61 protein-coding genes, 2 pseudogenes and 1 riboswitch (2 of these 64 running past the window's edge) are annotated in these 55,268 nt (G+C 70.2%); of the genes and pseudogenes, 11 read left to right on the forward strand and 52 right to left on the reverse strand.

Annotated elements, in window-relative coordinates; translation table 11 throughout:
• The 3 genes in view from nirB to CLT68_RS02690 are tightly spaced (each overlapping or abutting the next) and all read left to right on the forward strand, a layout consistent with a single transcriptional unit that may run on beyond the window.
• Positions 1–989 carry the 3' end of a nitrite reductase large subunit NirB gene (nirB, locus tag CLT68_RS02680; protein ID WP_099848642.1) on the forward strand. Its footprint begins 1,537 nt before the window's first position, so 989 of the gene's 2,526 nt are visible here — the last part of the coding sequence; the start codon falls outside the window, past its left edge; it ends in the stop codon at positions 987–989.
• Positions 986–1,333: a nitrite reductase small subunit NirD gene (gene nirD, locus CLT68_RS02685; protein ID WP_099848644.1), complete on the forward strand. Its 348-nt coding sequence runs from the start codon at positions 986–988 to the stop codon at positions 1,331–1,333. Before nirB ends, nirD begins: the two co-directional genes overlap by 4 nt.
• A complete protein-coding gene (locus CLT68_RS02690; protein WP_088950205.1) occupies positions 1,333–2,421 on the forward strand; it encodes a uroporphyrinogen-III synthase in 1,089 nt (362 codons plus the stop codon). Before nirD ends, CLT68_RS02690 begins: the two co-directional genes overlap by 1 nt.
• Positions 2,422–2,468: 47 nt before the next feature.
• Here the strand turns inward: CLT68_RS02690 and CLT68_RS02695 are convergent, their stop codons facing one another.
• The 4 genes from CLT68_RS02695 to CLT68_RS02710 form a co-directional block, all read right to left on the reverse strand.
• Positions 2,469–3,092 carry a GTP-binding protein gene (locus CLT68_RS02695; protein ID WP_088950206.1) on the reverse strand — a complete coding sequence of 208 codons (624 nt, stop codon included), beginning with the start codon at positions 3,090–3,092 and terminating at the stop codon, positions 2,469–2,471.
• Entirely contained in the window at positions 3,073–3,438 is a 366-nt protein-coding gene (locus CLT68_RS02700) for a DUF742 domain-containing protein (protein WP_088950207.1), read from the reverse strand. The genes CLT68_RS02695 and CLT68_RS02700 overlap by 20 nt, the downstream gene beginning before the upstream one ends.
• A gap of 89 nt (positions 3,439–3,527) precedes the next feature.
• Complete coding sequence (locus tag CLT68_RS02705) at positions 3,528–3,935, reverse strand: roadblock/LC7 domain-containing protein (RefSeq protein ID WP_007465177.1); 408 nt, start codon at positions 3,933–3,935, stop codon at positions 3,528–3,530.
• Positions 3,932–7,117, reverse strand: a complete 3,186-nt coding sequence (locus CLT68_RS02710) for a nitrate- and nitrite sensing domain-containing protein (protein WP_099848646.1) — start codon at positions 7,115–7,117, stop codon at positions 3,932–3,934. The genes CLT68_RS02705 and CLT68_RS02710 overlap by 4 nt, the downstream gene beginning before the upstream one ends.
• A 444-nt stretch (positions 7,118–7,561) precedes the next feature.
• Between CLT68_RS02710 and CLT68_RS02715 the strand changes: the two genes are divergently transcribed.
• A complete protein-coding gene (locus CLT68_RS02715; RefSeq protein WP_099848648.1) occupies positions 7,562–8,740 on the forward strand; it encodes an ABC transporter substrate-binding protein in 1,179 nt (392 codons plus the stop codon).
• 78 nt (positions 8,741–8,818) lie between these two features.
• On the opposite strand, the pseudogene CLT68_RS02720 reads toward CLT68_RS02715, so the two are convergent.
• Positions 8,819–9,559, reverse strand: a pseudogene (locus CLT68_RS02720) (ABC transporter permease); the annotation flags it as partial.
• Between the two features lie 220 nt (positions 9,560–9,779).
• Positions 9,780–10,811, reverse strand: coding sequence for an ABC transporter substrate-binding protein (locus CLT68_RS02725; protein WP_099856722.1), 1,032 nt, complete (start codon positions 10,809–10,811; stop codon positions 9,780–9,782).
• Between the two features lie 272 nt (positions 10,812–11,083).
• Between CLT68_RS02725 and CLT68_RS02730 the strand changes: the two genes are divergently transcribed.
• The 4 genes from CLT68_RS02730 (at position 11,084) to CLT68_RS02745 (ending at position 16,189) form a co-directional block, all read left to right on the forward strand.
• A complete protein-coding gene (locus tag CLT68_RS02730; RefSeq protein ID WP_088950210.1) occupies positions 11,084–11,869 on the forward strand; it encodes an ABC transporter ATP-binding protein in 786 nt (261 codons plus the stop codon).
• Between the two features lie 2 nt (positions 11,870–11,871).
• The gene (locus CLT68_RS02735) at positions 11,872–12,822 is read left to right on the forward strand and encodes an LLM class F420-dependent oxidoreductase (RefSeq protein ID WP_099848652.1); all 951 of its coding nucleotides are present in this window, start codon (positions 11,872–11,874) and stop codon (positions 12,820–12,822) included.
• Positions 12,819–13,127: a cupin domain-containing protein gene (locus tag CLT68_RS02740; protein WP_007465195.1), complete on the forward strand. Its 309-nt coding sequence runs from the start codon at positions 12,819–12,821 to the stop codon at positions 13,125–13,127. The genes CLT68_RS02735 and CLT68_RS02740 overlap by 4 nt, the downstream gene beginning before the upstream one ends.
• 77 nt (positions 13,128–13,204) lie before the next feature.
• A complete protein-coding gene (locus tag CLT68_RS02745) occupies positions 13,205–16,189 on the forward strand; it encodes a hypothetical protein (RefSeq protein ID WP_099848654.1) in 2,985 nt (994 codons plus the stop codon).
• A 162-nt stretch (positions 16,190–16,351) separates the two neighbouring features.
• Here CLT68_RS02745 and thiC read toward each other — a convergent pair whose 3' ends face one another.
• From thiC to thiE, 7 genes and pseudogenes are all read right to left on the reverse strand, one after another.
• The gene (gene thiC / locus CLT68_RS02750; protein ID WP_088950213.1) at positions 16,352–17,944 is read right to left on the reverse strand and encodes a phosphomethylpyrimidine synthase ThiC; all 1,593 of its coding nucleotides are present in this window, start codon (positions 17,942–17,944) and stop codon (positions 16,352–16,354) included.
• 17 nt (positions 17,945–17,961) lie between these two features.
• Complete coding sequence (gene thiD, locus CLT68_RS02755; protein ID WP_099848656.1) at positions 17,962–18,747, reverse strand: bifunctional hydroxymethylpyrimidine kinase/phosphomethylpyrimidine kinase; 786 nt, start codon at positions 18,745–18,747, stop codon at positions 17,962–17,964.
• A gap of 161 nt (positions 18,748–18,908) precedes the next feature.
• A pseudogene (locus CLT68_RS02760) lies at positions 18,909–19,487 on the reverse strand (thiamine phosphate synthase); the annotation flags it as partial.
• Entirely contained in the window at positions 19,484–20,263 is a 780-nt protein-coding gene (locus CLT68_RS02765) for a thiazole synthase (RefSeq protein WP_088950216.1), read from the reverse strand. The pseudogene CLT68_RS02760 and the gene CLT68_RS02765, both read right to left, overlap by 4 nt.
• The gene (gene thiS, locus CLT68_RS02770; RefSeq protein WP_088950217.1) at positions 20,260–20,460 is read right to left on the reverse strand and encodes a sulfur carrier protein ThiS; all 201 of its coding nucleotides are present in this window, start codon (positions 20,458–20,460) and stop codon (positions 20,260–20,262) included. Before thiS ends, CLT68_RS02765 begins: the two co-directional genes overlap by 4 nt.
• Complete coding sequence (gene thiO, locus CLT68_RS02775) at positions 20,451–21,632, reverse strand: glycine oxidase ThiO (RefSeq protein ID WP_099848660.1); 1,182 nt, start codon at positions 21,630–21,632, stop codon at positions 20,451–20,453. The genes thiS and thiO overlap by 10 nt, the downstream gene beginning before the upstream one ends.
• Entirely contained in the window at positions 21,626–22,252 is a 627-nt protein-coding gene (thiE, locus tag CLT68_RS02780) for a thiamine phosphate synthase (protein WP_099856724.1), read from the reverse strand. The genes thiO and thiE overlap by 7 nt, the downstream gene beginning before the upstream one ends.
• A riboswitch (TPP riboswitch) is annotated at positions 22,247–22,356 on the reverse strand. It overlaps the preceding gene by 6 nt.
• A 291-nt stretch (positions 22,357–22,647) precedes the next feature.
• Here thiE and CLT68_RS02785 point away from each other — a divergent pair.
• Together CLT68_RS02785 and CLT68_RS02790 are read left to right on the forward strand one after the other, a co-directional pair.
• Positions 22,648–28,479, forward strand: coding sequence for a ThuA domain-containing protein (locus tag CLT68_RS02785; RefSeq protein ID WP_099848662.1), 5,832 nt, complete (start codon positions 22,648–22,650; stop codon positions 28,477–28,479).
• A gap of 65 nt (positions 28,480–28,544) precedes the next feature.
• On the forward strand, positions 28,545–29,090 hold the full coding sequence (locus CLT68_RS02790) for a hypothetical protein (RefSeq protein ID WP_247668408.1): 546 nt from the start codon (positions 28,545–28,547) through the stop codon (positions 29,088–29,090).
• A gap of 98 nt (positions 29,091–29,188) precedes the next feature.
• Here the strand turns inward: CLT68_RS02790 and CLT68_RS02795 are convergent, their stop codons facing one another.
• The 4 genes from CLT68_RS02795 to CLT68_RS02810 are packed head-to-tail and all read right to left on the reverse strand — an operon-like array spanning position 29,189 to position 33,312.
• Positions 29,189–30,151, reverse strand: coding sequence for an aldo/keto reductase (locus CLT68_RS02795; protein ID WP_199176973.1), 963 nt, complete (start codon positions 30,149–30,151; stop codon positions 29,189–29,191).
• Positions 30,152–30,188: 37 nt separating this feature from the next.
• On the reverse strand, positions 30,189–30,989 hold the full coding sequence (locus CLT68_RS02800; RefSeq protein ID WP_099848666.1) for a nucleotidyltransferase domain-containing protein: 801 nt from the start codon (positions 30,987–30,989) through the stop codon (positions 30,189–30,191).
• Complete coding sequence (locus CLT68_RS02805; RefSeq protein WP_099848668.1) at positions 30,986–32,665, reverse strand: ABC-F family ATP-binding cassette domain-containing protein; 1,680 nt, start codon at positions 32,663–32,665, stop codon at positions 30,986–30,988. The genes CLT68_RS02800 and CLT68_RS02805 overlap by 4 nt, the downstream gene beginning before the upstream one ends.
• Positions 32,666–32,706: 41 nt before the next feature.
• Positions 32,707–33,312, reverse strand: coding sequence for a class I SAM-dependent methyltransferase (locus CLT68_RS02810; RefSeq protein WP_088950222.1), 606 nt, complete (start codon positions 33,310–33,312; stop codon positions 32,707–32,709).
• A gap of 103 nt (positions 33,313–33,415) precedes the next feature.
• On the opposite strand from CLT68_RS02810, the gene CLT68_RS02815 reads away from it, so the two are divergent.
• Positions 33,416–34,498 (forward strand): hypothetical protein, encoded by a 1,083-nt coding sequence (locus CLT68_RS02815; RefSeq protein ID WP_486482059.1) that lies wholly within the window; start codon positions 33,416–33,418, stop codon positions 34,496–34,498.
• Positions 34,499–34,516: 18 nt separating this feature from the next.
• Here the strand turns inward: CLT68_RS02815 and truA are convergent, their stop codons facing one another.
• From truA to fusA, 35 genes are all read right to left on the reverse strand, one after another.
• Positions 34,517–35,347, reverse strand: coding sequence for a tRNA pseudouridine(38-40) synthase TruA (truA, locus tag CLT68_RS02820; protein ID WP_099848672.1), 831 nt, complete (start codon positions 35,345–35,347; stop codon positions 34,517–34,519).
• 67 nt (positions 35,348–35,414) lie between these two features.
• Positions 35,415–35,972 carry a 50S ribosomal protein L17 gene (gene rplQ, locus CLT68_RS02825; RefSeq protein ID WP_088950225.1) on the reverse strand — a complete coding sequence of 186 codons (558 nt, stop codon included), beginning with the start codon at positions 35,970–35,972 and terminating at the stop codon, positions 35,415–35,417.
• Between the two features lie 34 nt (positions 35,973–36,006).
• On the reverse strand, positions 36,007–37,029 hold the full coding sequence (locus CLT68_RS02830) for a DNA-directed RNA polymerase subunit alpha (RefSeq protein ID WP_007465227.1): 1,023 nt from the start codon (positions 37,027–37,029) through the stop codon (positions 36,007–36,009).
• Between the two features lie 100 nt (positions 37,030–37,129).
• Positions 37,130–37,756, reverse strand: a complete 627-nt coding sequence (rpsD, locus tag CLT68_RS02835; RefSeq protein ID WP_030489600.1) for a 30S ribosomal protein S4 — start codon at positions 37,754–37,756, stop codon at positions 37,130–37,132.
• 13 nt (positions 37,757–37,769) lie between these two features.
• Positions 37,770–38,177, reverse strand: coding sequence for a 30S ribosomal protein S11 (gene rpsK / locus CLT68_RS02840; protein ID WP_030329919.1), 408 nt, complete (start codon positions 38,175–38,177; stop codon positions 37,770–37,772).
• 89 nt (positions 38,178–38,266) lie between these two features.
• Positions 38,267–38,647: a 30S ribosomal protein S13 gene (gene rpsM / locus CLT68_RS02845; RefSeq protein WP_088950226.1), complete on the reverse strand. Its 381-nt coding sequence runs from the start codon at positions 38,645–38,647 to the stop codon at positions 38,267–38,269.
• Between the two features lie 267 nt (positions 38,648–38,914).
• Positions 38,915–39,028, reverse strand: a complete 114-nt coding sequence (gene rpmJ / locus CLT68_RS02850; RefSeq protein ID WP_088952025.1) for a 50S ribosomal protein L36 — start codon at positions 39,026–39,028, stop codon at positions 38,915–38,917.
• A 91-nt stretch (positions 39,029–39,119) separates the two neighbouring features.
• Entirely contained in the window at positions 39,120–39,341 is a 222-nt protein-coding gene (gene infA, locus CLT68_RS02855) for a translation initiation factor IF-1 (RefSeq protein ID WP_007073013.1), read from the reverse strand.
• 336 nt (positions 39,342–39,677) lie between these two features.
• Positions 39,678–40,223 (reverse strand): DUF1707 SHOCT-like domain-containing protein, encoded by a 546-nt coding sequence (locus CLT68_RS02860; protein WP_199176974.1) that lies wholly within the window; start codon positions 40,221–40,223, stop codon positions 39,678–39,680.
• A 148-nt stretch (positions 40,224–40,371) separates the two neighbouring features.
• On the reverse strand, positions 40,372–41,223 hold the full coding sequence (gene map / locus CLT68_RS02865; RefSeq protein WP_099848674.1) for a type I methionyl aminopeptidase: 852 nt from the start codon (positions 41,221–41,223) through the stop codon (positions 40,372–40,374).
• Positions 41,224–41,310: 87 nt separating this feature from the next.
• The gene (locus tag CLT68_RS02870; protein ID WP_088950228.1) at positions 41,311–41,964 is read right to left on the reverse strand and encodes an adenylate kinase; all 654 of its coding nucleotides are present in this window, start codon (positions 41,962–41,964) and stop codon (positions 41,311–41,313) included.
• Positions 41,965–43,293, reverse strand: a complete 1,329-nt coding sequence (gene secY, locus CLT68_RS02875) for a preprotein translocase subunit SecY (RefSeq protein ID WP_099848676.1) — start codon at positions 43,291–43,293, stop codon at positions 41,965–41,967.
• Between the two features lie 233 nt (positions 43,294–43,526).
• Positions 43,527–43,970, reverse strand: a complete 444-nt coding sequence (gene rplO, locus CLT68_RS02880) for a 50S ribosomal protein L15 (protein ID WP_030329906.1) — start codon at positions 43,968–43,970, stop codon at positions 43,527–43,529.
• Entirely contained in the window at positions 43,970–44,152 is a 183-nt protein-coding gene (gene rpmD / locus CLT68_RS02885) for a 50S ribosomal protein L30 (protein ID WP_007465262.1), read from the reverse strand. The genes rplO and rpmD overlap by 1 nt, the downstream gene beginning before the upstream one ends.
• A complete protein-coding gene (gene rpsE / locus CLT68_RS02890; protein WP_088950231.1) occupies positions 44,152–44,766 on the reverse strand; it encodes a 30S ribosomal protein S5 in 615 nt (204 codons plus the stop codon). Before rpsE ends, rpmD begins: the two co-directional genes overlap by 1 nt.
• A 33-nt stretch (positions 44,767–44,799) precedes the next feature.
• Entirely contained in the window at positions 44,800–45,189 is a 390-nt protein-coding gene (rplR, locus tag CLT68_RS02895; protein WP_088950232.1) for a 50S ribosomal protein L18, read from the reverse strand.
• The gene (rplF, locus tag CLT68_RS02900; protein ID WP_088950233.1) at positions 45,186–45,728 is read right to left on the reverse strand and encodes a 50S ribosomal protein L6; all 543 of its coding nucleotides are present in this window, start codon (positions 45,726–45,728) and stop codon (positions 45,186–45,188) included. Before rplF ends, rplR begins: the two co-directional genes overlap by 4 nt.
• 16 nt (positions 45,729–45,744) lie before the next feature.
• Positions 45,745–46,152: a 30S ribosomal protein S8 gene (gene rpsH, locus CLT68_RS02905; protein WP_088950234.1), complete on the reverse strand. Its 408-nt coding sequence runs from the start codon at positions 46,150–46,152 to the stop codon at positions 45,745–45,747.
• A gap of 116 nt (positions 46,153–46,268) precedes the next feature.
• Positions 46,269–46,454, reverse strand: a complete 186-nt coding sequence (locus CLT68_RS02910) for a type Z 30S ribosomal protein S14 (RefSeq protein ID WP_007465272.1) — start codon at positions 46,452–46,454, stop codon at positions 46,269–46,271.
• Between the two features lies 1 nt (position 46,455).
• Positions 46,456–47,022, reverse strand: a complete 567-nt coding sequence (rplE, locus tag CLT68_RS02915) for a 50S ribosomal protein L5 (protein ID WP_088950235.1) — start codon at positions 47,020–47,022, stop codon at positions 46,456–46,458.
• Complete coding sequence (gene rplX, locus CLT68_RS02920) at positions 47,022–47,342, reverse strand: 50S ribosomal protein L24 (RefSeq protein WP_179781030.1); 321 nt, start codon at positions 47,340–47,342, stop codon at positions 47,022–47,024. Before rplX ends, rplE begins: the two co-directional genes overlap by 1 nt.
• Positions 47,339–47,707: a 50S ribosomal protein L14 gene (gene rplN / locus CLT68_RS02925; protein ID WP_007465279.1), complete on the reverse strand. Its 369-nt coding sequence runs from the start codon at positions 47,705–47,707 to the stop codon at positions 47,339–47,341. Before rplN ends, rplX begins: the two co-directional genes overlap by 4 nt.
• A gap of 97 nt (positions 47,708–47,804) precedes the next feature.
• On the reverse strand, positions 47,805–48,083 hold the full coding sequence (rpsQ, locus tag CLT68_RS02930; RefSeq protein WP_030489590.1) for a 30S ribosomal protein S17: 279 nt from the start codon (positions 48,081–48,083) through the stop codon (positions 47,805–47,807).
• Positions 48,080–48,316 carry a 50S ribosomal protein L29 gene (gene rpmC / locus CLT68_RS02935; protein WP_007465283.1) on the reverse strand — a complete coding sequence of 79 codons (237 nt, stop codon included), beginning with the start codon at positions 48,314–48,316 and terminating at the stop codon, positions 48,080–48,082. The genes rpsQ and rpmC overlap by 4 nt, the downstream gene beginning before the upstream one ends.
• A complete protein-coding gene (rplP, locus tag CLT68_RS02940) occupies positions 48,316–48,741 on the reverse strand; it encodes a 50S ribosomal protein L16 (protein ID WP_007465292.1) in 426 nt (141 codons plus the stop codon). Before rplP ends, rpmC begins: the two co-directional genes overlap by 1 nt.
• Positions 48,742–48,744: 3 nt before the next feature.
• Positions 48,745–49,632: a 30S ribosomal protein S3 gene (gene rpsC / locus CLT68_RS02945; protein ID WP_088950236.1), complete on the reverse strand. Its 888-nt coding sequence runs from the start codon at positions 49,630–49,632 to the stop codon at positions 48,745–48,747.
• Positions 49,632–50,090, reverse strand: a complete 459-nt coding sequence (rplV, locus tag CLT68_RS02950) for a 50S ribosomal protein L22 (RefSeq protein WP_007465297.1) — start codon at positions 50,088–50,090, stop codon at positions 49,632–49,634. The genes rpsC and rplV overlap by 1 nt, the downstream gene beginning before the upstream one ends.
• A gap of 41 nt (positions 50,091–50,131) precedes the next feature.
• On the reverse strand, positions 50,132–50,413 hold the full coding sequence (gene rpsS / locus CLT68_RS02955; RefSeq protein WP_007465299.1) for a 30S ribosomal protein S19: 282 nt from the start codon (positions 50,411–50,413) through the stop codon (positions 50,132–50,134).
• 12 nt (positions 50,414–50,425) lie between these two features.
• Positions 50,426–51,265 (reverse strand): 50S ribosomal protein L2, encoded by an 840-nt coding sequence (rplB, locus tag CLT68_RS02960; RefSeq protein ID WP_088950237.1) that lies wholly within the window; start codon positions 51,263–51,265, stop codon positions 50,426–50,428.
• A gap of 12 nt (positions 51,266–51,277) precedes the next feature.
• Positions 51,278–51,580, reverse strand: coding sequence for a 50S ribosomal protein L23 (gene rplW, locus CLT68_RS02965; protein ID WP_007465304.1), 303 nt, complete (start codon positions 51,578–51,580; stop codon positions 51,278–51,280).
• A complete protein-coding gene (gene rplD / locus CLT68_RS02970; protein WP_099848678.1) occupies positions 51,577–52,227 on the reverse strand; it encodes a 50S ribosomal protein L4 in 651 nt (216 codons plus the stop codon). Before rplD ends, rplW begins: the two co-directional genes overlap by 4 nt.
• The gene (gene rplC, locus CLT68_RS02975) at positions 52,224–52,889 is read right to left on the reverse strand and encodes a 50S ribosomal protein L3 (RefSeq protein WP_099848680.1); all 666 of its coding nucleotides are present in this window, start codon (positions 52,887–52,889) and stop codon (positions 52,224–52,226) included. Before rplC ends, rplD begins: the two co-directional genes overlap by 4 nt.
• A gap of 11 nt (positions 52,890–52,900) precedes the next feature.
• Complete coding sequence (rpsJ, locus tag CLT68_RS02980) at positions 52,901–53,209, reverse strand: 30S ribosomal protein S10 (RefSeq protein ID WP_007073037.1); 309 nt, start codon at positions 53,207–53,209, stop codon at positions 52,901–52,903.
• A gap of 350 nt (positions 53,210–53,559) precedes the next feature.
• The gene (gene tuf / locus CLT68_RS02985; RefSeq protein ID WP_088950239.1) at positions 53,560–54,753 is read right to left on the reverse strand and encodes an elongation factor Tu; all 1,194 of its coding nucleotides are present in this window, start codon (positions 54,751–54,753) and stop codon (positions 53,560–53,562) included.
• A 212-nt stretch (positions 54,754–54,965) separates the two neighbouring features.
• On the reverse strand, positions 54,966–55,268 hold the end of the coding sequence (gene fusA / locus CLT68_RS02990) for an elongation factor G (protein WP_088950240.1). It continues 1,794 nt past the right edge of the window; only the last 303 of its 2,097 coding nucleotides appear in the window; its start codon lies beyond the right edge, outside the window; it ends in the stop codon at positions 54,966–54,968.

Below are 55,268 nucleotides of genomic sequence, written 5' to 3' on the forward strand. Positions count from 1 at the left end.
CGTCGATCCTCGCCTCGCTGGGCAGCGGCCACGTGCTCGACGGTGAGCAGGCGTCGTTGCAGGACACCAACGACCACTTCCTCGCCAACCTGCAACGCGACGGCAGCTACTCGGTGGTGCCCCGGATCCCGGGCGGTGAGATCACCCCGGAGAAGCTGATCGTGATCGGTGAGGTGGCCCGGGACTTCCAGCTCTACACGAAGATCACCGGTGGGCAGCGCATCGACCTGTTCGGGGCGCGGGTGGAGCAGTTGCCGCAGATCTGGCGGCGGCTGGTGAACGCCGGCTTCGAGTCCGGTCACGCGTACGGCAAGGCGCTGCGGACGGTGAAGTCCTGCGTGGGCGAGACCTGGTGCCGGTACGGCGTACAGGACTCGGTGGGGCTGGCTGTCGCGTTGGAGCTGCGCTACCGAGGGCTACGGGCTCCACACAAGATCAAGTCAGCGGTGTCCGGCTGCGCCCGCGAATGCGCCGAGGCGCGCAGCAAGGACTTCGGCATCATCGCCACCGAGACCGGCTGGAACCTCTACGTCGGCGGCAACGGCGGCTTCCGCCCCCGGCACGCCGACCTGTTCGCCACCGACCTGTCCACGGAAACGCTGATCTCGCTGATCGACAGGTTCCTCATCTACTACATCCGCACGGCCGACCGGTTGCAACGCACGGCCGGCTGGATCGAGGCGATGGACGGCGGCCTCGACCACCTGCGCGCGGTGATCGTGGACGACTCGCTCGGGCTCTGCGCCGAACTGGACGCGGCGATGGCCCAGCACGTGTCGTCGTACTCCGACGAGTGGCGCGACGTGCTCGACGACCCGGACCGGCTCCGCCGCTACACCTCCTTCGTCAACGCGCCCGACGTGCCCGACCCGTCCATCACCTTCGCCCGGGAACGCGGCCAACCGGTGCCGGTGCGCGAGCACCCCCCGGGCGGATTCGAGCACCGTCGGCAACCGGTCACCCTGGGCCTACCGGAGGTACGGCGATGAACCTGACCACCACGCTGAGCTGGACCGCTGTCTGCCCCCTCGACCGCCTGGAACCGGACCGAGGGGTCGCCGCCCTGGTCGAGGGGGCACAGATCGCCCTCTTCCGCACCGCGGACGGGTTGTTCGCGATCGACAACCGCGATCCGGTCTCCGGGGCGTACGTGCTGTCCCGGGGCATCGTCGGCAGCCGCGGCGGAGTGCCGACGGTCGCCTCGCCGCTGCACAAGCAGGTGTACGACCTGCGCAGCGGGCACTGCCTCGACCTGCCCGGGGTGGCCGTGGCACGGCACGACGCGCGTTGCCGCGACGGGCTGGTCGAGGTGCGGCTGCGACAGGAGGCTTGATGCGGGAAGAACTGGCGGGCTTCACCATCGGGGTGACCGCCGACCGGCGGCGCGACGAGTTGGCCGCGCTGCTCGAACGCCGGGGCGCCCGGGTGGTGCTGGCCCCGGCGTTGCGGATCGTGCCGCTGTCCGACGACACCGAGCTGCGCGAGGCGACCCGCGCGTGCCTCGACCAGCCGCCGGACATCCTGATGGCCAACACCGGCATCGGCATGCGCGGGTGGCTGGAGGCGGCCGAGGGTTGGGGGCTGGCCGAGCCGCTGCGTTCGGTGCTGGCCAGCTCGTACGTGGTTGCCCGTGGCCCGAAGGCACGCGGCGCGATCCGTGCGGCCGGGCTGCACGACCAGTGGTCGCCGGCCTCGGAGAGCTGCGACGAGGTGGTCGACCACCTGCGCCGGCGAGGTGTGGCCGGGCAGGTGATCGCCATGCAGCTGCACGGTGAGCGACAGCCCGAGTGCACCCTCGCGCTTGAGGCGGCCGGTGCCACAGTGATCGAGGTGCCCGTCTATCGCTGGGCCCCACCGAGCGACCCGGCGCCGCTGCACCGGCTGATCGACCTGATCGCCGGCCGACTGGTGGACGCGGTGACCTTCACCTCGGCACCGGCGGCCGAGGCGCTGCTGCGGGCAGCCGGCGACCGCACCGACGCGCTGCTCACCGCGTTCCGCGGCGACGTGCTCGCCAGCTGCGTCGGCGCGGTGACCGCCGAGCCGCTGCTCCGGCGCGGGGTGCCGGTGAGCGCGCCGGGTAGGGCCCGGCTGGGGGCGCTGGTGCGGACGATCGTCGACGAACTGCCCCGCAGGACCGTGACGTTCAAGGCCGGCGGGCACCTTCTCACGCTACGCGGGCACGCCGCGGTGATCGACGGCGAGTTGCGACCGCTCGCCCCCGCCCCGATGGCCGTGTTACGCGCCCTGGCCCAGTCGCCCGGTCGGGTGCTGTCCCGCACGGCGCTGCTGCGGACGCTGCCCCGGGGCGCGGACGAGCACGCGGTGGAGATGGCGGTGGCCCGTCTACGGGCCGGCCTGCGCGCGCCCCGCGTGGTGCAGACCGTGGTGAAGCGCGGCTACCGACTCCGGGTGGACTGACGCGTCATGGCCGACCGGCGTGCGCCGGCCGGCCATGACCCGACGGCTCAGCCGACAGGCGTGGGGAAACCCCGCCCGTGCTCGGCCTCAAGGCGGAGCATGGCGTGCTCGACCACCGTCACCAGCACCTGCTTGACCGAGTCCCGGTGCCGGGCGTCGGTCATCACCAGCGGCACCTGCGGCGAGATGGCCAGCGCCTCGCGGACCTCCTCCAGCTCGTACTGGGGAGCACCGTCGAACCGGTTCAGGGCCACCACGTACGGCAGGTTGCGGTTCTCGAAGTAGTCCAGCGGGGCGAACGCGTCGGTGATCCGGCGCGTGTCCACCAGCACGGCGGCACCCACCGCCCCTCGGATGATCTCGTCCCACATGAACCAGAACCGGGTCTGACCCGGTGTACCGAAGAGGTACAGGATCAGGTCCTGGGCCATGGTGATACGGCCGAAGTCCATGGCGACCGTGGTGGTCTCCTTGCCCGGCACCTTGGACGGGTCGTCGATGCCGACACCCGCCGCTGTCATCAACGCCTCTGTGGTCAGCGGTGTGATCTCGGAGATCGCCCCGACCAGTGTCGTCTTACCGACGCCGAAGCCGCCCGCGACGACGATCTTCGCGGAGACGATTCCCCGGCCCGGCCGCCCCCTAGCGGGGTCATAGCCTGCGAAGTCCACTTAGCACCCTTCCAAGCAGTTCCATCCGCTCCTCGAACCCCTCGGCGGGAGCAGCAGTGTGTAACGTCAGCAGGCTCTCGGCCACCATGTCGGCGACCAACACCCGGGCGACGCCCAGCGGCATCCGGGTGTACGCGGCGATCTCCGCCAACGACTGTGCTCGGCCCTCACAGACCGTGGCGATTCGGTGCTTGTCATGCCCGGCGAAGCGGGACTCGGCAACCTGGGTGAGCGACGCGGTCAGGACGGCCTCCAGGGCGATGTCCTGTCGAGGTTCGGTACGACCCCGGGTGACCGCGTACGGACGCACCAGCGCGCCACGCGGGTCAACGCGCCGTTGGTCCATTCCCGATCACCTCCCCGTCCACTGTAGAGCCCGGCCAGTGCCGCCTTTCGTCCTGCTTCGGCGCGCGGTTCGAGCGCCGCCTTCCGGTGCTAGGAGCGCACCGCGTCACGCGGCAGCGGCACCAGCGCGGCACCCACCCGCTCGACCAGCAGGGCCATCTCGTAGCCCACCTGGCCCACGTCGCAGCTGCGCGCGGCCAGCACGGCCATCGACGATCCGTCGCTGATCGACATCAGGAAGAGATACCCGCTGTCCATCTCGATGACTGTCTGCAACACCCCGCCCGCGCTGAACATCCGGGCTGCGCCCTCGGTCAGGCTCACCACACCGGAGGTGATCGCGGCGAGCTGATCCGCCCGGTCCCCCGGCAGGTCCCGGGAGGACGCGAGCAGCAGCCCGTCGGCGGACACCGCCACCACGTGGGCGATACCCGCCACGCTGTCGGCGAAGTTGGTGAGCAGCCAACCCATGTCCTGCATGGCAGCTGGCCTGTTCATCGGCTCTCCTTGGTCGAGGTGCTGTTCAGGTCCGTCCCGGCCGTCCGACCGCGCTGCACACCGCGGTGGTAGGCCGACAGCAGACCTCGTACTTCATCCGGGGTCCGCCGGCTGCGGTCCCGGCCGCTCTTCGGTTCGATGCCGCCCGGCACGAGCTGTTGCTGCGGCACCCGCTTCGGCAACCCGGAACGGGTGGTCCCGGCGGGCGCCGGCTCGGCCGCCCTGCTCGCACGGGACCAGCCCTCGTCGGCCGCAGTCCGCCAGGCGCCCGGGTCCACCGAGGGCGCACTGGGCGCGGCCCGTGCCGGCCGGGCCGCCGGAGGCGGCGTGTACGACGGCGGCGCCGCGGGCGGCGCGCCGAAGCCTCCGCCGGTCGCGGTGCCATGGCCTGCGGCACCCGACGTGCTGGTGCCATGGCCTGCGGCACCCGACGTGCTGGTGCCATGGCCTGCCGCACCCGGCGTGCTGGTGCCGTCGGTGTTGGAACTGCCCGGGGTACGGGTCGGCAGTTTCGGCCGGGCCGGCGCGGCGGGCGGCACGGACCCGGCACTCGCCTGAGCGCCGTTGCCCGAGCGCAGGCCGGCGTCGGCCGGAGCCGGCGGCTCGTCGAAATTCGGTCGGGTGAAGATCGCGGTGGCGTCGTCGCCGTGCGACCGGAACCAGACCGCCTCCATCTCCCGGAAGATCGGCGCCTCGGCCGGGAAGTCCGGCCGGGTGCTGACCGGTGCGGCGGGTACCGGCGGAGCAGCGGGTGCCGGGGGCGCGGCGGGCGGTGCCACCGCGCCGAGGCCGGCGACCGGCCCGACCGGCAGGCCCGGTGTCGCGCCACGCCCGTCGGCGGTGTCCGGGGTCGAGCCGCGCCGGGGCAGCGGATCGATGGTCGGGTAGGCCACGGTCGGGCTGCCCGCCGAGGCGCCCGCGCCGTTGCTGTACTCGGGCCGCGCCGGCGGAAGCGGGGCGACGGGGGCCGGTGCCGCCGAGCGGGCGCTGGCGTAGCCACCCGCCTGTACCGGAGAGTTGGTGTCCCGCGAGTCCAGCGGGGACTGCCACTGGGCGGGTGCCGGGGGGCTGCTCCGCCACTGGTCGGGCAGCGTCGCCGCCGAGGTCGCGGCACCGGCGAACTGCTCGCTGTGGCCGACCGGCGTGAGCGGCGTCTGCTCCACGGCCATCGGTTGACGCGGCCGCGTGAGCGCCTGGTCGCGTCCCCGGTTGTTGGGCAGCACCACAGTGGCGGCGGGCAGCGTCACCTGGGCGACGGTGCCGCCCTCGACGTTGCGGCGCAGCTCGACCCGGATGCCGTAGCGGGAGGCGAGCCGACTCACCACGGCCAGACCCATCAGCCGGAACGCGGCGACGTCGACGCTCGGCGGGGCGGCCAACCGGCGGTTGAGCGAGTCGAGCTGTTCGTCGGTAAGGCCGAGCCCGCGGTCCTCGATCTGGATCAGGACGTAGTCACGGATGCGGCGACCGTCGGCCACCACCGTGGTGTTCGGTGGCGAGAACCGGGTGGCGTTGTCGAGCAGCTCGGCGACGAGGCGTACCACGTCGTTGACCGCGTGCGCGGCCACCGAGATGTCGGTGTCGACCGTCCCGAACTCGATGCGGTTGTACAGCTCGACCTCGGACTGGGCGGCGCGCAGGACGTCCACCACCAGCGCGTTGTCGTGGCGCGGTGCGGCGGAGTCGGCGCCGGCCAGGACCAGCAGGTTCTCGTCGTTGCGGCGCATTCGGGTGGCCAGGTGGTCGAGCTCGAAGAGCTGCGCGAGCCGCTTCGGGTCCTCCTCGCCGCGCTCGATCGCGTCCAGCTCGCCGATCATCCGGTCGACCAGGGTCTGACTACGACGTGCCAGGTTGAGGAACATCGCCGAGACGCTGGTACGCAGCGCAGCCTGCTCGGCGGCGACCCGTACCGCCTCGCGGTGGACGACGTTGAAGGCCAACGCCACCTGACCGACCTCGTCGCGGGTGTTGAGCTGGATCGGGTCCCGGACCTGGCGGACGATCTCCTCCACCCCGCCGTCGCCCACGCTGCCCATGGTCTGCAGCCGCTGCACCGCGTCCGGCAGGTCGTGGTTGGCCACCGAGAGGGCGCCCTCACGCAGCCGGCGCAGCGAGTGGTTGAGCGAGCGGGCCAGCACCACGGCCAGCGAAATGGCGATGATCAGGGTCAGCAGCACCAGGATCGACTCGACCACGGCCTGCCGGATGACGTCCGAGCGTGCCTCGTCGGCCTGCTGGAGCAGGCGGTCCTGCAGTTGGATCTCGGCCCAGCGCATCAGGTCGTTGACCGCGCCGATGGCGGCGGTGGCGTCCTGCGCGGTGACCAGCGGGCGCTGCCCGACCGAGCGGGTGATGTCGGTGGCCACCCGGTCGGCCAGGCCGACCGCGTCACCGGAGACGGTGCTGTCGACCAGGGCGCGCTGCACCGGGTCGGCGGCCAGCGAGAACGCGACCAGGGCCTCCTGCTGACCGGTCAGCGTCGCCACGAAGGACGAGAACTGCTCCGAGTCGAGCTGACCCGCCGTCAACGCGGTGAAGGCGACCGCCTGCTCCTCGGCGACGGAGGCCTTGGCGCGGGCGAAGGCGGAGACCGCACGCCGGCTGTCCCCCAGGCTCTCGTCGCCGGGCAACTGGGCCAGGCCGTCACCGTACGAGACCAGGTCGGTGAGGATCACGCCGTAGCGGAGCACTACCTCGGCAACGGCCATCTGCTGGCGGCCCAGCACCTCCTGGCGGGTGCCGTCCAGGGTTGCCAGGTGGTCGTCGATGGCGACCAGCCGCTCGCGCAGGGCGGTCGGCACCTCGCCGACCCGGCCTCGCTCGGCGCGGTACTCGTCCACCTGCTGCTGCGTCTGGCGGACCCGCAGGTTGTACGCGTCGGCCGCCTGCTTCGGTTTGGCCAGGTAGGCCGCGGCGGCCATCCGCTCGGCCTGAAGGTCCTGGGTGAGGGCGCTGACGTCGATGGAGAGGGCCGTCAGCGAACGGGCCTGGGTGGCGTCGAAGGCACCCTCGCCAATGGAGATCAGGCGGACCGTCGCCAGCGCGATCACCGCCGCCACCGGGACAACCAGGATCAGGGCCAGCTTGGACCGGATCCGGGCGTCGCGCAGTCTCGGCAACCCTCGGCGGGGACGCCGAGCGCTGTCGCCGAGCGCGGGCAGGGTCGTCGGTCCGGTGCTCACGACATCGCCTCCGTCGTTTCTTCCCCGCCTGAGCCGCCGAGCCATGCCGTAAGCGGAGGGGACCACGCGCGGCACGGCCGCGATTTCATCAGAGAAGATCGGGTTTGGGAAGCCGCAGTGAGGTAGGAAACGGTCGGACGGAGCGCATCCCGTGATCCGGGCAACTGATACCTTCATTTCCGCAAGCCCCTGAACAGGGCATGTAACTCCAGAGTGGTCACGCGTGTGTGCAAAGTGAGCTTTTGCAAACATTGCGTTACCCCAGCATGTGGGATGACCGTCCCGAGAATGCTGCCGGGGTCCGCGCTTGACCACAGCGCCGGCCATTGGCAAGGTTTTGCAGGCTTCGCGCACACCGTACGGCAGAGGAGATACCGTCCTCCACTGAGGACGGATTAGCGGCGGTGACCGGGCAGCGCCCGCGCCCGCACCTGGAGGACTGAGTTGAGCCCCATCCGCTCCGCGACCATCGCGGCGCTCGCATCGGCCGTAGTGGCCACCACGCTCACCGGCTGCCAGTTTGGCGGGGCGGAGCAGGACACGAGTCCGATCGTGATCGCTGCCGACCTCGAACTCTCCGGCGCCGCCGCCCCCGTCGGGCGGGCATACCAGCGCGCACTGGAACTCAAGAGGGACCAGTTGAACTCCTCCGGAGCACTGAACAACCGGAAGATCGAGCTGAAGGTGAAGGACAACCGTTCCGACTCGGCCGAGTCACTTCGCAACATCGTCGACTTCAGCAGCGATTCCCAAGTCAGCGCCATCATCATGGGCGGCTGTAACGAATGCGCGGTCGGTGCGGTCGGCACCATCAACGAGAAGCGGATTCCCACCATTGCGCTCGCCGCTTCCGGCGCGATCGCCAGCCCGGTCGCCGAGCGGCGCTACGTGTTCAAGCTCGGCCCCAACGCCGTGGACAGCGCCGCCGCACTCACCACCGAACTGCGTCGCAACAACCTCCGCAAGGTGGGGATGCTCGTCAGCGACGACGACTACGGCCGGGAGGGCGCGACCGCACTCAGGAGCGAGCTGGACAAGGCCAAAATCACGCTGCGCGAGCAGAAGGTCAAGACCACCGACACCGACGTCAGTCAGCAGGTCCGGCAGCTGACGTCGGGCAAGCCCGACGCGCTCGTCTTCTGGACGCCGCCGGAGCAGGCGACGCTGGCGGCCACCAGCGCTTCGCAGACCACCTTCCGCGGGTCGCTGTTCTTCGACGCGGGCGCGGCCGGTGACCTCTTCCTCGGCGAGGCAGCCACGGCCACCGAGCGGGCCACGCTGATCTTCACCCAGACCATGGTGATCGACGACGTGATCGCGACGACGCCGGCCAAGGCGGCGCGACGACAGTGGTTCCAGGACTACACGGCACGTTTCGGCGGCTACAACGGGTCGTCGTCCTTCGCCGCGGACGCCATGCAGTTGATCGCCGACGCGGAACTGCGCGCCGGCGGTGAGGTCGGCAAGGTGGACCGCGACGGCCTTCGGGACGTGCTCGAAACGTCCCAGATGGATGGCCTGTCCGGCCCGATCCGAATGACGCCGGACAACCACAGCGGCCTGATGCCGCAGGCGCTCACCACGTTGGTCGCCCGTAACGGGCGCTGGCGCCTGGCGGGGTAACGCTTCCCGGCCACCGTGCATAAGAGGGCCGACCTCCCGACGGGGAGGCCGGCCCTCTTCGTTCCGGCGTGCGGCGGGTCAGCGGCTGCTGGTGGTTTCGCGGACCCAGGGCAGGGCGATCCGTTCGCTCAGCACGAGCGCCGAGTAGAGCAGGATGCTCACCAGCGCCACCAACATGATCGCCGCCCACGCCGTGGCGGTGTCGCCGACGCCGGCGTACTGCGTGATGACGTAGCCGAGGCCGCTCTCGCCGGCCTGGAACTCACCGATCACCGCGCCGATCGCGGCCAACGGCATGGCCACCTTGAGCCCGACGAAGATCTGCGGCAGCGCGGCCGGGAAGCGCACCTTGCGGAACGCCTGCCAGCGGGACGCGTTCCAGGACCGCACCAGTTCGGCCAGGTCCGCCGGCGTGGTGGTGAGGCCGGTGGCGGTCGAGAGCACGATCGGGAAGAAGCAGAGCAGGAACACCATGGTGAGGATCGGCGTCTGGCCCCAGCCGAACGCCACCACCAGCAGCGGGCCCAGCGTGATCTTCGGCACCGCGTTCACCGCGACCAGGAGCGGGGTGAACATCCGCTCCACCGTGCGGGAACTGGCCAGGGAGAGTCCGATCAGGACACCGGCCGCCACCGAGAGGGCGAAGCCGTACAGGATCTCCAGCATCGTGTCCCAGGTGTGCCCCAGCATCTGGACGGGCTTATCGACGAACGCGGTGAGCACCTCGCCGGGCGGCGGCAGCGCCGCAGGGTGGATCAGCTCCAGCCGCGCGGTCAACCACCACACCGCCAGAGCAATCAGGAGGCCGACCGCGGGCAGCGCCGCCCCGGCTCCGGCCCGTAGACCGGCACCTCGACCCGCACGCCCCGACTCGGGGCCGGCACCCGGGGCCGGGGTCGCCGCCACCGCCGGGTCCGCTGACCGGACGTCGGTCATCTTGTCCTCCTCGAAATCTCACGGCCCCCGTGGGGGCCGACGAGCGACGGGGGTACGCCCCACCGGGATCGGCGGAACGTACCCCCTGGTGACGACCGGACGATCAGGCCTTCGGCGCGAGGCTGAAGTCGATGATCTGCTCGGGGGTGATGTTCTGCTTCAGCGCGCCAGCGCCCTGCAGGATGGCGATGCTCTTGGCGACCCGACCGCTGTCCAGGGTGCCGATCGCGGTGCCGGTGTTGCCGGAACGGACGTACGCGGCCATCAGCTCGAGCTCGGCGGCGGCGGCGACCGGGTTGGCGGCGTCGACGTTCTTCTTCAGGATCTCGCCGGCCTCCTTGGAGTTGGCCAGGCTGTACTCCAGGCCCTTGAGCAGCGCCGCGGAGAACCGCTTCACCATCTCGGGCTTCTCCTTGGCGATCTTCGAGGAGGTGATCAGCACGTTGCCGTAGAGGTCCTGCATCACGTTGCTGTACGGCAGCATGACGGCCTTCTTCTTGGCAACCGCCTCGATGGTCGGCTGACCGACGACGAACTGGCCGATGCCGTCCACCGAGCCGGAGCCCAGCATGCCGATCAGGCCCTGCGCCTCACCGTTGACCCAGGTCACCTTCTTCTCGTCAACACCGGCGAGCCGCGCGTACGTCGGGAACAGGTTGCGGACCACGGACCCGGGGGTGTCGGCGAGCTTCTTGCCCTCCAGGTCCTTCGGGGAGGCGATGTTCTTGCCCTCGACGGTGGCGATGCCGGCCATGGTGCGCTGCTGGATCGCGGCCACCACGGTGAAGTCCTTCGCCTGGCCGTTGCCGACCTGGAGCAGACCGCCGGTGAGGTCGATCGGGCCGAACTGGGCCTGGCCACCGACGATGGTCTGGATCACACCACCCGTGCCCTGTCCGGGCTTGATCTCGACGTCGAAACCGGCGTCCTTGAAGAAGCCCTTCTCCTTTGCCACCCAGGCGTAGGAGTCACGACCGAAGTTACCGAAAGAGGTGAGGTAGGTCACCTTCTCCAGCGAACCGCCGTTGCCGCCCTTGGCGTCGTCTGACGAGTCCGACCCGCTGCTGCAGGCGGAAACGAGAGCGAGGGCAGTGGCCAGCGCGGCCGTAGCGACCGTACGGGTCAGCCTTCTCATCAGTAGCACCATGTCCTTTCCTACCGGGGCCGACGGGCCACCGGAGGGGGTTGTCGTGACGGGCCGGCGGGGAGGGGTGGAAGCCGGGCACCGCCGTCGTGAGGGGACTCTTCGCGGGCACAGCGTACGAGAAACCCACAGTTGCGACGCCAGGCATATCGGGTTGCGGAACGGAAACAACCTGACGACCACCCCGGACGGTGCAATACGTAGACACGCCCGCTAGCCTTTGTCGGATTCCTGACCGTCCACTCAGCGGAGGTGCGCCGGAGATGATCCGACTGTCCGGGGTGTCCCGTACCTTCGATGGCCGATCCGGCCGGGTGGAGGCGCTGCGCGGCATCGACCTCGACGTCGCCGAGGGTGAGTTCGTCGCAGTGCTCGGCCGCTCCGGCTGCGGCAAGTCCACCCTGCTGCGGCTGATCGCCGGGCTGCTCCCGCTGACCGCTGGCGAGATCACCGTGGCCGGTACGCCGATCACCCGCCCTCGCCAGGACATCGCCATGCTGTTCCAGAAGCCGGCGCTGCTGCCCTGGCGCACCGTGCTGGACAACGTTCTCCTGCCGGTGGAGATCTTCGGCTGGAGCCGTGCCAAGCACCGCGAGCGGGCCCGGCGACTGCTCGACGTGGCAGGGTTGGCCGGGTTCGAGAAGCGGCTGCCGCACGAACTCTCCGGCGGCATGCAGCAGCGGGTCTCGCTGTGCCGGTCGCTGATCGGTGAGCCCCGCGTGATGCTGATGGACGAGCCGTTCTCCGCGCTGGACGCGCTCACCCGCGAGGAACTCTCCGGCGAACTCCAGCGGGTGCACATGGAGAACAAGCCGACGATCGTCTTCGTCACCCACTCCATCGACGAGGCGGTGCTGCTCGCCGACCGGGTGGTCGTGCTTAGCCCCCGCCCCGGCCGGATCCGCAAGGTGCTCGACGTCGACATCCCCCGGCCCCGCACCCTCGGCCGCAACGCCCACCTGGCTGACGTCGCGCGAGTCAGCGCCGACCTGCACGAGCTGTTGATGGAACGCGACGAACCGGCCACGGCCAGCACGGAAGGACGATGAGCATGCGGGTGTCGGTCTTCACCGAACCCAACCGGGGCGCCACCTACGACACCCAACTCCGGTTCGCGCGGCTGGTCGAGGCCTGCGGGTACGAAGGCTTCCTCCGAGCCGACCACTACCAGTCGATGGGCGCCGACCCGGGCCTCCCCGGCCCCACGGACGCTTGGCTGACCCTCGCCGCGCTGGCCCGGGAGACCCAGCGGATCCGGCTCGGCACCCTGGTGACGTCGGCCACCTTCCGCCTGCCCGGCCCGCTCGCGGTGATGGTCGCGCAGGTCGACCAGATGAGCGGCGGCCGGGTCGACCTGGGCATCGGCGCCGGCTGGTACGAGCGCGAGCACACCTCGTACGGCATCCCGTTCCCGCCGGTCGGCGAGCGCTTCGACCGGCTGGCCGAGCAGCTTGAGGTCATCACCGGGCTGTGGAGCACCCCGTCCGGCGAGACCTACAGCTTCACCGGCGACCACTACCGGCTCGTGGACGCGCCCGCCCTGCCCAAGCCGGTGCAGGTGCCCGGGCCCCCGATCATCGTGGGCGGTCGCGGTCCCAAGCGCACCCCCGAGCTGGCCGCCCGGTACGCCGCCGAGTTCAACATGCCGTTCAAGTCCGTGGCGGACACCGCCAAGGCGTACGACCGGGTGCTTGAGGCATGCGAGCGCACCGGGCGGGCGGAGTCCGGGCGCGACCCGCTGGTGCTCTCCGCCGGGATCGTCGTGGCCATCGGCCGGACCGACGCCGAAGCCCAGCGGCGGGCCGCACCCCTGCACGAGAAGAGCGCGCTCCCGCCGGAGGACCCGGTGGTCGGCTCACCCGCGCAGCTCGCGCAGCGGATCGGCGAGTTCGCCGCAGCCGGCGCCACCCGGGTCCACCTGCGTCTGATCGACTTCAATGACCTCGACCACCTCGAACTGATCGCCGCCGAGGTGCTCCCCCAACTGGACGGAGAACGATGACCGACGTGATCGACGGGACCGAACTCGGGCCGGTGGGCCAGGAGATCGTGTACGAGAACGACCGGGTCCGGGTCTGGCACATCCGCCTCGAACCAGGCGAGCGGCAGCCGCTGCACCGGCACGACCACCCCTACCTGGTGGTGGCGATCGAGGGCGCGAAGAACGTCGTGCAGACCATCGACGGCACCCGGATCGACGCCGACGAGCCCACCGGCGGTGTGGTCTACCGGGATCCGGGCGCGGTACATATGCTCACCAATGTCGGAGACACGACTTACCTGGCTCGGCTGGTCGAACTCAAGTAGACCCGCCGAGCGCGGGCCTGCGCGTCGCGCGGCGTGCCGGTGGCGATTCGGTGTACCGGGTGCGTAACGTGCCCGACATGGCCTTTCGGACCTGGGGCAGACTGCTGCTCACGGCGCTCGGGGTGAGCGTGCTGGCCGGAGCCGGCCAGCTCGGCGTCGCGTACGGTTTCGGCATCGTCCGGCTGACCGGCGCCTTCACCGGTACGACCGTCAACCAGTGGCCGACCCAGCTCGTCTGGGTGGGCTGGTTCGCCGCGAACGCCGCCGTCGTCGGCGCCGTCCTGACCGGACGCCTCGCTCGCCGCGACGCACCGGCGGTCAGCACCGGCCGCCAGCTGGCGATCGGCGGCGCGGCGGCGCTCGGTGCCACCGTCATCGCTCCCCTCTGCATGCAGCCCGCCCGCGCCGCCGAGTTGATCTCCGTCGACCCGGTGTGGGCGGTGGGCATCTGCGCCGTGCTCGGTGCGGTCATCGGGGCGGGCGCGGCGATCGCCGTTCTGCTCCGGCCCGAGCTGGGCTGGAACATGGCCGCGGTGGCAGGCGCGGTCTGGCTGCTGGCGCTGATCTCGGTCCTGCCCTCGCTCGGCACGACCGGCCCGCTGCCGACCGTGCGGCTCGGCGTCCTGGAGCCGAGCTGGCTGGCCGACGACGCCGCGCAACGGCTGTCGCTGCTCCTGCTGCCCATCGTGGCGCTGCTGGCCGGCGTGGCGACCGCCGGGCTGGCTCGCTGGCGGGGCCAGGCACCCCTGATCAGCGGGGCCACCGGGGTCGCCGGCCCGGTGCTGGTGGCATTCGCGTACCTGACCGCCGGCCCGGGTGACGCCGTGGACCGCTACCAGGCCACTCCCTATTACGGCTCGTTGATCGCGATCCTCGCCGGTGCGCTCGGCGCGGCGGCCGCAGCGCTGCTGCGCTGGCCGACCGGCGCTCGCAGCGCGGATTCGCAGGCGATCGAGCCGTCCGACATCCTGCGCCCACTGCCCCCCGGCCCGGCCCTCCCGGGCACCGCGTCGGCGAACTCGACGAACGACCCGGACACCACCGAACGCACCGACGCGGACCTGCCCGCCGACACCAAGCCCGCCGGTGGTGTCGTCGCAGGTCCGAGGGCCGCAGCCGGCTCCGATGGCGTACGCACCGCCCCGGCCCACTGGGACTGGCCGGCGTCCACCACGGGCGGCCAGGATGGCCCGACCCCCGCCGTTGCGGCGAAACCCGCAGCCTGGCTGACCGATCCGACCGGCGAGTTCACCGCTGGAGAGCAGACGCGCCGGTCGATCCCGGGCGATGTCACCTCCCCGGTCGAGAGCGAGCGCTCAGCCGCGACCAGCGTCAGCAGCCCCACCGACGCCACCCCGGCCAGCGCCAAGGCCGGCCACGCCGATGCCGCCACCCCGACAGTCGGCCCTGCCAGCGCCCCGACCGACAGCGCAACAAACACGCTCACGACCGCCACGGGCGCGAGTGCGTTAACGGCCAGCACCAGAACCACCAGCACCGGCACGACCGCCACCGAAGCGGCCAGCACCGGCACGACCAGCGCAAGCGCGGCCGACGCCGGTACGGGTGATGCGGCGGTGCCGAGCAAGCCGCGCCGGGTCCGTAAGCCGAAGGTCAGCCCGGGTGCCGCGATCTCTGACCCGGTCGATGACGCCGCGCCATCCGAGTCGGATACCGCCGACGAGGCGGCCACCGGCCGCACCAGGAAGGTCACCCGGGCGGGCAGGTCCGCCGACAGCACCGGTTCTGGCACGGTCACCGCCGCTCCCGTTCCGAGCAGGCAGAGCCCGGGCACCGACGCCGATCCGACCACCGAAACCGCCCCGACCACCACGAGCGGCGCGACGGCAGTGGTCCCGACCACAAGCGGTGCGACAGCAGCCGCCCCGACCGCCGCAAGCGGTTCGACGGCGACACCGGCCGGCGCCAAGGCCGAGGCGGTCAAGCCGCCCCGCACCCGGGCCGCAACCGCCGGAACGGAAGCAGCCGACCCGACGGCGGAAGCAGCCCAGTCGTCCCGCGTCCCGGCCGAGGCGCCCATGCCGAAGGAAGCACCCCGCCCGAAGGCGGAAGCGACCAGCTCGAAGGCGGAAGCACCCAGTCCGAAGGCGGAAGTAGCCGACCCGAAGGCGGAAGCGACCAAGCCTCCCCGCGCCCCGGCCGCCGCGAGTAGCGCAGTGGCGGGGGCAGCCGACCTGCCGCGCAGCGAGGCCGCCGCAACCAGCTCGAAGGCCGACGCCGCCAACCCGCCGCGCACCCCGACCACCGCAACCAGCCCGAAGGCCAACACCGCCGACCCGACCAGCGCATCCGCAACCCAGCGGGCGGGCGAAGCCGACGACGAGCCGGTCGCCACCGAGGACGGTCCCGGCACCGGGTTGTTCGGGAGCGCTGCCGCCGGTGACCCGGACGCCGACCGATGGACACCAGCACCTTCGGCCTGGCCGGTCAGCGCGGCCTGGACGGTGCCGCCGCAGACCTCCGCACCGGGGCCAGCGACATCGGAGACGCCGACCGGGTCGGACAAGGCGACCGGGCCGACGCCGAGGCCCCGACACCGGGCGCCGTTGCCGGACCTGAGCCGGGCCAGCTCCTGGAACGCCTTCGACACCACCCGGCGCGCCGGACACGCGGAGGCAGCGGACAGTTCGGCGGATCGGACGACGCCGACCAGCCCGGCCGCGACCGGCGAGACAGCCGCCCGCGTTGGAGGCCCGGGTCAGCCGGACGCACCGGTCATGCCGGGCGCGGCCGGCACGCCCTCCGACGCCGGCACCGACGAGACGGCGAGCACCGACGCCACACCGGCCGCGTCGAAGCCGGGCAAGGTTGCCGAGCAGCCTTCCCGCCGAGGACGGCTCGGTGGCCTCTTCCGCCGCAACCGGTCCCGGGCCGACGAGGAGAGCCAGGAGGCGGCAGACAACGTGGAGCCGCTGCCTGCAAAGGACGAGGAGTTCGTCGACTGGGTCGCCGGGCTGAGCAAGCCGGTGTCGGACAACGAACCGGAGCAGGACAACGGTCGCCGGTCGCTGCGCTCCACCGGTCGGCACCACCGCGAGTGACCCCACCCGCGGGCACGTCGGAACGCCGATCGACCTGCCTACCTGCTTGATCCACTCGGGTTCACTGATGTCGGCCTGTCCCACCGGCCCGGACACCGCGACATCAGTGAACCCGAGTCGATCACCCCGACCCGATCACCCAAGAGTGCGCACCGCGCCGGTTCAGGCCAGCGGCAGATACACCCGGCTGCCGCCGGAGACGAACTCCTCCGACTTGTCCTTCATGCCGCGGGCCGCGTACTCCTTCAGCTCCTGGGTGATCTTCATGGAGCAGAACTTCGGGCCGCACATCGAGCAGAAGTGCGCGGTCTTCGCGGGCTCGGCGGGCAGGGTCGCGTCGTGGTACGACCGAGCGGTCTCCGGGTCCAGCGAGAGGTTGAACTGGTCCTCCCAGCGGAACTCGAACCGTGCCTTCGACAGCGCGTCGTCCCACTCCTGCGCGCCAGGGTGGCCCTTGGCCAGGTCGGCCGCGTGCGCGGCGATCTTGTACGCGATCACGCCCGCCTTCACGTCGTCCCGGTCCGGCAGGCCGAGGTGCTCCTTCGGGGTCACGTAGCAGAGCATCGCGGTGCCGAACATGCCGATCATCGCGGCGCCGATCGCCGAGGTGATGTGGTCGTACGCCGGCGCGATGTCGGTGGTCAGCGGACCGAGCGTGTAGAAGGGTGCCTCGTGGCACCACTCCTGCTGGAGGTCCACGTTCTCCTTGATCTTGTGCATCGGCACGTGGCCAGGGCCCTCGATCATCACCTGGACGTCGTACTCCCAGGCGACAGTCGTCAGCTCGCCGAGGGTGCGCAGCTCGGCGAACTGCGCCTCGTCGTTGGCGTCCGCGATCGAGCCGGGGCGCAGCCCGTCGCCGAGGGAGAACGTCACGTCGTACTTGGCGAGCAGCGCGCACAGCTCCGCGAAGTTGGTGTAGAGGAAGTTCTCCTCGTGATGCGCCAGGCACCAGGCCGCCATGATCGAGCCGCCCCGGGAGACGATCCCGGTGACCCGGTCCACGGCCAGCGGCACGTACGGCAGCAGCACCCCGGCGTGCACCGTCATGTAGTCCACGCCCTGCTCGGCCTGCTCGATCACGGTGTCCCGGAACACCTCCCAGCTCAGCTTCACCGGGTCACCGCCGACCTTCTCCAACGCCTGGTAGATCGGCACCGTCCCGATCGGCACCGGGGAGTTCCGCACGATCGCCTCGCGGGTCTCGTGGATCCGCTTCCCGGTGGACAGGTCCATCACGGTGTCCGCACCCCAACGGGTGGCCCAGGTGAGCTTCTCCACCTCCTCGGCGACCGATGAGCTGACCGCCGAGGTGCCGATGTTGGCGTTCACCTTGACCAGGAACGCCTTACCGATGATCGCCGGCTCACACTCCGGATGGTTCACGTTGAGCGGCAGCACCGCCCGGCCGGCGGCGATCTCGGCCCGTACGAGTTCCGGGTCGACGTTCTCCCGGATCGCCACGAACTCCATCTCCGGCGTCACCACACCCGCCCGCGCGTACGCGAGTTGTGTGGGCCGGCGACCGTCCACCCCGGCGAGTGGCGTGCCCGCACCCCGTACCGGCGCCACGTCACCACGCTCGGCGATCCACGGTCCCCGCAGCGGCGGCAACCCGACCTCCGGGTCCGACCCGGGGCCGGACGTGTCGTAGAGCCGCACCGGCGGAAGATCTCCGGTCAGCCCCACCTCCGCGAACGGCACCCGGACGTCCGGTCGCGAACCCTCGACGTACACCTTGCCTCGTGCGTGCATGACAGCCTCCCTGGTGATCAAGCGGACCAGCCGAAGTGGTTCAGCGGTCCGCGCCCCGCGCCCAGCTCCCAACCCCGCGCGCCGGTCAGCGCCCGGAGCACGTACTCCTTGGCGGCACCCACCGCCGCCGGCACCGGATCACCCAGCGCGAGCCGCACGGCGATCGCCGCCGAGAACGAACACCCGGTCCCGTGGGTGTGCCGGGTCGTCACCCGGGGGGCCCGCAGCAGCGTGGTGACACCGCCGCCGTGCAGCACGTCGACCGCCTCGCCGCCGTCCAGATCACCCCCGGTGACCACGACGTGGTCGGGGCCGCCGGCCGCGAGCGCCTCGGCGGCCACGACCATCCCGGCCACGTCGTCCACCGGGCGTCCGGTGATGGCCGCGGCCTCCGCGCAGTTCGGCGTCGCCACAGTGGCGTACGGGAGCAGCCGCTCCACCGCGCCCACCACGCCGAGCCGGTGGCCGCTCGTGGCGACGAGCACCGGGTCGACGACGAGCTGGGGCAGCCGGCCGGCACGTGCGGCCTGCGCCACCACGTCGGCGACCGCCGGGGTGCCGAGCATTCCCGTCTTGACCGCCGAGACGGTGAAGTCGGCGAGCACGCTGTCCAACTGCTCGGTGACCGTGCGCGGAGGCAACGGCAGGACGGCGTCGACGCCTCGGGTGTTCTGTGCGGTGACCGCCGTGATGACGCTGGTGCCGTACGCGCCCAGCGCGGCGAAGACCTTCAGGTCGGCCTGGATGCCCGCGCCGCCGCCGGAGTCTGAGCCTGCGATTGTCAGCAGTGTTCGCGGGGTCATTTTGCCTGGCCTTTGGTTGCGGTTGGGGGCTGCGGCCGACCGTGCCCACTCCGGGCGGTCAGGCTTGATCCCTGCGTGGGCACGGTCGGCCGCAGCCCTGACGTGGAGACCTGGGTGACCCCGCGCCGGGTTTGGGTCAGCACAGGGGTGACCGCCTCGACATAGGCGTTGGTCAGGGCGGCGGCTGTTTCGGCCGGGTTCGCGGATCGCATGAGTGCGCCCAGTACGGCTACTCCGGTGGCTCCCGCCTTGACGCAGGCGGTTACCTGTTCTGGGGTTTCCACTCCGCCCAGCGCCAGGACCGGCACGTTGCTGATCCTGATCAGCTTTCGCAGGCCGTCCGGTCCCAGGGGTGGGCCGTAGCCCGGTTTTGTCTTCGTGGGCCAGACCGGGGAGACGGTCGCGTAGTGCTCGGTGGTCAGGCGGTTCAGCTCGGCTTCGTCGTGGCAGGAGCGGCCGACCAGGCTGTGGGTCGGCGGCGGATACGGGCCGGCGGCGGGCAGGTGCACGGCGTCGCCGCCGAGCGGGTCGGGGCCGGCCACGACGAGAGTTCCGCCGACGTCGGCGACGATCGCGCGCAGCTCGACGGCGAGAGCCGCACGCTCGGCGCGGGGCAGGTCCTTCTCCCGCAGCACCACCCAACGCACTCCCCCGGCCACGGCTCCCGCCACGACCCGGTCGAGCCCGCCCCGCGCGACGAGCCGGTCGGTCAACAGGACAACACCGGACGGCGGGGTCACAGGTCCGGTCTTCCCTCGTCGGGTGTGGAGGGCAGCGCGTGGAAGCGCCGGGCGATCCGGCCGGCGCCTGCCGCCAGCCGGCCCGCCTCGACCGCGTACCGCATCGCGGTCGCCATCGCCACCGGGTCCTCGGCCCGGGTCACGGCGCTGGCCAGCAGCACCGCGTCGCAGCCCAGCTCCATGGCCAGGGCCGCGTCGGAGGCGGTGCCGATGCCCGCGTCGAGGATCACCGGCACGTCCACCCCCTGCCGGATGAGCCGGATGTGGTGGGGGTTGCCGATGCCGAGCCCGGAGCCGATCGGGGAACCGGCCGGCATCACCGCGGCACAGCCCACGTCGGCGAGCCGGCGGGCGAGCACCGGATCGTCGCTGGTGTACGGCAGGACGGTGAAGCCGTCGGCCACCAGTTCCTCGGCGGCGCGGAGCAGTTCCACCCCGTCGGGCAGCAGCGTCCGCTCGTCGCCGATCACCTCCAGCTTGACCCAGTCGGTGTCGAACGCGTCCCGGGCCAGCCGGGCCACCTTCACCGCCTCGGTCGCGGTGTGGCAGCCGGCGGTGTTCGGCAGCAGCCGTACCCCGCACCGGTCCAGCAGCTCCAGCAGCCCACCGGTGGAGCCCGGCGCGGTGCCCACCCGGCGCAGCGCCAGCGTGACCAGCTCGGTGCCGGACGCCCGGATCGCCTGTTCCAGCACGTGCAGGTTCGCGGCGCCGCCGGTGCCGAGGATCAACCGCGAGGTGAACGTCTCCCCACCCAGCTCGAACGTCACGCCGCTCACCCGCCCTGCGCCGCGGTGAGGACCTCGACCCGGTCGCCGTCGCGCAGCACAGTGGCCGGCCAGCCGGCCCGGGGCACGACCTCGCCGTTGACCGCGACCGCCACCCCCCGCTGTTCGGGCACGACGTCGCGCACCAGGTCGGCCACCGACGCGCCGCCGGGGACGCTGCGTCCGGCCCCGTTCACCGTCAACTCCACCGGTCCCCCTCCATCGTCGGTTCAGGTCCACCCGCCGCGGCAGGTGTGCGAGCGGCCGATCCGGCACCGACGAACCGTTCGGGTCCGAAGGGCGCGAGCAGCGGGTCGGGCACGCCGTCGAGCACCAGCTCGGTGATCAGGTCGGCGGTGATCGGGGTGAGCACGATGCCGTGCCGGTGGTGCCCGGTGGCGGCCAGCACGTTTGGCCGGTCGGGCAGCGGCCCGAGGATCGGCGCGTTGTCCGGCGTGCCCGGGCGCAGCCCGGCGACCGCCTCGACCAGGTCGTACTCGGCCAGCTCGGGCAGCAGGTCGACTCCGGCGCGGAGCAGGCGCTGCACCGCACCGGCGGTGACAGTGGTGTCCGCCCGTTCCTCGACCGTCGCGCCGAGCACGACCTCGCCGTCGGCGCGGGGCACCAGGTAGACGGGTTCGCCGTCGGCGTACCCCCGGATCACGTGCCGGAAGCCCGGCGCGACGCCGTCGGGCGCGCGGAGCCGGAGGATCTGGCCCTTCACCGGCCGGACGGGCAGGCCGGTGAGGGCGGCGGCCCCGCAGCCGGCGGCGACAACCGTGACCGCAGCATCCACATCAGACAGAGGCGCGACCGCCTGCGGCACGAGCACCGCTCCGGCCCGCTGGGCGGCCGTGCGCAGCGCCGGCACCAGCCGCCGGGGGTCGACCTGGTGGTCGGTGGGCGCGAGCGCGCCGCCGCGCAGCCGTGGTGCGAGCGCCGGCTCGCGGTCGCGCAGCTCGCTGGGGCGCAGTGGGGTCACCGGCAGGCCCAACCCCTGCTGGTACGCCCAGAGCCGGCGCGCCTCGGCCAGGTCGTCGCCGGTCAGCCCGACCATCAGGGTGCCCTCGGTCCGGTAGCCGATCCCGGTGCCGCACGCAGCGGTCAGCTCGGCGGCGAACGCCGGCCAGCGGGCGGCGGACGCCAGCAGCAGCCCGGTCAGCTGTCGCTCACCGAAGTACGCCTCGGCGACCGGCGAGAGCATGCCGGCGGCCACCGCCGACGCCCCCGAGCCGGGCTCCGGATCGTGCACCACCACGCGCAGCCCTCGGGCGGCGCAGCGCCAGGCGATCGCCAGCCCGATCGGCCCCGCCCCCACCACCGCGACGTCCGGCCGGGCCCGGTCACTCGATCGCGCTGACTCCGAGCGGCCGGTCAGCACGCCAGGGCCTCGATCAGCTCGGCGGTCGCCCGCGCCGGGTCGGCGGCAGCCGAGACCGCCCCGACGACCGCCACCCCGTACGCCCCGGCGGCCCGCAGCTCCGGCACCCGCTCGGCGGTCACGCCGCCGATCGCGATGACCGGCACGTCGACGGCGTCGACGACGGCACGTACGCCCACGGGCCCGATGGGGTCTGGCAGGCCGGACTTGGTGCTGGTGGCGTGACACGGCCCGACGCCCAGGTAGCTGGCTCCCGCCGCGACCGCCGCGGTCGCTGTTCCCGGCGCGCGGGCGGTGGCGCCCAGCACGCCGGCCGGGCCCAGCACCCGACGGGCGGCGGCGACCGGCAGGTCGTCTGCCCCGACGTGCCCACCGGCGGCACCGACCGCCAGCGCCACGTGCAGCCGATCGTTGACCAGGCAGGTCGCCCCGTACGACACGCAGAGCGCCAGCACCCGCTGGGCCAGCTCGTACGCCTCGCGGTCGGTGGCGGAATCCTCGACCCGGACCTGCACCACCAGGTCGGCTCGGGCCACCGCGAGGGCGGCCCGGACCACGGTGAGCGGGTCTCGCCCGGGTCGGGTGTCGGTGATCAGATGCAGTCGCCCCAGGGACGGCACGGCAACGCTCCTCCCTGCGCCGGCATTATCCGGATCAGGTTCGACGGTCGGGGGCTGTCAGCCCCCCTCTCAGCCCGGCACACCGGGCTCCCGTGGGTTACTTGCGTGTCACCGTACGACAGATCCGCCGGTCTGCCAAGGCGGGTGTCGACGGGCCGGAATGGCGGATTAGGTTGGGCGCTTCATCCCGGTCCTATTCGGAATGTCGCCCCCCGTTGCAGAACCGTTACCTGCCGGCATCTTGCCGGACATTGAGCCAGCCGAATTAATTTGTTCAGCGATTCGACAAAATGTTGGCGGGGGCACCGTGACGCGGTGTCACCACCGGCTCCATCTGGGAGGGTCTTCGGCGAGCCGGCTCCCGCGATCCCTGTCACTACGACATAGGAGGCGGCGTGTCCCGTTCTCGTCGTGCCCGCGTACCCATCACCGCAACCCTGATCTCCCTGGCCATGGCCTCGACCACCCTGTTCGGCACGCCCGCCCAGGCGGCCGCCCAGGTCCCCCCACGGGATGCGAAAGCCGCAGCCCCGGTCAGCCAGGTGGTGCCGAAGGCGCCAAAGGCCGCGGCCGATCCCTTCTCCGTCCTCGTCTTCTCCAAGACCGCCGGCTTCCGGCACGACTCCATCCCCACCGGCATCGCTGCCATCCAACAGCTCGGTGTGGCCAACGGATTTACAGTGGACAACTCCGAGGACGGTGCCGCATTCAACGACGCCAACCTCGCGAAGTACAAGGCGGTGATCTGGCTCTCCACCACCGGTGACGTGCTCGACGCCGAGCAGCAGGCGGCGTTCGAGCGCTACGTCAAGGCGGGCGGCGGCTACGTCGGCATCCACGCCGCATCGGACACCGAGTACAGCTGGGCCTGGTACGGCGACCTGGTCGGCGCGTACTTCGCCAACCACCCACAGAACCAGCAGGCCACGGTCAGGGTGGAGGACCACGCCCACCCGTCCACGACCGGGCTGCCGGACCGCTGGTCCCGGTTCGACGAGTGGTACAACTACCAGACCAACCCCCGGCCGGACGTGCACGTGCTCGCCAGCCTGGACGAGAAGAGCTACACCGCGGGCGCCGGTGCCATGGGCGCCGACCACCCGATCGCCTGGTGTCAGGACTTCGACGGCGGCCGATCCTGGTACACCGGGGGCGGCCACACCCGGGAGTCGTACGCCGAGCCCGAGTTCCTGTCCCACCTGCTCGGCGGCATCCGGACCGCGGCCGGTGTCGAGAACGCCGACTGCGGCGCCTCGAAGACCTCGAACTTCGAGAAGGTCGCGCTGGACAGCAACACCAGCAACCCGATGGAGCTGGACATCGCCGGAGACGGGCGGGTCTTCTACATCGAGCGCGACGGTCGCGTGCAGATCGTCAAGCCGGACACCGGCAGCACCATCACCGCCGTCGACCTGGACGTCTTCACCGGCAACGAGGACGGGCTGATCGGCATCCGGCTCGACCCGGACTTCGCCACCAACAAGTGGGTGTATCTCTACTACGCCCCGAACGACGGGGTCACCCGCAACCTGCTGTCCCGCTTCACGGTCACCGGCGACACCATCGACCCGGCCAGCGAGAAGCAGGTGCTGCGGGTCGACACCCAGCGCAACACCTGCTGCCACGCTGGCGGCAGCATGGCCTTCGACAGCGCCGGCAACCTCTACCTGGCCACCGGTGACAACACCAACCCGTTCGAGTCGAGCGCGTACTCGCCGCTCGACGAGCGGCCGGGCCGCCAGGACTACGACGCGCAGCGCAGCTCGGGCAACACCAACGACCTGCGCGGCAAGGTGATCCGGATCCACCCGGAGGACGACGGCACGTACACCGTCCCGACGGGCAACCTCTTCGCGCCGGGCACCGAGAAGACCCGGCCCGAGATCTTCGCGATGGGCTTCCGCAACCCGTTCCGGATCGGCACCGATCCGAAGACCGACACGCTGTACGTGGCGGACTACGGGCCGGACGCCAACGCGGACAACCCGAACCGGGGCCCCCGCGGCCTGGTCGAGTGGAACGTCGTGACCCCCGGCAACTACGGCTGGCCGTACTGCACGGGCACGAACGAGGCGTACAACGACTACACGTTCCCGTCCGGCCCGAGCGGTCCGAAGTTCGACTGCGCCGCACCGGTCAACAACTCGCCCAACAACACCGGCCTGACCAACCTCCCGCCGGTCGTCCCGGCCACCGTCGACTACGGGTACGCCGGCGACGCGCGCTACCCGGAGATCGGCGGTGGTGGCGCGCCGATGGGCGGCCCGGTCTACCGCTACGACGCCGACCTCAACTCCAACCGCAAGTGGCCGGCGTACTACGACGGCAAGGCTCTGCTCGGCGAGTGGAACCAGAACAAGATGTACACCATGCAGATGACCCCCGACGGCAAGTCGTTGGTGGACATCAACCAGCTGCTCACCGGGATGAGCATGGTCCGGCCGATGGACTTCGAGTTCGGCCCGGACGGTGCCCTGTACCTGATCGAGTGGGGCAGCGGCTTCGGCGGCAACAACGACAACTCCGGCGTCTACCGGATCGACTACACCGCCGGTGACCGTGCCCCGATCGCGGCGGCGTCCGCCAACCCGACCTCGGGCCCGGCGCCGTTGACTGTCACCTTCTCCAGCGCCGGCTCCCGGGACCCGGACGGTGGCACGCTCACCTACGCCTGGACCTTCGGCGACGGGCAGACCTCGACCGAGGCCAACCCGACGCACACGTACGCGACGGCCGGCAGCTACACCGCCCAGCTCACCGTCACCAACCCGAAGGGCCGTACCGCGGTGGCCAACGTGCCGGTCACCGTGGGCAACACCGCGCCGACGGTGACCATCGAGTTCCCGCCGGACGGTGGCTTCTTCAACTGGGGCGATCAGGTCCGCTACAGCGTCAAGGTGACCGACCCCGAGGACGGGCAGGTCGACTGCGACAAGGTGCAACTCCAGGTGCTGCTGGGTCACGACGAGCACGCGCACCCGCTGGAGCAGCACACCGGCTGCACCGGCACCGTCCAGACGTCGCTCGCCTCCGGGCACGGCGCCGAGGCGAACGTGTTCGCGGTCTTCGAGGCCACCTACACCGACGAGGGTGGCGCCGGCGGGTCCGGCCCGCTCACCGGTCGGGCGATCGAGATCCTCCAGCCCAAGCAGAAGCAGGCCGAATACTTCACCGCCACCGGGCGCGCCCCGGTGAGCACCGGCGGCGGCGACGCCGGCGTGCAGCGGGAAGCCGGCGCCGACACCGCCGGTGGCGGCCAGAGCGTCGCTTTCATCGAGGACGGTGACTGGTGGTCGGTCGCTCCGGCAGACCTGACCAACATCACCGAGATCCGGTTCCGGGCCGCCTCGGCAGCCGCCGGCGGTCGGATCGAGGTCCGTGCGGGTGCGGTTGACGGACCGGTGGTCGCCACGGCCGTCGTCCCGTCGACCGGTGCGTGGCAGACGTACACGGACGTGAGCGCGCCGGTCACCGGTGCCGCGAGCGGCTCGCTGTACTTCCTGGCCCGCGACCCGAACGGCGGGACGGGCTCGCTGTTCAACGTCAACTGGATGGACTTCATCGGCCGCGGCGTCACCGAGAACGCGCCACCGGTGGTCAGCGCCACGGCCACCCCGGCCACCGGCACCGCACCGGTCACCGTCGCCTTCGACGGCACGGCCACCGACGCCGAGGGCGACACCCCGCTGACGTACGCCTGGGACTTCGGTGACGGAGGCTCGGCGACCACACTGGACGCCAGCCACACCTACACCAACGCGGGCACCTTCACGGCCACCCTCACGGTGACCGACAGCAAGGGTGCCAAGTCGTACGCCACGGTGCCGGTGCGGGTCGACGCTCCGGACACGTCCTGCTTCGGGGCGCGTTCGGACGACTTCAACGGCAACAGCCTCGACAAGGAACGCTGGACCAGCGTGGTCCGGGAGAACCAGCTCTACTCGCTCAGCGGCGGCGCGCTGCGGCTGCCCACCGCGGTGGGCGACCTCTACGGCGCTCGCAACGACGCCACCAACCTGGTGCTCCAGGCGGCTCCGACCGGCGCCTGGGAGATGACCACCAAGGTCACGCTGCCGGTGACGGCGAACTACCAGCAGGCTGGCGTGCTGGTGTACGGCGACGACGACAACTACGCCAAGCTGGACCTGCTGTACAACGGCAGCCGGCGGGTGGAGTTCATCCGGGAGACGGCCGGTACGCCTCGCAACGAGGCCGCCGACAGTGCCGCCGCACCGGCGGGTGACACCGTGTACCTGCGGATCACCAGCGACGGGACGAACCTGACCGCCGCCGCCTCGGGCGACGGGCAGACCTTCACCCCGGTCGGCCAGTCGGCCGCGCTCGCCGGCATCACCAACCCGCGGATCGGGGTCTTCGCGCTCAACGGAGGCACCGAGGCGCCCGTGGTCGACGCCGCGTTCGACTCGTTCCAGGTCACGCCGGACGCCCCGGCCGGCCCGGTCGACCCGTCGGACGAGTTCACCGGTTCCACGTTGGACAAGTGCCGCTGGGACGCCATCACGCGGGAGGACCCGAACGGTTACCGGGTCACCGGTGGCGCGCTGCGGATCGACGTGCCCAACGGTGACATCTACGGCACCGACAACACCGGGCCGAAGAACTTCATCCTCCAGACCGCGCCGTCCGGCGACTGGACCCTGGAGACGAAGGTCGACGGCAGTCTGCTGAACGAGCAGTACCAGCAGGCCGGTCTGCTCGTGCAGGCCGACGACGACAACTACCTGAAGTTGGACTTCATCGCGGACAACCAGGCCGGCCAGGCGGTGACGCGGCGGATCGAGTTCCGCAGCGAGATCGCCGGGACGGTGCAGAGCCCGCAGCCGGAGGCGGCCAGCCTCACCTCGGCGGTGTGGCACCTGCGGCTGGCCCGCACCGGTGACACGTTCACCGCGTCGTACTCGGCCGACGGGACGACCTGGACCGCGTTGGAGGCGCTGACCAACAGCGCGGTGGGTGCCACCCCGAAGGTCGGGTTGTTCACCCTCGGCGCGAACCAGACCGCCTCGAAGACCGCCGCGTTCGACTACTTCCGGTTGAGCACGAAGGTCGCCGACGAGACCGCGCCGGTCACCACCGCGACGGTGTCCGGCACCCCGGTCGAGGGGTGGCACACCGGGCCGGTGACGGTGACCCTCGCCGCCGCCGACGAGCCCGGTGGTAGCGGGCTCGCCAGCACCGAGTACCAGTTGGACGGTGCCACCACCTGGACGGCCTACACCGCTCCGGTCGCGGTCAGCGGGGACGGCGAGCACGAGGTGCGGTTCCGCTCGACCGACCAGGCGGGCAACGTGGAGTCGACGAAGACCGTCACGGTCAAGATCGACACCACCGCGCCGGTCACCACGGCGACATTCGCTCCGGCGAACGACGCCGGCTGGCACAACGGGACGATCCCGGTCGTGCTGGCCTCGACCGACGCCGGCTCCGGCGTCAAGACGGTGGAGTGGTCCCTGGACGGCGGCACCTGGACGCCGTACACGACGCCGGTCGAGGTGACCGGTGACGGCCAGCACGAGCTGCTGTTCCGCTCGACCGACAAGGCGGGCAACGCCGAGACGCTCAAGTCGGCGGTGCTGCGCATCGACGGCACGAAGCCGACGCTGCTGGTGTCCGGGATCGCCGACGGCCAGCTCTACGGTGACAGCCAGGACATTCGGGTGTCCTGGCAGGCCGTCGACCCGACCTCGGGCATCGCGTCCGTGGTCGGCGAGCTGGACGGCAGGGCGTACGCCAGCGGCACTCTCCAGGCCATGTACGAGCTACCGCTCGGCCTGCACGAGCTGACCGTGACCGCGACCGACAAGGCGGGCAACCAGACCACCTCTGCGGTCCGGTTCTTCGTCACCACCTCGTTCCGGGACATGCAGGGCCTGCTGGACCGGTTCAAGGCGACGGGTCGACTCTCGGCCAAGGCGCACAAGCAGTTGACGGCGAAGCTGGACGCGGCCCGTCAGGCCGAGGCGGCCGGCAACGACAACAAGGCGATCAAGCAGTTGACCGCCTTCCGTACGCTGGCCGCCGACGCCACACTGGTGGCCGAGGCGGAGATCCGGGACGTCCTGATCCGGGACGCCGACGCCATGATCGTCCGGCTCGGCGGCGCGGCCAGCAAGGCCGGGGTGAAGGCGAACGACGGCGCTCCGATCAAGGGCACCGGACGCCTGGGTGAGGATGCCACCCGGCTCGCACCCGGTCGCCAGCTCTGATCCGACGAGGCCCCTCCCCGACGTCACGGCGTCGGGGAGGGGCCTCCCTCGTAGGTAGTGAGGAGATGTCCGTGACGGGTATCCGCAAGGTGTTGGCCGCCGTTCTCGTCGGGCTGGCCCTGACCCTGTTTTCCGCTGCCCCGGCGGCCGCTCAGGCCGACAAGCTCAAACTGACGGTGGCCGGCGACGGGGCTGAGGGAGTCACCATCCAGGCCGTCTACGCCGACGGCCGCCGGCTGGACCGGGTGGTGCGGTTGGTCCTCACCGCCACCGGCCCGGACGGGCAGAAGGTCGGGCCGGTGCAACTGGAGCCACAGCCCGAGGGGCAGGGCTTCTACAGCAGCGGCCCGGTGCTCTCCACCGGCACGTGGAAGGTGACGGTGAGCTCCCCCGCTCCGCTCAAGAGCGAGGCCACCGCCACGGTGCAGGCCCGGGCAGCACAGTCACCACCGGTGCCCGCGCCGGTCGCGGTGACCAGAACGACTGACGGAGACCGCGGGGCGGGTGCCGGCTGGTGGCCGTTCGCGGCGGCCGGCCTCGTGCTCGTCGCCGCGGCGATGGGGGTGGCCATGCTCTTCGGCCGCCGCCGCACCGGTACGCAGAACGACTGACCGACTCGACATCCTTGAAGTCGGGGCTTCCCGGACCGCAGGACGCCCCGACTTCAAGGAACGCGAGTGGATCACGCGCCGGCGGTCGCCCGCCGCGCTCAGAGGATGGCGCGCAGCGCCGCCAGATCCTCGTCGCTGGGCTCCCAGGTGCCGGCAGCGGCGTTGGCCACCACCTGCTCGGGCGTGGTGGCACCGGCGATCACCGAGGTCACCGCCGGCTGGGCGGCCAGCCCGCCGATCGCCACCTGGAGCATGCTCAGACCCCGCTCGGCCGCGTACGCCTCGATCGCCTCGATGGTGTCCCAGTCGGCTGCGGCGAGCCGTTCCGCGTACCGGCCACCACCGGAGAGCCGGCTGCCGGCGGGCGGCTGGGCCTCCCGCTTGTACTTGCCGGTGAGCAGGCCGTTGGCGAGCGGGAAGAACGGCAGCATGCCGAGGCCGAACCGCTCGCAGGCCGGGATCACCTCGGCCTCCACCGAACGCTCCAACAGGCTGTAGTGGTTCTGCGCGCTGATGAAGCGGGCCCGACCGTTGGACGACGCGACCCAGTCCGCGTCGCCGATCTGCCAACCGGCGAAGTTGGAGTTGCCCAGGTAACGCACCTTGCCGTCGCGGACCAGGTCGTCCAGGGCGGCGAGGGTCTCGTCGATCGGGGTGCCCGGGTCGGGCTCGTGCATCTGGTAGAGGTCGATGTGGTCGGTGCCGAGCCGGCGCAGCGACGCCTCCACGGCCCGGGCGATGTAGCGCCGCGAACCCCGGGCACCGAAGTCCGGCCCGTTGAGGCCGTTCATGTCCATGCCGAACTTGGTGGCCACCACCACGTCGTCCCGGCGTCCCTTGAGCGCCTGCCCGAGCAGTTCCTCGGAGCCGCCCTGCGGTTCGCCGTAGATGTCGGCGGTGTCGAAGAGGGTGATTCCGGCGTCCAGGGCGGCGTCCACCACCGCGCGCGTGCCGTCGAGGTCGAGCTTTCGGCCGAAGTTGTTGCAGCCGATGCCGACCACGGACACCACGAGCCCGGAGTCGCCCAGCCGGCGATAGGTCATCTCAGTCACGAGATCCACCCTATGCCGGCCAGGTGCGGGCCACCCCGGCGGCGGCTCAGCCCACCACCTCGGTGACCAGCTCGCGGGCAGCACGGATGGTGGCTGCCAACTCGGCGGGGCTGTGGCCGACGGCGCCGAGCAGTGCCTGCGCCCGCTGCTCGAAGTCCGGCGGCGCGCCGGGCAGCTGCCCCGCGGCGGCGATCATCCCCTTCTCGTTGACCAGCCACCGGCCCGCTCGGGCGTGCAGCACCTGGGCGAGCACCCCTACCACCCGGAACAAGCAGCCGGCGACGTACCCGCTGTCCCCGCCGACGCTGGCCTTGGCCGCGCCGGTCAACAGAAACCCGGCCTCCCAGCCGCTGGCCACCAGCGCGTCGGCCAGCGCGGGCGGGTACTCCCCGGCCTGCTCCTTCAACCGGGCCAGCTCGTGGGTCGGATCCGCGAGAACCTGACACAGCGCCACCTCACCGACATAGGCCGACGAGTAGAACCCGAGCGGGTGCCCGGCCTGCACCCCGACCTCGTACCGGCCGGCCCGGCAGTCCGTCCAGACCCGGTGCACCCGGTCGAGGTCCCGGTAGATCCAGTCCACGGCTACCCCGCCGATCCGCAGCCAACCACCGCCGTCGACCCAGGGGCCCCATCCACCCGGGGCGGTGAGCGCGACGTCGGCGTCGTCGGTGACTGTCGCGGCGACCGCACGCAGCGCCGGCACGTCCAGCTCGCCCCGGTAGTACAGGCCCAGGTCCCAGTCGGAGTCCGGGCGCTGCTCGCCACGTGCCCGGCTACCACCGAGCGCCACGGCGACCACCCCCCGGACGGCGCAGAGCCGGTCGGGCAGGTCGGCGGGGATCACCCGACGTCCCAGACCGGTTCCGGGGTCTCGACCACTTCGTTGTCGCCTCGGAACAGCACGAACCGGTCGAAGGACCGGGTGAACCAGCGGTCGTGGGTGACCGCGATCACCGTTCCGTCGAACGCGTTCAGACCCGCCTCCAGTGCCTCGGCGCTGGCCAGGTCGAGGTTGTCGGTGGGTTCGTCGAGCAGCAGCAGGGTCGCCCCGGACAACTCCAGCAGCAGCACCAGGAACCGGGCCTGCTGCCCACCGGAGAGCGTGCCGAAGCGCTGGTCGCCCTGCGCGGCCAACTCGTAGCGGCTGAGCACCCCCATCGCGGCGTGCCGGTCCATTCCGGTGCGATGCTCGTCACCCCGCCAGAGGATCTCGACCAGCGTCTTCGACATCAGCTCCGGCCGGTCGTGGGTCTGGGAGAAGTGACCGGGTCGGACCCGGGCACCGAGGCGGGCCGTGCCGTCGTGCGCCACCGGGGCGAGCGCGCCCGCCCCGTCGACCGGCCCGTTCGCCGGGTCGGGGTCGGTGCCGCCCCGGGCCAGCAACCGCAGGAAGTGCGACTTGCCGCTGCCGTTGGCACCGAGCACCGCCACCCGGTCGCCGTACCAGATCTCCAGGTCGAAGGGGAAGGTCAGGCCGTCGAGCTCAAGCTGCTCGCAGATGACCGCGCGCTTGCCGGTCCGCCCGCCGCTCAGCTGCATCCGGATGTCCTGGTCCTTCGGCGGTACGGGCGGCGGCCCGGCCTCCTCGAACTTGCGCAGCCTGGTCTGCGCGGCTTGGTAGCGCGAGGCCAACCCGTCGTTGTACGCGGCCTTCTGCTTGTACATCAGCATCAGCTCGCGCAGCTTCTGGTGCTCCTCGTCCCAGCGACGACGCAGCTCGTCGAGGCGGGCGTGCCGGGCCACCCGGGCGGAGTGCCAACTGGCGAAGCCACCCGGGTGCACCCAGGCGCTGCCGCCCTCGACGGCGACCACCCGGTCGGCGCTCTGGGCCAGCAGCTCGCGGTCGTGCGACACGTAGAGCACCGACTTGGTCGACTCGCGCAGTCGCGCCTCCAGCCAGCGTTTGCCGGGCACGTCGAGGAAGTTGTCCGGCTCGTCGAGCAGCAGCACCTCGTCCGGGCCGCGCAGCAGCAGCTCCAACGCGAAGCGCTTCTGCTGGCCACCGGAGAGGGTGCGCACCGGCCGGTCCCGCACGGTGTCCCAGGGCAGGCCGAGCACGATTGTCGCGACGGTGTCGAAGAGCACCTCGGCGTCGTACCCGCCGGCCTCGCCCCAGGCGCCGAGCGCGTCGGCGTACGCCAACTGGGCCTTGCCCGCGGCGTTGCTGAACTTGCCGTGGGCCTCGGCCGCCCGCATGGCCGTCTCGGTCTCGCCGAGCCGGCGGCCGGCGTCGCGCAGCGCGGGCGGGGCCAGCGACAGGGCGAGGTCGGCGAGCGTCGACTCGTCCCCGATCATGCCGATGAACTGGCGCATGACGCCCAGCCCACCGGCGCGCGCGACGACGCCGCTCCGCACCGGCAGGTCACCGGCGACCATTCGCAGCAGCGTCGTCTTCCCCGCCCCGTTCGGGCCGACCAGGGCGACCTTGGCGCCCTCCCCGACCCGGAACGACACGTCGGCGAAGAGTTCCCTACCGTCGGGCAGGATGTGCCCGACCCCTGCCACGTCCACGTATCCCACGCGGGGATCCTGCCCCAGCGAGGGGCGGAGGGTATATCCAATTACCGGGTGACTCGCAGCACCCGGAAGCCCTTCTGGCTGGCGTGCCGCTCCACCTGCCAGCTCTGCTCGGTGAGCCAGCGTTGCAGCGAGTCGCCGCCGAGGTGCCGGGCGACGACCAGCCAGCCGACGCCGTCCGGCGCGAGCCGGGGCAGCCACCGCAGCAGCAGGTCGTGCAGCCCGTCCTTACCGATCCGAATGGGAGGGTTGGACCAGATCTGGGCGAACGAGACGTCCGCCGGCACGTCGTCCGGCGCGCTGACCCGGACCCGGTCGCCAGCGCCGATCCGGACCGCGTTGGCGGCGGTCAGCTCGCGGGCGCGGGCGTTGACGTCGACGGCCCAGACGGTGCTCGCGGGCGCGAGGTCGGCCAGCACGCAGCTGATCGGCCCGAACCCGCAGCCCAGGTCGAGCAGGTCGCCGCTGGTGTCGGCTGCGGGCAGCTCGGCTTTGCGCAGCAGCACTGCGGTGCCCGGGTCGAGCCGGCTGGCGGAGAAGACCCCGCCGGCCGAGGCGAGCCGGTAGTCGCGGTCGGCGACGGAGAACTCGATCTCGCGCGCCGGGGCGTCGCTGGCAGGCTGCGCGGTGAAGTAGTGGTCGCCGGTCACGCCGGCAATTCTCGCACCGGCCCGGGCCGGCCACGACACGGCCTACGCACACAATTCCTGGATATTATCCCCAAAAGGGACAATGGCTCTTACTCTGGGCGACATGGTGTATCGGTACGAGTCCGATGAGGACGCTTTCGAGGAGTACCCGGAGCCCGGGTCCGACCTGTCGGTGCTCGGCGCCGGTCCGCCCCCGCCCGCCGGGCCCTCTCCGTCCCGCTTCCCCACGCCGTCGCTGCCGCGAGCGAACCAGCTCTCGCTGCCGTCGTCGTCGCCACCGCCGCCGCCACCGCCACGGCCGTCTCGTGCCGAGACGCCGCCCGCCACGCCCCGTGGCCACGTCTACAGCTCGGCGTCGCCGATAGAGCCATCAGCCCGACGCGGCGGCGGCCGACTCTGGCAGGTGCTGATCGGCGGCGCAGCCGTCCTGGTGCTGCTCGCCCTCTGCGGCCTGGGCGCCGCCGCGCTGCTCGACAACCGCGACCAGCAACCGCAGGCCACCCCGACGTTCCAGCCGAACGCCGCCCCGACGTCCGCCGCGGCGCAAAGGCTCACCCTGGACTCCCGGGACACCGACCAGGCCCCGCTCACCGCCAAGGAACTCTTCCCCGGCAAGGAGTTGAAGCTCAACGACGGCCAGCCGAGCTACCAGGTCCTCAAGACCCAGTCCAGCGCCAGCTGTGCCGTCGCCGCCACCGGCGAGGTCGCCGACCTGCTGGTCCGACTCGGCTGCAACCAGATCGTCCGGGCCACGCTGCGGACACCCGACGGGGACCACCTGGTCACCGCCGGCCTGTTCAACCTCACCGACAAGGTCAGTGCGGAACGGGCCCGGGACCGGATCCGGCCGCTGCTCGACGAACGGCAGGGCCGGTTCCGTGGCCTCACCGCCGGCGAGGGCGACGGCACCGACGTGCTGGCCAGCGCCCCGGCGCGGGTGGGCTGGCAGGTCCGGGGCCACTACCTGGCGTACGCGCTGGTGGTCCAGAAGGACGGCGCTGCGATCAAGGCGGGAGACGCCAAGGTCGGCGAGATCCTGTTCGACATGATCGAGCTGCACCTCAGCCGGGGGGTGTTGCAACAGCGGGCCGACGGTGGCAGCGCCGGACAGCCGACGGCGGCGCCGACCGGCAGCAGCGGAACCCAGGGTGGCAGCACCGACGACGGCGAACTGCCGGGCAACTGACCGGCACGCCGTCGACGGTCAGCCCTCGACCGGGACCCGCAGCCGGCGGGTGAGGTCGGCACGGCGGGCGTAGTCGGCCGGGTCGGCCGGGTAGCCGACCGCGACGAGGGTCAACCCGCGCGCCGGGGCCACTGTCACCTCACTGGAGCGAACCTCACTGGTGAGCAGGCTGCCCGGCCACTCGACCGGGCGGCGGCCGTCGCCCGCCACCAGCATCGCCCCCACCAGGCTGCGCACCATCGCCTGGCAGAACGCGTCGGCCTGCACGGTGGCCACCAGGATGCCGTCCGGGTCGCGACGCCAGTCCAGCCGGGTCACCTCGCGCAGTGTGGTCGCGTTCTCCTTGCGCCGGCAGTACGCGGCGAAGTCGTGCTCACCGACCAGACCGCTCGCCGCGGCGTTCAGCGCGGCCAGGTCCAGGGGCTTGGGCCAGGCCAGCACCTCGTGCCGCCGCAGCGGCTCCGCGCCGAAGGGCGCGTCGGTGACCCGGTACTCGTAGCGCCGGAAGGTGGCCGAGAACCGGGCGTCGAAGTCGGACGGCACCTCGGTCATCGCCCGCACCCGTACGTCGGTGGGGAGCAGGCGGGCCAGCCGACGCAGCAGCCGCCCGTCGTGCTCCCGCCACACGTCGACGGGCAGGTCCAGGTGGCACACCTGCCCGGTGGCGTGCACTCCCGCGTCGGTCCGCCCGGCCACCGTCAGCCCGGTGGCCGTACCGGCGCCGAGGACGAGGTCCAGGGTCTCGACCAGCACCCCCGCGACGGTGCGCCGGGTCGGCTGGGCGGCCCAGCCGGAGAAGCCCGTGCCGTCGTACGAGACGTCCAGCCGCAGCCGGATCCGCTCGTCCACCTCGTACCTCCTGTCATGGGTCGGGCCCGACACCCCGATGGGGTGCCGGGCCCGACGTTGCCCTTGATCAGGCCTTGTTCTCGGTGGCCTCGTCGCTGTCCTCACGGGCGGCGTCGGTGTCACCGGACGCCGACACCGGCGCCTCGGAGTCCTGGTCGGCCGGAGCCGACTTCGGGGTCTCGTCGGCCGGGGCGAGCGCCTCGACCTTGTCCTGCTGCGCGGCCTTGCGGGCGGCGGTCTTCTTGTTCGCCTTCGGCTCGGCGACCTGAAGCTCCTCCACCAGCTCGATGATGGCCATCGGCGCGTTGTCACCCTTGCGCGGACCGGTCTTCACGATCCGGGTGTAACCGCCGGGGCGGTTGGAGTACCGGGGCGCGATCTGGTCGAACAGGGCGTAGACCACGTCCTTGTCCTTGACGACACCCAGCACCCGCCGCCGCGAGGCGAGGTCACCGCGCTTGGCCTTGGTGATGAGCTGCTCGGCCAGCGGACGCAGCCGGCGAGCCTTCGTCTCGGTGGTCTGGATCTTGCCGTGCTGGAACAGCGCGGTCGCCAGGTTGGCGAGCATCAGCCGCTCGTGCGAGGGGCTGCCGCCGAGGCGGGGGCCCTTGGTGGGCGTGGGCATTTTTGGTGCTCCTCAGTTGTGGCGGCAGCGCGGACTAGAGCTGCTCGGTCTCGCGGTAGTCGTCGGTGTCGTAGTCGGCCTCGCCGAAGGTGTCCACGACGTGCGCCGGGTCGAAGTTCGGAGCCGAGTCCTTCAGCCCGAGACCCATCCCGGCGAGCTTCATCTTGACCTCGTCGATCGACTTCTGCCCGAAGTTGCGGATGTCGAGGAGGTCGGCCTCGGTACGCCCGATGAGCTCACCAACGGAGTTGATGCCCTCGCGCTTGAGGCAGTTGTAGGAGCGGACGGTGAGGTCCAGCTCCTCGATCGGCAGTGCGAGGTCCGCCGCCAGCTGGGCGTCCTGCGGGGACGGCCCGATGTCGATGCCCTCGGCGGTCTCGTCCAGCTCCCGGGCCAGCCCGAACAGCTCGACCAGCGTCGAACCGGCGGAGGCCAGCGCGGTACGCGGACCCATCGACGGCTTGGTCTCGACGTCGATGATCAGCCGGTCGAAGTCGGTGCGCTGCTCGACACGGGTCGCCTCGACGCGGTAGGTCACCTTCAGCACCGGCGAGTAGATCGAGTCGACCGGGATGCGGCCGATCTCGGCGCCGGACTGCTTGTTCTGCGCCGCCGTCACGTAGCCCCGGCCCCGCTCGACGGTCAGCTCCATGTCGAGCCGGCCCTTGCCGTTGAGGGTGGCGAGCTTGAGATCCGGGTTGTGCACCGAGACGCCGGCCGGCGGCTGGATGTCCCCCGCGGTCACGTCGCCCGGGCCCTGCTTGCGCAGGTACATGCTGACCGGCTCGTCGTGCTCGGAGCTGACGCACAGCTCCTTGATGTTCATGACGAGCTCGACCACGTCCTCCTTGACACCGGGGATCGTGGTGAACTCGTGCAGCACGCCGTCGATCTTGATCGAGGTGACGGCCGCGCCCGGGATCGACGACAGCAGCGTGCGCCGCAGCGAGTTGCCCAGGGTGTAGCCGAAGCCCGGCTCCAGCGGCTCGATGGCGAACCGGGACCGGGTCTCGTTGATCGACTCCTCGGACAGGGAGGGTCGCTGGCTGATGAGCATCTTTTCTCTTCTCTTCCGGGGCGCCCGCTATATGACGCCCACGACACAAACTGTTCCGGTGGCCCGCCCCCGGGAGGGCGGGCCACCGAACGAGCTCGAACTACTTGGAGTAGAGCTCGACGATCAGCTGTTCCTGGACCTGCGTGTCGATGACCTGCCGGGCCGGGAGGGAGTGCACGAGCACCTTCATCTGGCTCGGGATGGCCTCAAGCCACGCCGGAACCGTCTTCGAGCCGGCCTGAGCCTGCGCGACGATGAACGGGGTGAGCTCCTTGCTCTTGCCCCGAACCTCGATGATGTCGTGCTCCTTGACGCGGTACGACGGGATGTCGACCTTCTTGCCGTTCACCGTGAAGTGACCGTGCTTGACCAGCTGGCGGGCCATGTCCCGCGAGTGGGCGTAGCCGGCCCGGTAAACGACGTTGTCCAGCCGCGACTCGAGGATCTGCAGGAGGACCTCACCGGTCTTGGCCTGCTTGCCAACGGCTTCCTCGTAGTAACCGCGGAACTGCTTCTCCAGCACGCCGTAGACACGACGGGCCTTCTGCTTCTCGCGGAGCTGGAGCAGGTACTCCGTCTCCTTCGTGCGGCCGCGGCCGTGCTGCCCGGGCGGGAACGGCCGGGACTCGAACGGGCACTTCGGACCATCGCACTTGCTGCCCTTGAGGAACAGCTTCATCTTCTCCCGCCGGCAACGGCGGCAGTCTGCACCGGTGTAACGAGCCATCTCTCTCTACCTCTCAGACCCGGCGACGCTTCGGCGGACGGCACCCGTTGTGCGGCTGCGGGGTGACGTCGGCGATCTGCCCGACCTCGAGGCCCACGGCCTGCAGCGAACGGATGGCGGTTTCCCGGCCGGAGCCGGGGCCCTTGACGAACACGTCGACCTTGCGCATGCCGTGCTCCATGGCGCGACGCGCGGCAGCCTCGGCGGCCAGCTGCGCGGCGAACGGAGTCGACTTGCGGGAGCCCTTGAAGCCCACCTGGCCAGCGGAGGCCCAGGAGATGACCGCACCGGTCGGGTCCGTGATGGACACGATGGTGTTGTTGAACGTGCTCTTGATGTGCGCCTGCCCGTGGGCGACGTTCTTGCGTTCCTTGCGCCGGACCTTCTTGACAGCGGCTCCGGCACGAGCCTTCGGTGGCATAAGTCTGTGCGCTCCTAGTTGACTTTCCGGATTGGGCCGGGCGGGCCGGTCTTCCTGGACCCGACATCGACCCGAATTCCGGTCAAAATCTACTTCTTGCCGGGCTTCTTCTTGCCGGCGACGGTCCGCTTCGGGCCCTTGCGGGTCCGTGCATTGGTCTTGGTCCGCTGGCCACGCACGGGCAGACCCCGGCGGTGCCGGATGCCGGCGTAGCAGCCGATCTCAACCTTGCGGCGGATGTCAGCGGCGACCTCGCGGCGCAGGTCGCCTTCAACCTTGTAGTTGCCCTCGATGTGGTCGCGGAGCTGCACGAGCTCCTCGTCCGTGAGGTCCCGAGCGCGCTTGTCCGGCGAGATGCCGGTAGCGGCGAGTGTCTCCTGGGCACGGGTGCGACCGAGCCCGAAGATGTAGGTGAGCGCGATTTCCATCCGCTTCTCGCGGGGGAGATCCACGCCGACTAGACGTGCCATGTGCGGGCGTACTCCTCGTGATGTGTGGCGGAGGTGTGGACCCGTCCCATCCCGCTACCGACTGTCCCGTCCTTCCGACGCGGTGAGCGCCGGCGACCGGGAACGGTCGCTGCCCGAGCGGGCCCCGGCCTCCGACCGGGGGTCAGCCACGCAGGAGTACGTCTCGCGTACCGCTCGTGGCTGGGACGAGCATGTGTGATGTGTGTGTCGCTGAGGATCCGCCTGGACCAACGCCACCCGGCCGGTGTTACGGCCGGACGGGCTGAGTCAGCCCTGGCGCTGCTTGTGGCGCGGGTCGCTGCAGATGACCATGACCCGGCCGTGCCGGCGGATAACCCGGCACTTCTGGCAGATCCTCTTGACGCTCGGCTTGACCTTCACGGTTGCCTTACTTCCCATCTGGCCCGGGGACGCGCGTTGCACGACACCAGACGTCGAAGACGGACACGGGACTTCCCGGTCGTCGTCAGGACTACTTGTAGCGGTAGACGATGCGCCCGCGGGTCAGGTCGTACGGCGAGAGTTCGACGACGACCCGGTCCTCCGGAAGGATGCGGATGTAGTGCTGCCGCATCTTGCCGCTGATGTGAGCCAACACCTTGTGGCCGTTCGCGAGCTCCACCCGGAACATGGCGTTCGGCAGGGGCTCGATGACCCGACCCTCGATCTCAATGGCTCCGTCTTTTTTCGGCATGTCCTCCGCTGTCCTGACGTCGATTGCTCCGGGCGGCCCACAACGTCTTACACGGAAATCTGATCAGAATCAGAAGACCGCGCCAGCCGCGGCTCCAGGTCCCACCGAAGCGCAGGGTGGGCATGCCGGAGTGGACGCTGTGCGCCGATCTGAAAGTGTACGCCGGCCTGCAGTCGCACGCCAAACCGGCCACCCACCCACCCCCGTCCCCCACCCCCAGGCCCCATCCCCAGCCCCGTTGATCATGAAGTTAGCGTCGCGACACGCCGGGAACGGCCGCGATAACCTCATGATCGACGGGCGGGGGTGGGCCTGGGGGTTGGTTGGGGTTGGGGGTCAGGTTGGTGGTGGGGGATTTTCTGGGTCGGTGGTGGGGGGTTTGCGCTTTGCCCGTTTGCGCTGTCGCTTGACCGCTTGGCGCCTTGGCTCTCCCCCGGCCAGCCCGGTGACCGTCTGGACCGCCAGCACCGCGCCCCACGGCCCCGCCACCCAGGCCGGCCAGAAGTAGAGCAGGTCCTGACTGAGCAGCGACGTCACCGCCCAGATGGTCACCACGATGGCGATCACCTTCAGGTACGGCAGCCACACCTCGGCCAGCCAGCGGGCCGTGACGCCGCGCGCCACCGGCGCAGGCTGGTCACCGACACTCGGCGGGGCAGCCGGGGTGAGCGGCGACAGCGCCGAACGCTCCACCGGCGCAACCGGCGGCAGGTCGGTCAGCAGCCCGTCCAACTCGGCGTACGTGCGCGCGGCGTAGGCCCGCTGCAACCGCTCGTCATACTCGTGCAGATCCAGCCGGCCCTCGTTGAGGGCGACCCGCAACCGGTCGGCCACCGCCGTCCGGTCCGAGTCCGAGGCTCGCATCCCGTCGCGACCGTCCATGCCGGCAAGCATGCCACCGTCACGCCAGTCACGCCCCACCCCAGGGCTCGGTCGATCATGAGGTTATCGCCACCGACGCCGGCGTGTCGTGACCACAACTTCATGATCACGGGCGGTGCCGGGTGTGGAGGCCCTGGGGGTGAGGGCTTCAGGGGGTTTTGGAGGCGGCGGGCTGACGGGCGGTCACCAGGTCGCCCAGGCGGGCCCGGCCGCCGTCGAACGCGGTCAGCACCCAGACCCCGTCCGGCAGCAGAGCCATCGAATGCTCGACGTGCGCCGCCACCGAGCCGTCGCGGGTCACCACCGTCCAGCCGTCGGACAACTCGACAGTACGCGGGGACGCCATCGTGATCATCGGCTCGATGGCCAACGCCATGCCGGGGACCAGGCGTGGACCCTTGCCCGGCCGACCGTGGTTGAGCACGTGCGGGTCCTGGTGCATCTCGGTGCCGATGCCGTGCCCGCCATAGCCGTCGACGATGCCGTACCGGCCACCCTTGCGGACGGCGGTCTCCACCGCGTGCGAGATGTCGGTGAGTCGGCCCTTGCCGCTGGCCGCACCGCGGGCGGCGGCGGCGATGCCGGCCCACATCGCGTCCTCGGCCACCGCGGCCATCTTCAGCAGAGCCGGGTCGACCTCGCCGACCCCGACGGTGATCGCAGAGTCGCCGTGCCACCCGTCCAGGACCGCACCGCAGTCGATCGAGATCAGGTCACCGGCCTGGAGCACCTGCTTCGGCGACGGGATGGCATGCACGATCTGCTCGTTGACCGAGGAACAGATCGACGCCGGGAAACCGTGGTAGCCCTTGAACGACGGAACGCCACCCGCCTCGCGGATGGTCGACTCGGCGATGGCATCCAGATCGGCGGTGCTCACGCCGGGGGCGACAGCCTCCCGCATCCGGCGGAGCGCCTCGGCGACCACCAGCCCGGCGGCCCGCATCTTCTCGATCTGGTCAGGGGTCTTCAGCTGGATGTCCAGCTGGGGACGACGCATGGAGCGATTACCTTTCGTTGCCGAACAGCGGGGCACATAACGCGTACCCCGCTGTTCGCACTCTATCCGCCGTGGCCCGGCCGGACCTCAGCCGCCGTACGACCGCAGGGCGTCGATGGCCCGGGTGGTCACGTCCTCCACCGGGCCGGTGGCGTCGATCCCGACCAGCTTGCCCTGAGCGCCGTAGTAGTCGACCAGGGGTGCGGTCTTCTCGCTGTATTCGCGGAGCCGGGTCGCGATCGTCTCCGGCTTGTCGTCGTCGCGCTGGAACAGCTCGGCGCCGCACCGGTCACAGATGCCGGGCCGGGTCGTGGCGTCGAACTCGACGTGCCAGATCTTGCCGCAACCCCGGCAGGTGCGCCGGCCGGAGAGCCGCCGGATCACCTCGTCGTCGTCGACCACCAGCTCCAGGACCAGATCGAGCGCGGTGCCCAGGTCAGCGAGGAGCTTGTCCAGAGCGGCCGCCTGCGGAGTGGTCCGCGGGAAACCGTCGAGAAGGAAACCCTCGCTGGCGTCGGGCTCGGCCAGCCGGTCCCGGACCATGTTGATGGTGACCTCGTCCGGAACCAGCTCGCCCGCGTCCATGTAGCGCTTCGCCTCGACCCCGAGCGGCGTGCCCTGGGTGACGTTCGACCGGAAGATGTCTCCAGTCGAGATCTTCGGCACCGAGAGGTGCGCGGCGATGAACTCGGCCTGTGTGCCCTTGCCCGCCCCCGGCGGGCCAACCAGAACGAGTCTCATCTACCGCAGGAACCCTTCGTAGTTCCGCTGCATGAGTTGGCTCTCGATCTGCTTCACGGTCTCCAGACCGACGCCGACCATGATGAGCACAGCGGTGCCGCCGAACGGGAAGTTCTGGTACTGCTGGTTGTCCAGCCAGATGAAGAAGAAGTTCGGCAGGATCGAGATGACGCCCAGGTAGAGCGCGCCCGGCAGGGTGATCCGACTGAGGATGAAGTCCAGGTAGTCGGCGGTCGGCTTGCCCGGGCGGATGCCCGGCACGAACCCGCCGTACTTCTTCATGTTGTCCGCGACCTCGGTCGGGTTGAACGTGATCGAGACGTAGAAGTACGTGAAGAAGATGATCAGCAGGAAGTAGACCGCGATGTAGATCGGGCTGCTCGGGTTGACCAGGTTGTTCTGGATCCACGACTGGGTCTTGCCCGGGTCGGTCTGGTCGAAGAACTGCAGGGCCAGCTGCGGCAGGTAGAGCAGCGACGAGCCGAAGATGACCGGGATGACACCCGCCTGGTTGACCTTCAACGGGATGTAGGTCGAGGTGCCGCCGTACATCCGCCGGCCGATCATCCGCTTGGCGTACTGCACCGGGATGCGGCGCTGCGCCTGCTCGATGAAGGTGACCGCAGTGATGACCACCAGGACCAGCGCGATGACCAGGGCGAACTTCCCCCAGCCCTGGCTGGTCTTGATGTTCCAGCCCTCGCTGGGCAGCCGCGCCGCGATCGAGGTGAAGATCAGGACGGACATGCCGTTGCCGACGCCCCGGTCGGTGATCAGCTCACCGAGCCACATGACCATGCCGGTGCCGGCGGTCATCGTCATCACCAGGATGGTCAGGGTCAGCCAGTCCGGGATGCCGGTGCCGGTGGGGATGATCGGGAACTGGTCGCAGCGGTTCTGGAACAGCTGCCCCGAGCGGGCCAGGGCCACGAACGCCGAGGCCTGCAGCACACCGAGGCCGAGGGTCAGGTAGCGCGTGTACTGCGTGATCTTCGCCTGACCGGCCTGGCCCTCCTTGCGGAGCTGCTCCAGACGCGGGATCACGACGGTCAGCAGCTGCAGGATGATCGACGCGGTGATGTAGGGCATGATGCCCAGCGCGAAGACCGAGAGCTGTAGCAGCGCTCCGCCGGAGAAGAGGTTGAGCAGGTTCACCACCCCGGTGGTGTCACCCTGGATGGTGTCGAGGCACTTCTGCACGTTGCCGTACGAGACGCCCGGGCTGGGGAGCGTCGCGCCCAGCCGGTAGACCGCAATGATGCCTACTGTGAACAGCAGCTTCTTGCGCAGGTCAGGCGTACGGAACGCACTGAGAAAGGCGGACAGCAACTTCTTCCTCCTGCGCGAGGCGGGCCGCCGGTGATCCCTGGCGGGTCGGGGTGGATCACGGGCGAGCGCCCGCAATCCATGGCTGGGATGGGACTCTAACAGCCCCACCCCGGTCCGGGCAGATGCGCCCGACTACATAAATCGATTCCGATATTACCGGGCGCTCAGGCCCCAGGCAGACCATGGCGCCCGCCAGTTGCTCACAACTGGACGGGCGCCATGGGTTGTACGCCTTACAGCTCGGTGACGGAGCCACCGGCAGCAGCGATCTTCTCCTTGGCCGACGCACTGAACGCGTGCGCAGACACCTGGAGCGCCACACCGCCGAGATCCCCGGTGCCGAGGACCTTGACCGGGTGACCCTTGCGGACCGCGCCGGACTCGACGAGCTCCAGCGGGCCGACCTGACCACCATTCGGGAACAGCTCAGCGAGCCGGTCCAGGTTGACCACCTGGAAGACGACCTTGAACTTGTTCTTGAAGCCCTTCATCTTCGGAAGGCGCATGTGGATGGGCATCTGCCCACCCTCGAACGCCGCCGAGATGTTCTTACGGGCCTTGGAACCCTTGGTGCCGCGACCAGCGGTCTTGCCCTTGGAACCCTCACCGCGACCCACACGGGTCTTCGCAGTCTTGGAACCGGGCGCCGGGCGCAGGTGGTGAACCTTGATCGTCATTACTCGACCTCCTCGACCTTCACGAGGTGGCTCACAGTGAAGATCATGCCGCGGATCTCGGGCCGGTCCTCCTTGACCACCACGTCGTTGATCCGCTTGAGACCGAGCGAACGCAGCGACTCACGCTGGTTGTGCTTGGTCCCGATACCGGACCGGAGCTGGGTGACCTTCAGACGTGCCATCAGCGAGCCACCCCCGCACGCGACGCCAGCATGGCTGCCGGCGCGACGTCCTCCACCGGCAGACCACGACGCGCCGCGACCTGCTCGGGGGACTCAAGCCCCTTCAGGGCCGCCACGGTGGCGTGCACGATGTTGATCGGGTTCGACGAGCCGAGGCTCTTCGAGAGCACGTCGTGGATCCCGGCGCACTCCAGCACGGCGCGCACCGGACCACCGGCGATGACACCCGTACCGGCCGAGGCCGGCTTGAGCAGCACGACGCCAGCGGCGTCCTCACCCGTGATCGGGTGCGGGATCGACTGGCCGATCCGCGGAACCTTGAAGAAGTGCTTCTTGGCCTCCTCGACACCCTTGGCGATGGCCGCGGGCACCTCCTTGGCCTTTCCGTAGCCCACGCCGACCGTGCCGTCGCCGTCGCCCACGATCACCAGGGCGGTGAAGCTGAAGCGACGACCACCCTTCACGACCTTGGCGACGCGGTTGATCGCGACGACCCGCTCAAGGTGCGGGGTCTTCTCGACGGGCGCGTTTCCGCGGCCGCCCTCACGGCGGTTGTCGCGGCGACCACCCTCGTTGCCACCGGACCCGCCGCCACGGCGCTGTTGACCTGGCATCAGCAGCCTTCCTTATCTCTCGTGACGGGGTTGTTAGAACTCGAGCCCGGCTTCGCGGGCGGCGTCGGCAAGCGCGGCGACTCGCCCCGCGTACCGGTTGCCACCGCGGTCGAAGACGACCTTGGAGACGCCGGCGGCCTTGGCCCGCTCGGCGAGCAGCGCGCCCACCTTGCCAGCCAGGGCGCTCTTGTCGCCCTCCGTACCACGCAGCGAGGCGTCCAGGCTCGACGCCGACGCCAGGGTGTGACCCTTGGTGTCGTCGACGACCTGGGCAACCATGTGCCGCAGCGAGCGGGTGACGACCAGGCGCGGACGCTCGGCCGTACCACTGACGTTCTTGCGGACGCGGAAGTGCCGACGCGCACGCCCGACGGCGCGCTTGGCGGCAACGCCGCGGCGGCGCTTGAGCAGCGTGGCGCTCACTTCTTACCTGCCTTTCCAGCCTTGCGGCGGATGACCTCGCCCTGGTACTTCACGCCCTTGCCCTTGTAGGGCTCCGGCGGGCGGATCTTCCGGATGTTGGCGGCGACCTCACCGACCTGCTGCTTGTCGATGCCAGCCACGTGGAACAGGGTCGGCCGCTCCACCGTGAAGGTGATGCCCGCCGGGGCGGGGACGACCACCGGGTGCGAGAACCCGAGCGCGAACTCGAGGTCCGAACCCTTGGCGGTGACCCGGTAACCGGTGCCGGCGATCTCCAGGCTCTTGCGGTAGCCCTCGGTGACACCGACGATCATGTTGGCGACCAGCGTACGGCTCAGGCCGTGGAGTTCCTTGGCCTTGCGCTCGTCGTTCGGCCGGTTGACGCTCAGCTGCCCATCCTCGGCCCGCTCGACCGTGATCGGCTCGGCGAGGGTGTGCTCAAGCTGGCCCTTGGGGCCCTTGACCTTGACGGTCTGCCCGTCGATCGTGATGTCGACGCCGGCTGGCACCGGGATCGACTTACGTCCAATTCGCGACATTTCTACCAGTCTCCCGTTACCAGACGAAGGCGAGGACTTCCCCGCCAACACTCCGCTTGCGGGCCTGCCGGTCGGTCAGCAGTCCCTGGGACGTCGAAATGATCGCCACGCCCAGCCCACCGAGCACCCGCGGGAGCCCGTCCGACTTGGCGTACACCCGGAGACCGGGCTTGGACACGCGCTTGATGCCGGCCAGGCTCCGCTCGCGGCTCTGGCCGTACTTCAGCTCGACGACCAGTCGCTTGCCGACGGCGCCCTCTTCGGGCTCCTCGACCGACCAGGCAGCGATGTAACCCTCGGCCTTCAGGACCTCGGCGATGTTCGCCTTGATCTTGGAGTAGGGCATCTTCACCTGATCGTGGTACGCCTGGTTGGCGTTACGCAGACGCGTGAGCATGTCTGCGATCGGGTCGGTCATCGTCATGGATTTCGTCAGCCTTTCTCGCCGGGGTTCCCCGGGCATCAGCCCCGGGCCTACGGCGAAGAGCAATACCTAATCGGTGCAGGAGTTCCCGGCCGACGGCCGGGACGCGGTCGCCCTTACCAGGAAGCCTTGGACACGCCCGGCAGCTCACCACGGTGAGCCATCTCCCGGATGCAGACCCGGCAGAGCCCGAACTTGCGGTAGACCGCCTTCGGACGCCCGCACCGCTGGCAGCGGGTGTACGCGCGAACCGAGAACTTCGGCTTCGCGGCCGCCTTGATGATCAGCGCCTTCTTGGCCATCTCAGTTCTCCTTGAACGGGAAGCCCAGGAGCTTGAGCAGCGCCCGGCCCTCGTCGTCGGTCGTGGCGGTCGTGACCACCGTGATGTCCATGCCCCGCTGGCGATCGATCCGGTCCTGGTCGATCTCGTGGAACACCGACTGCTCGGTCAGACCGAACGTGTAGTTGCCGTGCCCGTCCAGCTTGCGCCCGTCCAGGCCGCGGAAGTCGCGGATACGCGGCAGCGCGATGGAGAGCAGCCGGTCCAGGAACTCCCACATCCGGTCGCCACGAAGGGTGACCTTCGCGCCGATCGGCATGCCCTCGCGGAGCTTGAACTGCGCGATGGACTTGGTCGCCCGCCGCACCTGCGGCTTCTGGCCGGTGATCGTGGCGAGGTCGCGGACCGCGCCGTCGATCAGCTTGGCGTCGCGAGCAGCCTCGCCGACACCCATGTTGACGACGACCTTGACCAGCCGCGGCACCTGCATGGGGTTGCCGTAGCTGTGCTGCTCACGCAGCTGGGCCACGATCTCGTTGCGGTACCGCTCCTTGAGGCGCGGCAGGGTCTTTTCGGTAGCCGTGGTCATCACAGGTCCTTACCGGTGCTACGCGCGATGCGGACCTTCTGGCCGTTGTCGTCGATCCGGTAACCGACGCGGGTCGGCTTGCCGTCGGAGTCCAGGACCTGCACGTTCGAGACGTGGATCGGGGCCTCCTGAGTGACGATGCCGCCGGTCTTGGCGCCACGCTGGGTGGTGCTGATACGGGTGTGCTTCTTGACCCGGTTCACGCCCTCGACCAGGACCTTGTCCTGCCGCGGGTAGGCCGCGATGACCTTGCCCTTGGCACCCTTGTCCTTGCCGGCGATGATGACGACCGTGTCGCCCTTCTTGACCTTCACGGTCACAACACCTCCGGCGCGAGGGAGATAATCTTCATGAACCGCTTGTCCCGCAGCTCCCGGCCCACCGGGCCGAAGATGCGGGTACCACGCGGGTCCCCGCCGTCCTTGATGATGACGGCGGCGTTCTCGTCGAAGCGGATGTACGAGCCGTCCGGCCGACGCCTCTCCTTGGCGGTGCGAACGACGACCGCCTTGACGACGTCGCCCTTCTTCACACCGGCACCCGGGATCGCGTCCTTGACCGTGGCCACGATGACGTCGCCGATGCTCGCGTAGCGCCGACCCGAGCCACCGAGAACCCGGATGCAAAGGATCTCCCGAGCACCCGTGTTGTCGGCGACGCGCAGTCGCGACTCCTGCTGAATCACGTCTATCTCCTATGTCTGCCGGTTCTCCGGCCGCCGTAGCGGCCGGCCGGAGCCTGGCGGAACCTACGCCCGACGCAACGCCGGGCTCGAGCCTTCGCTACTTGGCCTTTTCCAGGATCTCCACGATCCGCCAACGCTTGGTGGCGCTCAGCGGCCGGGTCTCCATGATGAGAACCCGGTCGCCGGTGCCAGCGGCGTTCTGCTCGTCGTGCACCTTCAACTTGGCCGTACGGCGCATGATCTTGCCGTACAGCGCGTGCCGAACCCGGTCCTCGACCTCGACCACGACGGTCTTGTCCATCTTGTCGCTGATCACCAGGCCCTCGCGGACCTTGCGGCGCGACCGCGCGGCGGCGGTGGCGGTCTCTTCGGTCATGATGCAGTCACCTCAGTCGGCGCGGCCGAGAGCCCCAGCTCACGCTCACGCATGATCGTGTAGATCCGGGCAATCTCCCGACGGATGACCTGCAGCCGCCGGTTGTTGTCCAGCTGCCCGGTTGCGGCCTGCACGCGGAGGTTGAACAGCTCCGCCTTGGCCTCCCGCAGCTTCGTGACCAGCTCCTCTTCGGAGAGCTCACGCAGCTCGGTCGCCTTAACGCCCGCTGCCATCAGGATTCACCCACTTCGCGCGTAACAATGCGGCACTTCATCGGGAGCTTGTGGATCGCGCGACGCATGGCCTCTCGCGCGATCTGCTCGTTGGGGAAGGACATCTCGAAGAGAACCCGCCCCGGCTTGACGTTGGCGACCCACCACTCGGGCGAACCCTTACCGGAACCCATCCGGGTCTCGGCAGGCTTCTTGGTGAGGGCCTGGTCCGGGAAGATCGTGATCCAGACCTTGCCACCACGCTTGATGTGGCGAGTCATCGCGATACGTGCCGACTCGATCTGCCGGTTCGTCACGTACGCCGGCTCGAGAGCCTGGATCCCGAACTCGCCGAAGACCACCCGGTTACCACCCTTGGACGCGCCACTGCGGTCCGGGTGGTGCGGCTTGCGGAAGCCCTTCGGGGGCTTGCGCGGCATCAGCATCTGTCAGCCCTCCTGCTGCGTTTCTGCCGGCTGAGTCGCGGCCGGAGCGGTAGCCGTTGCGGCGACAGCTGCGCTGTCGACCGGCTCGCCACTCGGCGTCTCGGCCTGCTGCGCGATGGTGGTCGCAGCAGCCCGGCCGGCCTCGGTGCCACCAGCCGTGGTGCCGGACGAACCCGACCGACCACGGCGCGGACGCTCGGGACGGTCGCCACGCTCACCACGACGCGGGCGGGACGGACCGGCCTCGGCCGGAGCCTCCCGGCCCGGAACGGCGTCGCCCTTGTAGATCCAGACCTTGACACCGATCCGGCCGAACGTCGTACGGGCCTCGAAGAAGCCGTACTCGATGTTGGCCCGCAGCGTGTGCAGCGGAACCCGGCCCTCACGGTAGAACTCGGTCCGGCTCATCTCGGCGCCGCCGAGGCGACCCGAGACCTGAACCCGAATGCCCTTGCAGACCGGGTTCTTCATCGCCGACTGCATGGCCTTGCGCATCGCCCGACGGAAGCTGACCCGGCTGGACAGCTGCTCGGCAACGCCCTGCGCAACCAGCTGGGCGTCCGACTCGGGGTTCTTCACCTCGATGATGTTCAGCTGAACCTGCTTGCCGGTGAGCTTCTCCAGCTCGCCGCGGATCCGGTCGGCCTCCGCACCCTTACGGCCGATGACAATGCCCGGCCGGGCGGTGTGGATGTCGACGCGAACCCGGTCGCGGGTGCGCTCGATGTCGACCTTGGAAATCCCGGCACGCTCGAGGCCCTTGGACATCATGCGGCGGATCTTGACATCCTCGCCGATGTAGTCCTTGTAGAGCTTGTCCGCGAACCAGCGGGACTTCCAGTCGGTCGAGATGCCGAGCCGGAACCCAGTGGGGTGAACCTTCTGACCCATTACTCGGCGTCCTCCGTCTTGCTCTGCGCTTCGGCCGGTGCGGCCTCCGTGGCCGGGGCGGCCTTCTTCGCCGCGGCCTTCCTCGGCGCTGCCGGCGCGACCGCTTCGACCGCCACAGTGATGTGGCAGGTGCGCTTGCGGATTCGGTACGCCCGACCCTGCGCCCGCGGCTGGAACCGCTTCATCGTCGGGCCCTCGTCAACGAAGGCCTCGCTGACGAGCAGCGCGTCAGGGTCCAGCCGCTCGTTGTTCTCCGCGTTGGCGATCGCGCTAGCGAGCACCTTGTACACCTGCTCGCTCGCAGCCTGCGGCGCGAACTGCAGCACCGTTAGCGCCTCCTTCGCGGGCAGGCCGCGGACGAGGTTGACCACCCGGCGCGCCTTCATCGGCGAGATGCGCACGTGCCGCGCAACCGCCCGCGCGCCCGGAAGCACCGGAGCGTCGCCCTTTCCTGGCATCGCTGTAACCCCTTGTTCCCTCTATCCGTATGCCCGCGGCGTCAGCGCCGACGGCTCTTCCGGTCGTCCTTCTCGTGACCCTTGAACGTGCGGGTCAGCGCGAACTCGCCGAGCTTGTGCCCGACCATCGCCTCGGTCACGAACACCGGGACGTGCTTACGTCCGTCGTGCACGGCGATCGTGTGCCCCAGCATCTCGGGGATGATCGTCGAGCGCCGCGACCAGGTCTTGATCACGTTCTTGGAACCCTTGTCGTTCTGTACTTCCACCTTCTTGAGCAGGTGGTCGTCGACGAACGGGCCCTTCTTCAGGCTGCGAGGCATGTCTTATCTCCCTCAGCCGCGCTTACGCGTGGCGTAGCGGCGGCGGACGATCAGCCGGTCACTCGGCTGGCCCTTACGGCGGGTGCGGCCCTCGGGCTTACCCTGCGGGTTGACCGGGTGGCGACCACCGGAGGTCTTACCCTCACCACCACCGTGCGGGTGGTCGACCGGGTTCATGGCGACACCACGGACGGTCGGGCGCTTGCCCTTCCACCGCATCCGGCCGGCCTTGCCCCAGTTGATGTTCGACTGGTCGGCGTTGCCGATCTCGCCGACGCTCGCGCGGCAGCGCACGTCCACCCGCCGGATCTCGCCGGACGGCATACGCAGGGTCGCGTACGCGCCCTCGCGGCCGAGCAGCTGGATGCCGACGCCGGCGGAACGGGCCAGCTTGGCCCCGCCACCCGGACGCAGCTCCACGTTGTGAATCGTGGTGCCGACCGGGATGTTGCGCAGCGGCAGGTTGTTGCCGGGCTTGATGTCGGCGCCCGGACCGGACTCGACGCGGTCGCCCTGCTTCATGTCCTTCGGCGCGATGATGTACCGCTTCTCGCCGTCGGCGTAGTGCAGCAGCGCAATGCGCGCCGTGCGGTTCGGGTCGTACTCGATGTGAGCGACCTTCGCCGGCACGCCGTCCTTGTCGACCCGCTTGAAGTCGATCAGACGGTACTGGCGCTTGTGACCGCCGCCGTGGTGTCGCGTGGTGATCCGGCCGTGGGCGTTACGCCCGCCCTTCTTCGGCAACGGAGCCAGCAGCGACTTCTCCGGCGTGGACCGGGTGATCTCGGCGAAGTCAGCGACGCTGGAGCCACGTCGGCCCGGCGTCGTCGGCTTGTACTTACGGATAGCCATTGTCTACACCCCTCAGCTGACCGGGCCGCCGAAGGCCTCGATGCGGTCACCGTCAGCCAGCTTCACGATCGCCCGCTTGGTCGCCTTGCGCTGACCGAAGCCGGTCTTGGTGCGCTTGCGCTTACCCTGGCGGTTGAGCGTGTTGACCGTCAGGACGCGGACGTTGAAGATCTGCTGGATAGCGATCTTGATCTCGGTCTTGTTCGCGTCCGGGTGCACCAGGAAGGTGTACCAGTTCCGGTTCAGCTCGCTGTAGCTCTTCTCCGAGACGACCGGCGCGACGATGATGTCGCGCGGGTCGGCGATGGTGCTCACTTGCCACCCTCCTCGGTGGTCTCGGCGGGCACGCCCAGGAACTCGTCCAGGGCGTCCTTGGTGAAGACCACGTCGTCGGCCACCAGCACGTCGTACGTGTTCAGCTGGCCGGACTCGATCAGGTGCACCCGCGGCTCGTTGCGCAGCGACACCCAGTTCAGTTCGTCGGTGCTGCTCAGCACGACCAGGACCCGACGGGCCTCGGTGAGCTTGGTCAGCGTGGCCAGGGCCGCCTTGGTCGACGGCTTCTCGCCCGAGACGAACGCCTCGACGACGTGCACCTGCCCGGCGCGTGCCCGGTCGGAGAGGGCACCCCGCAGAGCGGCGGCCTTCATCTTCTTCGGGGTCCGCTGGCTGTAGTCGCGCGGCACGGGACCGTGCACGACGCCACCGCCGGCGAACTGCGGCGCGCGGATCGAGCCCTGGCGGGCGCGACCGGTGCCCTTCTGCTTGTACGGCTTCTTGCCGCCACCGGCGACCTCGCCGCGGGTCTTGGTCTTGTGCGTGCCCTGTCGGGCCGCCGCGAGCTGGGCCACCACGACCTGGTGCATCAGCGCGACGTTGGCCTGCACGTCGAAGATGTCCGCCGGCAACTCGACCGAGCTGCTGGTGGTGCCTTCGACGGTGCGCACGTCAACGGTGGTCACTTGGCCGCACCGCCCTTCTTCACCTTGCTCTTGGCCGCGGTCCGGACCAGAACCAGCGCGCCCTTGGGACCAGGAATGGCACCCCGGACGAGCAGCAGGTTGTTCTCGGTGTCGACCGCCTGGACGGTGAGGTTCTGCACGGTGTACCGCACGCCACCCATCCGGCCGGCCATCCGGGTGCCCTTGAAGACACGACCCGGAGTGGCGCAGGCGCCGATGGAGCCGGGCGAGCGGTGCTTGCGCTCGACACCGTGACCGGCACCCAGACCGTGGAAGCCGTGCCGCTTCATCGGGCCGGCGTAGCCCTTGCCCTTGGTCTTGCCGGTGACGTCGATGGTGACGCCGGCCGGGAACTCCTCGACCGTGACTTCCTGGCCGAGCGAGTATTCCCCAGCGTCCGTGGTGCGCAGCTCGACGATGTGCCGGCGCGGCGCCACGTCCGCCTTGGCGTAGTGGCCGCTGATCGGCTTCTTGACCTTGCGCGGGTCGATGATGCCGTACGCCAGCTGGACCGCTGAGTAACCGTCCTTCTCGGCGCTACGAACCTGGCTGATGACGCACGGGCCGGCCTCGACCACGGTCACGGGAACAACACGGTTGTTGTCCCAGACCTGGGTCATGCCGAGCTTGGCGCCCAGGATCCCCTTGACTTGCCTGTCCATTTGTCCGGTCCCTACAGCTTGATCTCGATGTCGACGCCAGCCGGCAGGTCGAGGCGCATGAGCGAGTCGACCGTCTTCGGGGTCGGGTCGATGATGTCGATCAGCCGCTTGTGCGTGCGCATCTCGAAGTGCTCGCGCGAGTCCTTGTACTTGTGCGGCGAGCGGATAACGCAGAAACGGTTGATCTCCGTGGGCAGCGGCACCGGGCCCGCGACCTGCGCCCCGGTGCGCGTCACCGTCTCGACGATCTTCCGAGCCGAGGAGTCGACGACCTCGTGGTCATAGGCCTTGAGCCGGATGCGGATCTTCTGTCCCGCCATGGTGGCTTCTGTTCCTTCTCTCGATGCCGCTGTGTTGCGGGCGCCTGTACCGGCTGGTACAGGCCCACTTCGCCGACCCCCGCGGTCGGGCGTGTCGCGCCCTCGGATCGGGCTCCGCCCCGTGGTTCCGGAGCGGTGCTGACCGCGCGGTGGGTCAAGGCGCCGATCGCATTACCGCGACCTGAACGCCGTGCGAGGGTGGTTGGCGACTGGGCCGCCAACCACCCCACGCTCGACTGCCTCGCCACCCGGAGGTTCAGCGAAAGCCGAACACAGGCGACGAACTGTCGTTACGCAACCTGACTAGTATGCCGCACGACCGGCGGCGGGTCTAATCGGGGTTACCTAGTTCACTTGATGATCTTGGTGACGAACCCGGCGCCGACGGTGCGGCCACCCTCGCGGATCGCGAACTTGAGGTTCTCCTCCATGGCGATGGGCTGGATCAGCTTCACCGACATGGTGGTGTTGTCGCCCGGCATGACCATCTCGGTGCCCTCGGGGAGGGTGACGACACCGGTGACGTCCGTGGTCCGGAAGTAGAACTGCGGGCGGTAGTTCTGGAAGAACGGGGTGTGCCGGCCGCCCTCCTCCTTGGAGAGGATGTAGACCGTCGCCTCGAACTCCGTGTGCGGGGTGTTCGAGCCCGGCTTCACGACGACCATGCCGCGCTCGACCTCGTCGCGCTTGGTGCCACGCAGCAGCAGGCCGACGTTCTCGCCTGCGCGGGCGTCGTCCAGGGTCTTCCGGAACATCTCGATCGCGGTGACCTTGGTCTTGAAGCTCTTCTCCTTGATACCGACGAGCTCAACATCCTCGTTCGGCAGGAGAACGCCGCGCTCCACGCGACCGGTGACGACGGTGCCACGACCGGTGATCGTGAAGACGTCCTCAACCGGCATCAGGAACGGCATGTCGACCTCGCGCTCCGGCTGCGGGATCGAGGTGTCGACCGCAGTCATCAGGTCCAGCAGCTTGCCGGTCCACTCGGGGTCACCCTCGAGGGCCTTCAGCGCCGAAACCCGAACCACCGGCAGGTCGTCGCCCGGGTACTCCTGCGACGAGAGCAGCTCACGGACCTCGAGCTCGACGAGCTCCAGGAGCTCCTCGTCATCGACCATGTCGCTCTTGTTGAGCGCCACGACGATGTACGGCACACCAACCTGACGGGCCAGCAGCACGTGCTCGCGGGTCTGCGGCATCGGGCCGTCGGTCGCCGCGACCACCAGGATCGCGCCGTCCATCTGCGCGGCACCGGTGATCATGTTCTTGATGTAGTCGGCGTGCCCAGGGCAGTCGACGTGCGCGTAGTGCCGCGACTCGGTCTGGTACTCGACGTGCGCGATCGAGATCGTGATGCCGCGGGCCTTCTCCTCCGGCGCCTTGTCGATCTCGTCGAACGGCGTGTAGGGGTTCAGGTCCGGGTACTGGTCGTGCAGGACCTTGGTGATGGCCGCCGTCAGCGTCGTCTTACCGTGGTCGATGTGACCAATGGTGCCGATGTTGACGTGCGGCTTAGTCCGCTCGAACTTAGCCTTCGCCACTGGTGTCCTCCTGTGGACTTCTTGGTTCGTACGCCCGGCGCGCCGGTCGGCGCTTAGGACTCTGTCGACAGCCTTTCCGGCCAGAAGGCCGGGAAGCCATTGTGGGTTCTGCGGCGATGAAGCCTACAGGCCCGGTCTCACGCGATCCGATCGTGGTGGCCGCGGGCGGGTGAAACCTCCCGCGACCAACCACGAATCACCTGCTCAGGGCGTTACTCGCCCGTTGCCTTGGCGATGATCTCCTTCGCGACGCTCTGCGGAACCTCGGCGTAGGAGTCGAACTGCATGCTGTAGCTAGCCCGGCCCTGGGTCTTCGACCGCAGGTCGCCGACGTAGCCGAACATCTCCGACAACGGCACCAGAGCCCGGACGATGCGGGCGCCGCTGCGCTCCTCCATCGCCTGGATGATGCCGCGGCGGGAGTTGAGGTCACCGATGACGTCACCCATGTTCTCCTCAGGAGTGGTGACTTCAACGGCCATCATCGGCTCGAGCAGCGCGGGATCGGCCTTGCG

This window comes from Micromonospora sp. CNZ299 (genome assembly GCF_002754415.1).

What these genes read in the sequence shown, in the direction of transcription:
- CLT68_RS02730 (WP_088950210.1), top strand. Translation starts at nt 11,084, where the DNA reads ATGATCCGACTGTCCGGGGTGTCCCGTACCTTCGATGGCCGATCCGGC.
- CLT68_RS02725 (WP_099856722.1), bottom strand. Translation starts at nt 10,811, where the DNA reads ATGAGAAGGCTGACCCGTACGGTCGCTACGGCCGCGCTGGCCACTGCC.
- rpsS (WP_007465299.1), bottom strand. Translation starts at nt 50,413, where the DNA reads ATGCCTCGCAGCCTGAAGAAGGGCCCGTTCGTCGACGACCACCTGCTC.
- rpsH (WP_088950234.1), bottom strand. Translation starts at nt 46,152, where the DNA reads ATGACGATGACCGACCCGATCGCAGACATGCTCACGCGTCTGCGTAAC.
- rpsD (WP_030489600.1), bottom strand. Translation starts at nt 37,756, where the DNA reads ATGGCTCGTTACACCGGTGCAGACTGCCGCCGTTGCCGGCGGGAGAAG.
- rplV (WP_007465297.1), bottom strand. Translation starts at nt 50,090, where the DNA reads ATGCCAGGAAAGGGCGACGCTCCGGTGCTTCCGGGCGCGCGGGCGGTT.
- CLT68_RS02910 (WP_007465272.1), bottom strand. Translation starts at nt 46,454, where the DNA reads ATGGCCAAGAAGGCGCTGATCATCAAGGCGGCCGCGAAGCCGAAGTTC.
- rpsJ (WP_007073037.1), bottom strand. Translation starts at nt 53,209, where the DNA reads ATGGCGGGACAGAAGATCCGCATCCGGCTCAAGGCCTATGACCACGAG.
- infA (WP_007073013.1), bottom strand. Translation starts at nt 39,341, where the DNA reads ATGCCGAAAAAAGACGGAGCCATTGAGATCGAGGGTCGGGTCATCGAG.
- thiD (WP_099848656.1), bottom strand. Translation starts at nt 18,747, where the DNA reads ATGACCCCGCGAACACTGCTGACAATCGCAGGCTCAGACTCCGGCGGC.
- rpmD (WP_007465262.1), bottom strand. Translation starts at nt 44,152, where the DNA reads ATGGCACGTCTGAAGGTCACCCAGCTCCGGTCCGGTATCGGGACCAAG.
- CLT68_RS02860 (WP_199176974.1), bottom strand. Translation starts at nt 40,223, where the DNA reads ATGGACGGTCGCGACGGGATGCGAGCCTCGGACTCGGACCGGACGGCG.
- rplQ (WP_088950225.1), bottom strand. Translation starts at nt 35,972, where the DNA reads ATGCCCACGCCCACCAAGGGCCCCCGCCTCGGCGGCAGCCCCTCGCAC.
- CLT68_RS02790 (WP_247668408.1), top strand. Translation starts at nt 28,545, where the DNA reads ATGTCCGTGACGGGTATCCGCAAGGTGTTGGCCGCCGTTCTCGTCGGG.
- rpmC (WP_007465283.1), bottom strand. Translation starts at nt 48,316, where the DNA reads ATGGCAGCGGGCGTTAAGGCGACCGAGCTGCGTGAGCTCTCCGAAGAG.
- CLT68_RS02705 (WP_007465177.1), bottom strand. Translation starts at nt 3,935, where the DNA reads ATGAACAGGCCAGCTGCCATGCAGGACATGGGTTGGCTGCTCACCAAC.
- rpsQ (WP_030489590.1), bottom strand. Translation starts at nt 48,083, where the DNA reads ATGACCGAAGAGACCGCCACCGCCGCCGCGCGGTCGCGCCGCAAGGTC.
- rpsM (WP_088950226.1), bottom strand. Translation starts at nt 38,647, where the DNA reads ATGGCACGTCTAGTCGGCGTGGATCTCCCCCGCGAGAAGCGGATGGAA.
- rplO (WP_030329906.1), bottom strand. Translation starts at nt 43,970, where the DNA reads ATGACGATCAAGGTTCACCACCTGCGCCCGGCGCCCGGTTCCAAGACT.
- rplB (WP_088950237.1), bottom strand. Translation starts at nt 51,265, where the DNA reads ATGGCTATCCGTAAGTACAAGCCGACGACGCCGGGCCGACGTGGCTCC.
- map (WP_099848674.1), bottom strand. Translation starts at nt 41,223, where the DNA reads ATGCGTCGTCCCCAGCTGGACATCCAGCTGAAGACCCCTGACCAGATC.
- rplC (WP_099848680.1), bottom strand. Translation starts at nt 52,889, where the DNA reads ATGGACAGGCAAGTCAAGGGGATCCTGGGCGCCAAGCTCGGCATGACC.
- CLT68_RS02735 (WP_099848652.1), top strand. Translation starts at nt 11,872, where the DNA reads ATGCGGGTGTCGGTCTTCACCGAACCCAACCGGGGCGCCACCTACGAC.
- CLT68_RS02740 (WP_007465195.1), top strand. Translation starts at nt 12,819, where the DNA reads ATGACCGACGTGATCGACGGGACCGAACTCGGGCCGGTGGGCCAGGAG.
- rpsK (WP_030329919.1), bottom strand. Translation starts at nt 38,177, where the DNA reads ATGCCACCGAAGGCTCGTGCCGGAGCCGCTGTCAAGAAGGTCCGGCGC.
- rplP (WP_007465292.1), bottom strand. Translation starts at nt 48,741, where the DNA reads ATGCTGATGCCGCGCAAGCCCCCGAAGGGCTTCCGCAAGCCGCACCAC.
- CLT68_RS02815 (WP_486482059.1), top strand. Translation starts at nt 33,416, where the DNA reads ATGGTGTATCGGTACGAGTCCGATGAGGACGCTTTCGAGGAGTACCCG.
- CLT68_RS02690 (WP_088950205.1), top strand. Translation starts at nt 1,333, where the DNA reads ATGCGGGAAGAACTGGCGGGCTTCACCATCGGGGTGACCGCCGACCGG.
- rpsE (WP_088950231.1), bottom strand. Translation starts at nt 44,766, where the DNA reads ATGCCAGGTCAACAGCGCCGTGGCGGCGGGTCCGGTGGCAACGAGGGT.
- rpsC (WP_088950236.1), bottom strand. Translation starts at nt 49,632, where the DNA reads ATGGGTCAGAAGGTTCACCCCACTGGGTTCCGGCTCGGCATCTCGACC.
- CLT68_RS02700 (WP_088950207.1), bottom strand. Translation starts at nt 3,438, where the DNA reads ATGGACCAACGGCGCGTTGACCCGCGTGGCGCGCTGGTGCGTCCGTAC.
- CLT68_RS02870 (WP_088950228.1), bottom strand. Translation starts at nt 41,964, where the DNA reads ATGAGACTCGTTCTGGTTGGCCCGCCGGGGGCGGGCAAGGGCACACAG.
- rplF (WP_088950233.1), bottom strand. Translation starts at nt 45,728, where the DNA reads ATGTCGCGAATTGGACGTAAGTCGATCCCGGTGCCAGCCGGCGTCGAC.
- nirD (WP_099848644.1), top strand. Translation starts at nt 986, where the DNA reads ATGAACCTGACCACCACGCTGAGCTGGACCGCTGTCTGCCCCCTCGAC.
- thiC (WP_088950213.1), bottom strand. Translation starts at nt 17,944, where the DNA reads ATGCACGCACGAGGCAAGGTGTACGTCGAGGGTTCGCGACCGGACGTC.
- rplE (WP_088950235.1), bottom strand. Translation starts at nt 47,022, where the DNA reads ATGACCACGGCTACCGAAAAGACCCTGCCGCGCCTCAAGGAGCGGTAC.
- CLT68_RS02745 (WP_099848654.1), top strand. Translation starts at nt 13,205, where the DNA reads ATGGCCTTTCGGACCTGGGGCAGACTGCTGCTCACGGCGCTCGGGGTG.
- CLT68_RS02830 (WP_007465227.1), bottom strand. Translation starts at nt 37,029, where the DNA reads ATGCTCATCAGCCAGCGACCCTCCCTGTCCGAGGAGTCGATCAACGAG.